This window comes from Mesobacillus harenae, assembly GCF_013343715.1.
Classification (GTDB): Bacteria; Bacillota; Bacilli; order Bacillales; family Cytobacillaceae; genus Mesobacillus_A; species Mesobacillus_A harenae.
In genome coordinates this window covers 1-57,671 of the sequence record NZ_JABUNR010000018.1, presented here as the reverse complement: position 1 = coordinate 57,671, position 57,671 = coordinate 1, and the positions used below count along the sequence as shown (strand labels likewise).

Here is a 57,671-nt window from a genome sequence, read left to right as displayed (position 1 = left end):
CTAGCTGCTCGCTATCCCGCCATGAGGCCTCCTGGCTGAAGTGGAAATCAATGCTGCTATATGCACAAGTATACTGGAGATTGAAACAGGTGCCGTGGTTTCCATAGGAAACGATGGTTTTTTTCGGTTTTGTTTTTATAATGCAAATTCGTTTTCCTCGGCAACCGAACCCCTAGGAAGAATACCTCAACCTTTCAGTCAAATTAAAATAACTCATGGATTCTTCTCGCAAGAAGGAAATTATTAAATTGAAATTTTATTTTTTTAAAAGTTGAAGGAATTTTTAGAAAATAATTGCTTCTCTTGTTATAATCATGTTATTATTTTTTTAACCAATAAGTGAAACAGCGTTGCGTAATAACAAACGATATAGGAGGATTGGCTATGACAAATTATGTAAAAGAAGGTAATCTTCAGGTTGACAAGCAGCTCTATGAATTTATTAACACCGAAGCACTGCCTGGAACTGGAGTTGTCCGTTCCAAATTTTGGGCTGGTTTAGAAGAGCTCGTTAATGATCTAACACCGAAAAATAAGGAACTTCTCAGTCGGCGTGAAGAACTTCAGACTAAGATTAATGCATGGCATAAGGAAAACAAAGACTACGATTTTAATAGTTATAAAGCTTTTCTATCAGAAATCGGTTACCTTGAGCCCGAAGAAGAAGATTTTCAAATTAATACAAAAAATGTTGATAGTGAAATTGCCTTGCAGGCTGGCCCACAGCTTGTTGTCCCGGTGAATAATGGACGTTACGCGATAAACGCAGCAAACTCTCGCTGGGGAAGTTTATATGATGCACTATATGGTACAGATGCAATTAGTGAGGAAGCGGGAGCGGAGCGGGGCTTAAGCTATAACCCAAAGCGCGGGGAAAAAGTTATATCATTTGCTAAGACATTTCTTGACCAGGCAGCTCCGCTATCCAATGGATCTCATAAAGAAGCGGTGAAGTATAGTTTAATAGACGGAAAGCTGTCTGTTACACTGAGCACCGGAGAGACAACTGGACTCAAAGAAGAAAACAAACTTGCGGGTTATCAGGGGACAGTAAAAGAGCCATCAGCTATTTTGCTAAAAAATAATGATCTTCATTTTGAAATTCAGATTGACAGGAACCATCCAATTGGGAAAACCGATCAAGCTGGTGTAAAAGACGTGCTTATGGAGGCTGCCATTACTGCAATTATGGACTGTGAAGACTCGGTTGCTGCGGTTGATGCTGAGGATAAGGTGCTGGTTTACCGTAACTGGCTAGGCTTAATGAAAGGGGACTTATCAGCCAGCTTCTTGAAAAATGGACGTTCATTAACTCGTTCGCTTAACCCGGACAGAAGCTATACGACACCAGAAGGAAAAGAGTTAAGTCTTCGCGGGCGTTCGCTTATGTTTGTCCGTAACGTGGGACATCTGATGTCAAATAATGCGATTTTAGATAAAAACGGGGCCGAAATTCAGGAGGGAATTCTGGATGGGGTCGTTACCAGCCTGGTCGCAATGCACACTCTCTTAGGAAGTGGTCCATATCAAAACACTTCTAAAGGATCAATTTATATTGTTAAACCCAAAATGCACGGTTCAGAAGAAGTGGCATTTGCAAATGAATTGTTTAACCGTATCGAAGATTTACTCGGATTAGACCGCTATACGCTAAAAATTGGTGTCATGGACGAAGAACGCCGTACATCTCTAAACTTAAAAGCTAGCATCCGCAAGGTTAAGGATAGGGTAGTTTTTATTAATACTGGTTTCCTTGATCGGACGGGGGATGAAATGCATACATCAATGGAAGCTGGCCCGATGATTCGCAAAAACGATATGAAATCATCAGCTTGGCTTCAAGCCTATGAAAAGTCAAATGTTCAAACTGGCCTGCAAACAGGCTTCCAGGGACAAGCGCAGATAGGCAAGGGTATGTGGGCGATGCCGGATCTGATGAAGGCAATGCTTGAACAAAAGTCAGGCCATTTAAAGGCTGGAGCAAATACTGCCTGGGTTCCATCTCCAACAGCAGCAGCCTTGCATGCACTTCATTATCATCAAATTAATGTTAAAGATATTCAAAATGAATTAGCCCAAGAGTCCCAAGATTTACTCGATGACATGCTAACGATACCTGTCGCAGATAACCCACAATGGAGCAGTGAAGAAATTCAGCAGGAACTCGATAATAATGCTCAAGGCATTCTCGGCTATGTTGTCCGTTGGGTAGAACAGGGTATTGGCTGTTCGAAGGTTCCAGACATCAATAACATTGGCCTTATGGAAGACCGGGCTACGCTTAGAATTTCCAGCCAGCATATGGCTAATTGGCTTCACCACGGCATTGTGACAAAGGAGCAAGTTGAAGAAACGCTGCAGAGAATGGCAAAAGTGGTTGATGAGCAGAATGGTGGGGACCCTGCATATCGTCCGATGGCTCCGAACTTTGAAGATTCAGTTGCCTTCCAGGCTGCAAAAGAACTCGTATTAAAAGGGTATGATCAGCCTAGCGGCTACACAGAACCTATTTTGCACCGCCGCCGGCTTGAGGCCAAGGAAAAATTCTCCGTTAAACAATAATATACAAAAGGGCATTTGATGTTGAATGCCCTTCTAAAAAAACTTTACTTACTACTATGTGATTCTATTGAAAATGAGAGCGCACCCAAGACCGAAGAACAGCAGTTTCAATGGTACCTCATAAGTAAAAAAAATGAGGAGCTGAGGCAAATGCAGGACCTTCGGGAAAAAGCACTGGAACTTCACAGGCAATCTAAAGGGAAATTAAGTGTAAATGTTAAGGTTTCAGTGGAAAACGCGAATGACTTAAGTTTAGTTTATTCGCCGGGTGTTGCTGAGCCTTGTAAAGAAATTCATCAAAACCCAAGCACTAGTTACGATTATACGATGAGAGGCAACCTAGTCGCTGTTATATCGGATGGGTCTGCCGTATTGGGGTTAGGGAATATTGGAGGTTTAGCCTCCATGCCAGTTATGGAAGGGAAAGCAGCATTGTTTAAAGCTTTCGCCGGCATAGATGCGTTTCCACTCTGTTTAAATACGAATGATCCAGAACAAATTATCCAAATAGTAAAGTCCCTTGAACCAACATTTGGAGGGGTGAATTTAGAAGATATTTCAGCGCCAAATTGTTTCCTAATTGAAGAAAGATTGAAAAAGGAAATGAATATCCCTGTTTTTCATGATGATCAGCATGGAACTGCCATTGTCACTGCTGCTGGGTTAATTAATTCTTTAAAACTTGTGGACAAACAGGTTGAGGATATTAAGGTGGTTGTTAATGGTGCTGGAGCTGCCGGAGTGGCAATTACTAAACTGCTGCTCACGATGGGCGTCGCAGACATAATTATGTGCGATACTAAGGGAGCCATTTACAAGGGCCGGCCAGATGGAATGAATTCCATGAAAGAGTTAGTGGCAGATATCAGTAATATAAATCTAGTGCAAGGTTCCTTGGAAGAAGTAATGAAAGAAGCAGATGTTTTTATCGGAGTTTCGGCCGCAAATGCGGTATCTCCTGAAATGGTCCAATCTATGAGTAAGGATGCTATTATATTTGCTATGGCCAATCCTATACCTGAGATTATGCCCCAGGCAGCCATTGCTGCTGGAGCTGCCGTTGTTGGGACAGGAAGGTCGGATTTACCGAATCAAGTGAATAATGTCCTGGCCTTTCCAGGAATCTTTAGAGGTGCCTTAGATGTATTGGCATCGGAAATTAACGAAGAAATGAAGCTCGCTGCGGTATATGCAATTGCTGGTTTAATTGAACCAGAGGAGCTATCGGCGGATTATGTAATTCCGCGCCCGTTCGATACGAGAGTAGCCGAAGCAGTAGCAAATGCTGTAGCCGATGCAGCCATTCAAACAGGTGTTTCTAACAAAGCGGATCAGCGGCAAAAAGAAAAAGCACTATAAATAGTCAGTTGTATTTCCTGTATTCGTTATTTTAAAACTACTTCCCTCATTAGTAATAATATTTTTTAATCGGTGACAATGGGAGGATAAAATAGTTCTGTGATATAATAAACTTTATATTTTGTACTGGGGGTGCAAAAGTGGAAAGAGAGAATATGGTTAAGTCAGTCAGCAGGGCTCTGGATATTGTTACCCTGGTGAGCCTTAAAAAAGGCGGCCTTGGTGTTACGGAAATAGCCAAGCAGATCGATATAAATAAAAGCTCTGTTTACCGGATCTTATCTACGCTTGCCCAGTACGGTTATATAGAACAGGATATGGATACAGGCCGTTATAAATTAGGCTATAAATTTCTGGAAATCAGCTCTAAACTCTTGGATTCCATCGATATTCGAGCAGAGGCTCGGCCATATTTATTGGAATTAGAGCAAGTAACGAACGAAGTCATTCATCTTGTTGTCTACGATCAAGGTGAGGTTGTATATATAGAGAAATTAGAGGGCAATGAAACATTGAGAATGCACTCGAAAGTTGGCAAAAGAGCTCCGATGCATTGTACTTCTGTTGGGAAAGCGATTCTAGCCAATCTGCCTTCAAACATTGTAATGGAAATTCTTGACCGCAAAGGATTACCAGTGCATACAGATAAAACAATAATTAATAAAGATGCTTTTTTAAAGGAACTTGAGATGGTTAGGCGAAAAGGATATGCATTGGACCTTGAGGAAAATGAATACGGCATTACTTGTATTGCTGTCCCAATCTTTGATCATCTAGGGAAAGCCGTCTCAGCAGTCAGTATCTCAGGCCCTTCGATTCGAATGACCGAAGAGCGGATTGAGCAGCTGAAAGCCAAAATGCTAAGTATCGGGAGTCGTATTTCAGCTCGCCTTGGTTACGTGAACCAAACAAGTTAATGAACAAAAGTGCAAGCGCCCGCTAATTGACGAATGGACTGAAGTCAAAGCCGAAGTGATTCGCTGTTGATTAATCGTCGGGAGGCGGGCGAACTACACGATTCGCTGGGCCCCAGATCTGGAGTTTTCCATACATGGGGGTTTTTACAATTTTCTATACCGACAAAAAGGCCAACAACATCTTATTATTTTGATGTTCTGGCCTTTTTAATTGTTACTTACTTGTCGTCAAAATCAATAGGTCGATTTCATGAAGAAAAAGTTATTCGTTCCGTGTTGGAAATATCCTTCTTACCATCTCGTTAAATTCCTCACCGATCCCGGCTAGTGGGCGTCCTTCATTTGCGGTGTCCCGATATCCCCTCATTCTATCAACAAATTCTGGGTTTGCTGAAACGAATACATTTTGAATGTTATCATCTGCATCTTTAACAGCTTTGGAAACTTTTTTTTCGATATCTTTTGATACATCATCTTGGCCGTTGTCTAAAGTTACTGCAACGTAAGCATTCCGATTGGTTACCATTACATATGCCCGCTGAATATTATCCAAATTGGTCACCTTGTCGGCAGCTTTATCAGCAACCTCCATGCGGCCATTGTTGTTATTGTTATTGCCGTTATTTTGGTTATCCTGGTTGTTTATTCTGTAATTATTGGCGCCACTTTCATTGCGATCATTTTGGTTGGTAAGGGTTTGATTATTGCCATCTTCCATTCCCTGTTGATTATTAGCGGCACAGCCGATAAAAAGTGGAACGGCCAATAATAAGGCGATTGAAAGCTTAAAGATTTTCATAAGAACTCCTCCTTTTTATGTTTGTACAGTTATAAATTGTGCAATTTTATAGATTACCTACATGGTAAAGTCATCCAAAAGAGAGCTGTTTTGAAAAGCTTAAAATCCTTGACGGCTTAATTCCTGTATTTTATAGTTACCTAGGTAACTATTTGGAGGCTGATTATATTTGACTAATAACCATGAATTATTTCATTCCATTCAGCAACTATCTCGGCATTTATCGAAATATATTAATGAGGTTTTGCAGCCCTATGGTTTATACAGTGCCCAATGGTCTGTTTTGTATACGCTGAAAACAGTCGGAAGCCTTACGCAGGCGGAGTTATGTGACTATTTATCTGTTAAGGCCCCCTCAATGTCAAGAATGACCCAAAGGCTGATTAAACAGGGCTACGTAGCTTATCATCTTGGAGAGGATAAAAGAAAAAAACATTTATCTTTAACAGACAAAGCGTTACAGGAATATCCGCTATGGGAGCAATCTGTGTTAACGGAAAATCAGCAATTAGCAGCAACCCTTCCCCAACCTTCAAGAGAACAGCTGCACCTGCTGATAGCAGGATGGAATAAACAGCTAAAAAGACGGAGGAACGAACATGAATAATCCTCCTTTATGGACAAGAAATTATATAAGCGTCTGTATTAGTAACTTCTCTCTGTTTCTAACTTTTTATTTTCTTTTAGTTACATTACCAGTTTACGCAATGAAGCATTTAGATTTCGAAGCTGCTCAAGTAGGCTTGATCGTTACTGTCTTCTTGATCGCTGCTATTTTAATACGTCCTTTTGCCGGCATCTGGATTGAACGGTTTGGAAATAAACTGGTATTGCTATTTTCACTGGGGATCTTTTCAGCGGCGACTGCTGGGTATTTTTTTACCGACACAATTATGATTATGCTGATCCTGAGGTTTTTCCATGGATTGGGGTTCGGAATCGCTACTACTGCAGTGGGGACGATTGTAGCAAACGTTATTCCAGCCTCGAGAAGGGGAGAAGGGATGGGTTATTATGCAATGGGAATGAACCTGGCAATGGTGATAGGACCTTTTGTCGGATTAACGGCTTTACAGCAGTGGAGCCCGTCAATTATGTTTAGTATTGCCCTTGCCTGCTCCTTAAGTTCATTTGTAATCGCACTTTTTATTAAATTTCCTAAAGCAGACAGTAAGCCCAGGCAAAAACAGGCCTTTAGATTCGGAAATTTATTTGAGCCTTCCGCTCTTAAAATTGCCATTGTTGGGGGATACTTTGCGCTTGTCTATTCTTCAATCATATCGTTCATTTCTGTATATGCAGAGGCTATCGGTTTAGTAGAAGCTGCTAGTTACTTTTTTATGGTTTTTGCTATTGTTCTATTGCTTTCAAGGCCTTTTACAGGAAGATGGTTTGACAAGTACGGGGCTAATGTTATTATTAATCCTTCCATTATTCTCTTTGCTATTGGCATGCTCGTGCTAAGCCAAGCAGAAAATGCAGTTGTTTTTTTGCTTGCAGCAGCGTTTATTGGGCTAGGTTGGGGAACCCTTTTCCCAAGCTTTCAGACAATTGCTATTAGTGATGCACCTCCTCAGCGCAGAGGCTTAGCTACTGCCACTTTTTTATCGGTATTTGATTTTGGAATCGGTTTAGGTTCATTCCTTGTAGGACTTGCAGCAGAAGCAGCAGGTTTCAGGTCGCTTTACTTTTATAGTTCGATTCTAGTAATTGCCGGTCTGCCGCTTTATTACTTCCTTTATCAAAGAAACCCTAGTAAGAGGTGGGCGCACGAAGGTCTGCAATGATTGGATTTTTTAAATTTGCGGTTTGTATATATTTAGAGCAAGGTGAAGAGTAAATCCATTGGGGTTTGCTCTTTATTTTTTTATTTGGATATCTGTTAGAGCAGTAAAAGACTAAATTTTTATTGATTTGTTCTTTAACTATTAAAGGTTTGTTAATAATTTGGCCATATTTATCGCCTATGATAAGAGTAGATAAAAGCAGGGCCGCTTTACAAAGCCTGTATCTCTTTGAAGGAGGAAAAAGATATGACCGATTTTAATGAAAACGATCAAATTCGAGCTGAAGTCTATAAAAAAGATAGAAAACCTAGCAGGCTAAGGGGAGGAATTTCCACAGTCACCGCAGGAATAGTCGGATCCTTGCTGACCTTGGCGATAGTTCCGCAAACTGATTTTTTTAAGGATGTATATCCCATTACATCACCTGAGGCTGTTGAAATAGCTCAAAACACAGCGACTGCCGGCAATAGCACTATCCCAATCCAAACGTCTGCAAAAGCTTCTTCTGGCTCAATCGCTGATATGGTTGAGAATTCTTCTAAAGCAATTGTAGGAGTTGTAAATATTAAGCAGAGAAACAACAATTTTTCGAATCAGGGACAAAATGTGGAAAGTGGTTCAGGATCTGGTGTTATTTTTAAAAAGGCGGGCGACAGTGCTTATATCGTAACAAATAACCATGTTATTGAAGGCGCGTCCGACATTGAGATTTCCTTATATAACGGAGAAAAAACGTCAGCACAAGTGGTTGGAGCTGATGCGTTAACCGATCTTGCTGTCTTGAAAATGGATGCTGACAAGGCAAGTTCTATAATTGAATTTGGCGATTCGTCGTCCTTGAGGCCAGGAGAGCAAGTTTGGGCGATTGGAAATCCATTAGGCCTTGAATTGTCGAGAACAGTCACTCAAGGGATTGTAAGTGCCGTAGACCGTTCGATTGCTGTTACGACTTCAGCTGGAGAGTGGGATTTAAATGTTATTCAAACAGATGCAGCTATTAACCCAGGAAATAGTGGTGGGGCCCTCATTAATGCAAACGGAGAAGTTATTGGCATTAACAGCCTTAAAATAGCAAATGGAGCAGAAGGCTTGGGCTTCGCGATTCCGAGCAATGATCTGCTGCCAATAGTGAATGAAATGATTGAAACTGGACAGGTTTCACGCCCATATATTGGGATCAGCATGGCAGATTTAGCTGAAATACCGCCAGTTCACTTGCAGGGTGTTCCAGCAGATGTTAAGGGCGGTACTATGATTACCTACATTGATCCTGACTCACCTGCAGCAAAGGCGGGCCTTAAAGTAAAAGATCTCATCGTTTCACTAAATAACACCGATATAGGGAACTCCTCCGATTTGAGGAAATATTTATATACGAAGGTGAAAGACGGAGAAAACTTAAAGGTAGAGGTTTATAGAGATGGAGAGCTGGTAACCTTAACGCTGACATTGAAAAGCAAATCTGCCTAATAGATAAGATTTTAAAAAGGAAGCTTGCACAGCTTCCTTTTTGACTAAGGGAGAATCTGCTTGTATTATTTAATCGCTTCGTAAAGGCTTGTTAAAATTTGGACGTCTATAGAAGATAAGATGAATTTAAGCCGAGAATAATTAAGTTTACGGGAGGAACATAATGCTGAAAAATATAAACAAAAAGATTTTAATTAGTTTAGCTGGAATTGTAATTATCCTATCAGCTTCAATGGCCAGTATGGCATTTTCAAAAGAAGACGCTGTGGCTAGTGTTGAGGGGGAGAAAATAAATAAGGACGAGCTATACAATTTGCTTGTTGAGCAATATGGAGCTGCTGCCCTTGATGTACTTATTACAGAAAAGATTATTGGTCTAGAAGCAAAGAAGGAAAAAGTATCGGTCTCTGACAAAGAGATAGAAGAAGAACTTCAAACAATAAAGGAATCATATGGCGGGGAAGAGGCCTTTTCAGCTGCGCTGGAACAGAACGGTGCCTCTATTGAAAATATTGAATCGGATATAGAAAGCTATTTGACTACCGAAAAGCTTCTAAAGCCGCGAATCACCATTACTGATGAGGAATTAAAAGCTTATTTTGATGAAAATAAAGAAGTATATGATCAAACAGAGCAGGTTAAAGCAAGTCATATATTAGTTGAGGATGTGGAAACTGCACAGGAGGCTGCGGAAAAGCTTGCAGCTGGCGGTGACTTTGGTGAACTAGCAAAAGAGTACTCTGTTGACACAGCCACTGCAGAAAAAGGAGGAGACCTTGGCTATTTTGGCAGCGGTAATATGGTTGCCGAGTTTGAAAAGGCTGCATTCTCGTTAAAAATTGATGAGATTAGTAAACCTGTCAAAACGGAATACGGTTATCACATTATAAAGGTAACAGACAAAAAAGCGGCGAAAGAAGCTGTCTTTGAAGATCACAAAGCAGAAATCGAAGACACTTTGTTTCAAGAAAAAATGCAAACCGAGTATTCTGTATGGTTGGAAGAGACACTAGCTGACTATAAAATTGAAAACACATTAAAATAATTGGTTAGTAGACCGTTACAATCAAGTAGAATTTCCAAGGCCTGTGTAGAATTTTATTCTATACAGGCTTTTTACAACCGAACTTATAATTGATGAAAAAGGTGATTATCAAAGTAATACTTAGCAGCATTTCGGAAAAGCAAGACTACCCTAAAGTAACTACATTGGGACTTGCCTGAGCCAATTCCAGTTCGAGCTGTCCGAATAAGCCTTGCATATGGATAACCAACATTATCTTCCGCTTTCCCTGCCCTAAAAATGCCAGCATTGCAGAAAGTGGCGTACGGACGGTCACCGCTTGTCGAAGCTAAGCAAGCCGGATATACAGTGCGTAAGGCTGTGCAAATACTGCATTAAGCAGATGGAGTTAAGCTTCTCGTTGCGCTTAATTGCAGTGAGCTGTGCATCCTTCCAGAAGCAATTCAAGTTTACCATCCTGAATACCAATCAGGGTCAGGCTTGTTCCATCAATAACTGGCGGCTCCCAGATCCTTTCGATCGAAGCATTTCGGGCAAGCAGATAGAGAGTCTTAATCACAACTCCATGTGTCACAATAAGGACATTTCCTGAAGAGGTGGTAGCCTTCAGATCGTCTAAAAAAGAGGCAGTCCGATTTTTAACGTCTAAAAAGCTTTCGCCTTGCTTGTTCTGGTAACGTTCAGGCTTGGTCCAATAGGAATAGAACTGGGAAGGAAACGACTTTTCTATTTCAGCTTGGGTTTTCCCCTGCCAGTCTCCTAAATGAATCTCAAGAAGTCTCTCATCGGTTTCGATATTGTTTTTTTTCATACCGCCTATCAGTCTTGCTGTTTCTAATGTGCGTTTGCTTGGGGAGGAAATAATCCGTTCGAATGGTGTGTTCTTTAACCTCTCTCCCAATAAGCGAGCATCGTTCTTTCCTTTAAGCGTCAGATCGGAATCGAGGCGTCCTTGCATTCTGTTTTCAGCATTCCATTCTGTTTCTCCATGCCTGATAAAATAGAGTTTAAGCACAGTTCTCAATCCAATCTTTCTTTGACTTCATGAAGATGCCGGCCTGAGATATATTTTAAATCTTTAGCATGTTCAGGCGGATAAATAACAATAAAACAAGTGGATGGTCCAGCTGATTTTTCAAGATTAAGGCTAGTTTCCAGTTGAGTTATCTCAAATGTCCGGTTGGAAAATAGCCTATTTAGTTCCTGAAGGATCCCTTTTGATCCGACCGGCAAGGTAACAACCTGATCTAAAGAACAAATCTGTTTAAACATCGATAAAGAAGCTATATCAATCTCTTGATCCACTACCTCGTTCCCAACAAGAGGTGTCCCAATTACGGCAATGTTTGTGTCGGGTGTATAGATCCGCTTATTTAAAGCAGCAGCTTTAGAATCCAGCTTGCCCAAAACGGTTATGCCAACTGCCGATTGAGTTAGATTAAAATTACTCTCAGTGCTCCCGGTTATGTTTATCTGTTCCATTTTTAACTCTGTCAGTCCTCGCTTAATGCCTGCTAGAAGTGCATCCCAGGCATTATCACCGCAAAAATTATTTAGAGTTACTGCAAACGGATCTGCGCCTGCTGCCATACACTCCATCACGGCAACGCGGAAAGAATAGTAGGCAACCGTTTCATAAGGAACTTTAACCGCATCGCTATCCTTCAGCCCAATTGCACCACTGTTATCACTTGCTAAAACAATCGATTCTCTCTCATTAAAAGGAATGTTCAAAATGTCCCTCATTGGCTGGGTCTCTCCTTGAAAGAAATTGATTCCATTACTTTCACCAGCCTTGGGATTACAACGAAAGCGATCAGCATATTTAGGAAAGACCCGATGAAAAGGGACGGGATAAGGGACAGGTAAAATGCTTTACTCATAAAAAAAATGAACGGTAGTGGAGCAATTAATGTGTTCCCAAAGACAAATAAAACACCAGCCAGCCACTTTTTCCCGTTTCTGTAAAACAGCCCGAAAAGGTAGGCCAAGAAAAACATCTCGACAGCAATAAGACCATGAAGCGGCCCTAGCGGCATTCCGCCTAGTAAAGCGGAAAGCAGATGTCCAGCACTGCCGACAATTCCCCCTGCAATTCCTCCTATCAGCACTGAAGCAAGCAGTGCCGGGAAAGAATCCAGGGCAACACTTCCGATAATGGCTGGCACCTTAATTGCTCCCCCGATTGAAGTTAAGGCAACCAGCATGGCAATCCAAGCCATTCTCTTACTTTTCATTTATTTATTTATCCTCCTTGCGTTTCCCGCTGCGGAAGACTTTGGCACTGCGGACATATTCAACATCTTGTTGATTTAAACGGAAATTGATTACTCTAGCGAGAGCAAAGAAGTAATCTGATAATCTATTTAAGAATTGAAGAGATGTTTCCGAAATGTTAGGATCTGCTTTCATTAAGGATACTACTAGCCTTTCAGCTCTCCTTGTGACCGTCCTGGCAATATGAATGGACGCAGCTGCAGGTGTTCCCCCGGGTAAGATAAACCGCTCGAGCTCAGGGGCCTCTGTGATAAACTCATCAATTCTCTTTTCCATGTAATCGACCGAGTCCTTTGTTAACTTTAATTCCCGTGATTTAGAAATATTCGCTAGATCTCCGCCGCAATCAAATAATTCATGCTGGATTTTTTCCAGATCTTCTATAATATCCTGAAACAAGTCACCCTGTTCAAGCTGCGTCATTGCCTGACCCACAAAACAATTTACTTCGTCCACCGTGCCATATGCTTCAACCCTGATATCATCCTTATCGACTCTGCCGCCAATAATGCTTGTTTGCCCTTTATCTCCAGTACGAGTATAAATTCTCATGACTTTAACCACCTATTTTAGTTTTTTGTTTATTCCATACCATATTAAATCAGCCTGTTTTGCTAGTTTCATGGTATCCTGATAAGCCCAGCCTGTAACATCCCGCCATTTACGGTCTTCCGGAAGAAGAGGTACAATCCCTTTTGAAATATCTGTTCCGATTAATATTAATTTCCTTTGCCTATCTTTGCTCTCCCATGCAAGCCAATCCTGCAGCTGGGTTTGCCATTTTAACCGAACCTGAATGCTTTCTAGCCGAGATGAAAAATCTTCTAAAAACCATTCAATGCCTTCTAGGACGATGATGTTGTCCTTAGTTAAGTCAATAAAGTTCTCTGGGATAGCCTTCTCCTCTTTGGCAGTTACCCATAAATGGGGGGAATCACTCAATTGATACTGTTCCCTTACCCATTTGGCTTTGCCATTAAAGGAACCTCCTGTAACAAAATGCATCGTTCTCTCCTCCTCAGACTCTCTCGATGCCAAACCAGCTCATAACCATGATGATGGGGAACCTGCCATTCCCAAAATTCCTTAGGATAACGGGCAAATTGTGATAATAAGTATCTGATAACCCCACCGTGTGTGATGATAGCGGCCTTTTTCACGCCACCTTCTAGTACCCTAGTAATAGCGAGCTCCCACCCAGTGTTGACTCTTTTTGAGAATTCACTGAACGATTCGCCTTGAGGCGGCTTAACCAGAAACGGATCCTTTAGCCAATTTTGATAAACGGCCTCATTTTTTAAATTGGCAAACGTTTTTCCCTCCCATTGGCCGAAATTCATCTCCCTTAGCTGCCGTATAGGTACAGCCCTATTAGAAGGAAAAAGAATGTTGGCTGTTTCGAGGCATCTTCCTAAATCACTTGAAAATACTAGGTCATATTCTTCATGGGACTGTAATCTCGTTTCAGTCTCAGATAAACAAAGAGGGGAGTCAGTCCAGCCAAGGTAAGCATGGCGTTTATTAGCCTCTGTTAGCCCATGGCGAAATAATGTAATAGCCACAATGTCATCCATAAAAGCACCTCTGTCCCTTCTGAACTTGCACCGAGGACATCACCCGTAAGTCCCCCAAACCAGTGAATTATTTTTTTTTGAAGAATGAGCAGCAGAAGGAAAGAAACAACAATAAAGCAAACAATCCCAGATAGTGTCTGTAGGGAAAGCAAAGCCGCTGCAGCCAGAATGATCATAAGATAAATCGGAAAAATGACCAGGGTATATTTCTTGGCTGCTTTTTTAAATAGCGAACCTAGACCTTCCTTTTTAGCTGCCTTTACTCTGACCAGTAGTGCCCCCATAACCATTTTACTAAAGAAAGGAATGAAAACTATGAAAATATAGGTTAAGGGCTCAAGCATTTGAATGGTTTCATAAATAAATAAAAACTTGGCGGCCAGCAGAACAATGACTGACAGGACACCAAAGGCACCGGTTCTGGGATCTTTCATGATCTCCAGCCTTTTTTCCTGATCACGATAAGAAAAAAACGCGTCGCTCGCATCTATCCAGCCATCAAGATGGATGCCGCCAGTCAGCAATATTGCAGCAAGCCACACGAAAAAAGCAGCAGTCAAATTAGAGAAGGGGGACCATTCGATTAACATAAATAGAAGAAAAGCGTAAATGGCTCCCTGAAACAAACCAAGCAATGGAAATGTTTTGATTGCTTTTCGGATATGGCCCTCATCCATTGGCAATGCAAAAGGGATTGGGATCGTGGTGAAAAACTGTAAATTAATTAACAAACCTTTAAGCCAGCTCATGGTCAGTGCTCCAATTTATTGTAATGTCTACAAGTGTTTCCCAATCAACGTGTTCCACCAATTTAGCAGCCAGTTCATCGTACTTTTTGTCCTTAAGCTGACTTATATGTACCGTTTCCTGCAAGGGAATTCCCTTGGCTTTCCGTAAAATGTTCAGCCACTCTGCTCTCCAGCTGTCATTGTGAAAAATATGATGAATATAAGTGCCAATGATTTTGCCGTCGTTTGCGAAATAACCTTCTGGCTGGCCATTATTTAAAAGGAGGAAGTGCTGTTCATTTTCAACTATCGTATTCCCATAGTGAATTTCAAAGCCTTCGATCATATTTTCATTTTTGATGCTAGTCATAGGATGTAAAAAGCCACTTGCTCTAACAGTGTTTTTTTCTTTTTGAAAATACGTGTTAGCGGGAATAAGACCGAGCCCTGTTTCATTTGTAGAAAGGCTGCCAGTATCGGTTCCTTCCTGATCAATCAATAATCGGCCGAGCATTTGATAACCACCGCATATACCTATAATATGCCCTCCACTTTTTGCGAAGTCTATTAGCCAATCAGCGATGCCTGACAACTTGAAGTGCTGTAAATCTCGGATCGTACTTTTTGTTCCTGGCAATATCACTGCATCTGGTTTGCCTATTTCAGATAGTTGGCTTACCCAGCGTATTGCAGCATCCGGTTCATAATAGAATGGTTCAATATCACTATAATTTGAAATATACGGCGGCTTAATCACGGCTATATCGAGAAGGGATTTTTTTTTGCTTGAGAAAGCTGGCAGGGATAATGAATCCTCGCTATCGATCATATGATTTTCGATGTAAGGGAGAACACCAAGTACAGGAATGCCCGTCTTGTCTTCAAGCCACTTGACCCCATCTTCAAACAGGCTAGGATCACCTCGGAACTTATTAATAAGGAGCCCCTTAACCCTTGCCCTTTCCTCAGCAGTAAATAATTCTAAAGTTCCAATAATGCTGGCAAAAACACCACCACGGTCAATATCTGCTACCAATATGACCGGTAAATCAGCCATTTCCGCCACCTTCATATTGACAAGTTCTCTTTCTTTTAGATTGATCTCTACGGGGCTGCCGGCTCCTTCAGAAACAAGTACTTCATAATCCTCTGCCAGTTTATTGAGGGAGTTGCGGATCGTAGTAAGCCCTGTTTCGTAAAATGATTCACGGTAGCCACGTCCAGTTAAGGTGTCTATCGCTTTCCCACATAAAACAATTTCTGAATGCTGGTCTGATCTAGGCTTCAGCAGGATAGGATTCATCCAGACTGTTGCCGTTGTTTTTGCTGCTTCAGCTTGAATACCCTGGGCTCTTCCTATTTCCATTCCATCCACTGTGACATAGGAGTTATTGGACATGTTTTGTGACTTAAAGGGAGCTACCTTAAACCCATTATTGGCAAATGCTCTGCATATAGCGGTGGCGATCAAGCTTTTTCCGACATCTGAGGAAGTTCCAAGAACCATAATTCCTTTCATAAACAGTCCGCTCCTTTCATGGCCAGAGGAATCCCACTTTCTACGAGAAATGCCTGCTCTGCCATAGATACGATGTGCTGATGAAGTTCTCCTAGCATTTTTTGATAGGTAAGGACAAGCTCATTATTTTGAGTTGAATCATTGAGAACCTCGTTACTTACAATAATTAAGAGCTGACAGTTAGATTTTATTTGAGTAATTCCAGCAAGAATCGATTGAATGATGCACTCTTGAAAGAGATGATCCTTCCATTGCATATCTGCTTTGAAAAATTCATTGTTCAACAGCGTGGTCAAACAATCGAGCAATACTATATCATGAGAATCAAAAGAATTTGCGAGCTCCAAAAGCCGGACAGGCTGTTCCCAGGTTTTCCAGATGTGTCCGCTGTTAAGCCGGTCTGTTCTATGGTGGGCAACTCTTTCCTTCATTTCGGTATCACTTATTTGGGCTGTAGCTATGTAATGAAGGCCGGCTTTTCTAAGGGCCGCCTCATCTGCCGCAATCTTTTCTGCAAAACTGCTTTTTCCGCTTCGGACTCCGCCGCTTATAAAGATTAAAGACGATGAGTCTGCCATTTTTCGAACGCCTCCAAGAGTTTGTCATTATCGTTTGAAGATTTAATGGCAAACCGCAGCCATTCACCCTCAAGTCCTGGAAAGTTCATCGTATGTCTCGGAATGAGGCCTTTTCCGGTTAAAAACTCTAATAATGGTAGTTGGTTTTTTAAAGATGGATCTCTCAATAAATAAAAATTGGTACGGGATGGGGAAACTTTGTATCCGTATTTTTTGTAAAAAGCAAACAGCTTCGCTCGCTCTATTTCAGTATACTTTATCGTTTCAATTCTATATTCTTCGCTTTTAAGACACCATTCACCTGCCTTCAATGCAAGTGCGTTTACACTCCAATGAGGCTGATAGGCTGCCGCTTTTGAAATATTGGCTGAATCAGCCGCCAAATAGCCAAGGCGCAAGCCGGGAATGGCGAACATTTTAGTCATTGATCTAATTACAATCAAGTGCCGGGATGTTTTTATGTGCTCGACAATCGATTCATAGTCTGTGACAAAATCAAAAAAAGCTTCATCTAAAATGAGGAGACAATCGTTTTCTTGGCATTTCTTAAGAACGTTTAAAACAATTGCTTTTGAATAATAAACACCAGTGGGATTACTAGGATTACACAGAAATAAGGCATCTGCATCATCTAGTTTTAAAGATAGTTCATTGACGTCCAGCTCCCAGCTGGGCGGTGCTAGCAGGTGATACTTAATCTTGCAGTCATTCACTCTGCAGGCTTCTTCGTATTCTGAGAAGGCAGGCTGTACGATTACAACTTTTTTCTTGGCGAGAATTCTGCCAACAAGGGCAATTAGTTCAGCTCCTCCATTACCGATTAAAATCTGGCTTTCATTCAGACCTTCTTTTTCAGCTAATAATTTCTTTAAACGATACCCATGCGGATCAGGATAGTCCGAAATCACATTTAATAGAGTAGCCCAATTCTCTTTTAGAATAGGGGGAGGACCGAACGGATTAATATTTGCACTAAAATCTATTTTAATATCAGGCATTGGAATATTGAGAGCCTCATATAAATACTTAGGATTAGAGCCATGTGAAGGCCAATTCAAAGAATATTCCTCCTAACCAAAGCAGTAATAAGAATAATGGCGTTGTTCGTAACACAATATGATTGGTTTTAAGTATATGGCTTTTTTGTATAGGTACCCGTGCATCACCCATTTTTGCCCGGTCTGATACAATTCCTTTATAATAATTGATTCCGCCGAGCTGGATTCCTAAAATAGCAGCCACTGCAGCTTCACCCCAGCCGCTGTTTGGGCTAGGATGCTTTTTTGCATCTCGGAAGACAATCTTCCAGGCCTGCATACGGCTGATTGATTCGGGCCGATTACCTATCAGCATACTGAAGGCTGTCAGTCTGCTCGGAATCCAATTTACTACATCATCTAAACGAGCAGAGGCCCAGCCAAATTCTTTATATTTTTCATTGCGATAGCCTACAATTGAATCACAAGTATTAATAGCCCGGTACATGAGGGCTAGGGGAGCGCCTCCTATTAACGCCCAAAAAAGTGGGGCGGTAATCCCGTCACTCGTATTTTCGGCAACAGTTTCAACCGCAGCCCTTACGATTTCCGGTTCGTCTAGTTTTTCAGTGTCCCTGCCTACAATATAAGCCACGTTCTGCCGGGCCATTTCGATATCCCCTTTTTTCAGAGGATCGAATATGGATAGTGCTGCTTCTTTAAGGCTTTTCTGTGCGATCGTTGTTGATATTAATATTGCCTCTCCCAGGATAGCTGCAGCTGGATGAATCCAATATAAGCAGCTGATAATCAGCAAGGAGGTTCCCCCGATGATGGTCAAAACAGCCATCAGCATAACAGTTCCATTGAGTTTTTTTGTTCTACCCTTATTCAAGCCTTTTTCAAGTTTATAAATGAGGGAACCAATCCATCTGACAGGGTGGGGCAAGTGGGGGGGATCTCCAATGATTAAGTCAATGATAATGGCAATTGTAAGTGCAATCAAATGATGCAAAATCATGTTCTTATCCTTTGTCTGCTTTTTTTAATGGCTTCTACAGTACAGGAATAAACACCTTTTCCAATTGTTCTTCCAAGCGGAGTTATTGTACCAGCAAACTCGAGTTGGGCCCCTCGCTGGGTTGCAGCGATTAATATGCTGTCCGTTGAGGTTCCTGTTGCAATGGTTCCTGTAACAGCATCCTGCACCTTCAGATCTTCCATTGCCTTGACCTTTGCTTCAGTTGCTGTCATTATACTCTGGATAAAGGCCTCCTCTGTTAATTCTCCGCTGACAAACATCCATGTATTAATGGTTCCCGGAGTAATCTGAAAGGAATGCATCTCACTTCTGGCTGCATCAACTGCATTACCGACTCCAGCAGTAACAACAATAAATATAGAAAAGTCCTCAGCATTAATAAGTTGATGGCTGACATCTTCAAGCATAACGGCTGTCATCATTCCCACTGTTTCCCCAGGTTCAAACCCATGAGCTTTTAAATAGTCGATCATTTCTTTACGGTGGTTACTGCAATTATAATCTTTTGAAACATGGCGATTCACAAATACTTGATGCCAACCAGTTCCAGATCCAACAACACCTGATGACATTGTTCTAAGGGGGATAGGGGATCTAAGGGCAATATGATCATCAGCTGACCTTATAAAAAAGGATTGATCGATTATGATTGGCTGTTTATCCATTGAAAGGGACTCCGGCAGCATGACCATCTGCGGAGCAGGCACCTTAGGGTGGGGCTGTTTCTGGATTTTCGTCTGATAGACAGAACGAATCCTTTCTTCCTGGAGCACCTCATTTGGAACATCATTAATATTAACTTTTCCATTCTCCAGAAGAAGCAGACGATCACAATAGAGGCTCGCCAAATTCAGATCATGAAAAATGGAAACAACAGTGAGGCTTCGGTCCGTTGTCCAGCCTTTTAACAAGTCAAGCAAATCCTTTTGATAGGAAAGATCAAGATGGTTAGTTGGTTCATCAAGAAGCAATATTTTCGGCTCTTGTGCCAGGGCTTGAGCTAAAAAAACGCGCTGCCGTTCTCCACCAGACAGCTCCTGAATATCATGGTTCTTGAACTGAATAACTCCAGTTTGCTCCATTACTCTTTGAACAATCTGTTCATCCGCTTCTGACCAATTCTGAAACCATCCCTTTTGGTGGGCATAGCGGCCAAGCGCCACGGTCTCTTGTACAGTATAAGAAAAGGACTGGACAGAATGCTGGGGAAGAACAGCCATCATTTTGGCCAATTCCTTGGATGAATACTCTTTTATGGATTTTTTGTTTAAAAGAACTTCACCATTTGTAAAAGGAAGAAGTCCGCTCAACATTTTGAGCAATGTTGTTTTTCCGCTGCCATTAGGCCCCAAGATTCCAAACAAAAGACCTTTATCCACTTCAAATGAGACATCCTTTACAACTGAGTCTCCAACGTACCCTCCTGTTAGATGTTGAACGCTTAGCATCATTTATCCTCTTCTTTCCGTTCTTCTTTTCATTAAAATAACGCCAAACACTGGTGCACCAATCAGCGCAGTAATAACGCCTATTGGCAGCTCGGTAGGGGAAATGACCGTACGAGCAGCTAGATCCGCGAGAATAAGGAAACCTGCACCAACCAGGATCGACAGTGGCAGTAAATGCTTATGGTCTGGGCCCCATAGCAGTCTTGCCAAGTGGGGGATAACCAAGCCAACAAAGCCAATTGTCCCAGATACAGCTACAGCCGCTCCTGTTAATATCGAGCCCGCAATTAGCACCATCATCTTTCTTTTTTGGACATTAACCCCCATATACTGGGCTTTTTCCTCTCCAAAAGACATTGCATTAAGTTCCCTGCTGTTTACCAAGAGCAAAAGAGAACCAAGAATAAAGAAAGGGAGAATGATATTTATATAGGCCCAGCCTCTCATCGAGACACTTCCGAGAAGCCAGCCGATAATTTGTCTTAATTCTTCTCCAGTAAGGGAAATCATCAGGGAAATAAGCGACCCAAGAAAAGAGCTAAAAATAATGCCTGTTAATATAATCGTCTCAACCTTCATCGTGCGTTCAACCTTCCGGGCGAACATCAGCACAATAAAAATCGTAATAAAAGAAAACAAGATACTCATTAGAGGCAAGGTAAATAAACCTGCAAAGGGGATGCTGATACCAAAGAACAGAGTGAGCACAGCACCTACAGAAGCTCCCGAGGAGACTCCAAGTGTGTATGGATCAGCTAGCGGGTTTCTAAGTAAACCTTGAAAGGCGGCCCCCGCAATTGCGAGAGACGCCCCTACTAATCCTGCTAAAACGACCCTGGGCAGCCGAATATTCAAGACGATATTCGTATACATTGGATCAATCGTTTCATTAATTGATATGCGGAAAATTTTTGCACCTATGATCTTTATTATGTCCAGAACTGGGACTGAGACAGTACCAATAGATATTCCCAGCAGCATAGCGATAACCAAAAAAAGCGAAGCCGTTATATACGCAACAACTTTATTATTCAAATTTGTCTGGATAAATAGCTTTTGCAAGTGCCTCTACTCCTTCAACAAGCCTTGGGCCTGTGCGGGTGACCATATCGGAGTCCACATCAACCACTTGCTTGTTTGTAACAGCTGTAATATCCTGCCAGCCGTCACGGCTCATAACATTTTCAACTGGATTCTCTGTATAATATCCGTGAGTTGTGATAATCACATCTGGATTTTTTTCGATAACAGCTTCCGGGTCCATCTTCGGCCAGCCTTCTTCTGTTACAACATTTTCGGCATTGATTAACTTAAGCATTTCATCCATAAAAGTGTTGGTTCCAGCGGTGTAAATTTCAGGAGCGGGTGAGACCTCAACAAAGACAGACTTTCTATCCGCTTCATTGATCTCGGCAGCTTTGTTTTTGATGCCATCAAGCTTCTCCTTCATATCAGCTACAAGTTCGTCAGCTTTTTCTGATTCACCTGACGCTTTTCCAACCATTTGGATGGATTCATATACTTCCTCAAAATTTGTTGCATCATTTACAACGAGAACAGTGATCCCAGCATCTCTCAGCTGCTGCAGTCCGGCTTCGGAGTTATGAGCACTTGAGGCGTGTGCAAGTACAAGATCAGGACTTAAAGAAATAATTTTCTCAATATTAAACTCCATTCCGCCAATCTTTTCTTTTTGAGCTGTTTCTTCAGGAAAATTGTCAAAGTCGGATACTCCGACAACCTGCTCGCCCAGCCCTAATCCAAAGGCAATTTCAGTGTTGCTTGGAATAAGAGAGACAATTTTTTCTGGTTTTGCTTCAATTGTAACCTCATTATCAAGTGCATCGGTAATCGTTACTGGAAAATCTGATTCCTTATTAGCAGATTGATTCTGGTCAGTTGCCGGATTTTCATTTGGTACATCTTCTGCATTTTCCCCACAAGCTGCCAAAACCCCTAAAGCTAGCATAATGGTTAGTAATAATGATAAGAGCTTCTTCATCTGTCATTCCTCCAAATTTTTAAAATGGAAGCCTAGTCCCTCAATGTAATATAGAGAAAAGGTTCCTTCTTCATACAAAAAAACATCTCCATAAGGCATGGAGATGTTTGGAAAGGTAACATAAATTAAAAAGGTATGTAAGCCTGTCAAACACCTCCTATCCTCGTAGGTTTGCTGGTGCAAGAAACAGGCAGGTCTCCTGGCTCATGGTCATTGCCTTTTTGCACCTTCCCATACAGTTTGTACAGTGGTATTTGCATAAAGCTCCCATTTACAGTGGCGGGACCGCGTTGGATTTTCACCAACTTCCCTATTATGTCTCTATAAAGATTAAATCTTTTAGATAACACCTGTTCTTTTTTTATGAAATTTTCCGCTAGAACAAATTATACACCAACGGTTTAGCAAAAGTACAAGCTTTTATGGAAATTATGTCGGAAAATACCGAATTTAACTGCTGAAGGACACAGACGGCAACACCTTGAAAAAGCAGGAAGGTTAAGCATTGCTATTGTTAGGTTAGCTTTCATAAGAAATGGCTTGTTGTCCAAACTGCTTCCATCCTGTTATAAATTCCGCTTTATCAAGTTTGCGATTTTTGCTGTCTAATGGATCATTAACATAAAGATTCTCCTTGTCATAGCCTGTCACCAAAACAGCGTGCATGTTATAAGTTATCTCGATTTCTCCACTGCTGGTTTCCCATGTTTTCCATTTGTCCTCGGGAACCTTATCAAAAGTGCTTGTTACAATGACCACGACAGGCTTACCTTGATCTAGTTTATCTAAAACTGCGTCGAACTTTTTTCCAGTTAAGTCAATGATTTTCCCGGGAAGATAAGATTCAGCCAGTTCAACGATTGGCTCATGATAAACGCCAAAGCCATCCTGGTCCATTGATCGCATGCTGCCAACAAACCCATTATTTGGATTACCTTTCACCCCTTTTTTTTGAAATGGCACCCTGTCAATTTTAGCTGCTAATTCCATTTTATCTACCGACACCCCTGCATGTCCTAACATCATTGCCAGGCTGGTTACTTCACAGCCCCTCTGGAGTTCAGGTGTTTGATTTATATGAGGCGCATCAATAAGAACCTTTTCTTTGCGCTCAGTTTCAGAATTTTGGTCTTCTGGCGAAGAATCAGTTTGGTTATCCTTTGGAGCTTGTTTTTGCTCATCGGAAGACTGGTTAGCTGACGTGTTAACTGGTTTGTTATCCGATTCCGTTTCTGTATGTTCTTGTTGATGGTCTGAAATATTAGTGTCCTGGTCAGAGACTGTTGAATCAGAACAGCCGGCCAGCAGAAATCCTCCTAAAAGCAGTATACGTTTCATGAGCATCACCCTTTGTGTTCTTTCTTACTGTTTTCCCTTAAGATATTCTGTTAATCGTTTCGAAGTTTTTAGGAAGGAAGGGGGACGTTGAAAAAAAAAGACATCCACTATTCCCTAGTGAATGTCTTTCTTCTTGAACCTTCCTCCACGGACCTCAGCTATATTTGCTACTGCCAGAAAAGCAGATGGATCCAATTCCTCAACGATTGATTTTAGCTTTGCTTCCTCGATCCGGGTGATTACGCAAAAAATAACCTTTTTATCATCACCTGTATATGCTCCTTCACCATTTAGATATGTTACTCCTCGTCCTAGTCTTGCTAAGATGGCATCACCAATATCTTTATGATGTTCGCTGATAATCCAGGCGGATTTTGATTCATCTAGACCAGCAATCACAACATCGATCGTCTTATAGGCAATAAAATAGGCGATAAGCGAATACATTGCACGGTTCCAGCCGAACACAAATCCGGCTGTGGCAAAAATAAATATATTAAAAAACATTATAATTTCACCAACAGAAAATGGAAGCTTTTTATTAATGAGGATTGCCATGATTTCTGTTCCATCCAAAGAACCGCCATACCTTATGACAATCCCAACGCCGATTCCTAACACAATTCCCCCGAACACAGTGGCAAGCAGCAGATCATCCGTAAAAACAGGAATATTGTGCAAAAGAACAGTTGTTATGGAAAGAACTGATATTCCTAATAGAGTCGACAAAGCAAAGGTTTTTCCGATTTGCTTATATCCAATGTAAAAGAATGGGATATTCAAAATGAAAATATAGATACCAAGCTTAACTCCTGATAGATGAGAAAGAATAATCGAAATGCCGACAATCCCACCATCCAATATTTGATTCGGGACAAGAAAGAGCTCAATTCCTACACCCATTAGTATGGCCCCGATAATGGTGAAGAAAATTCTTTGGAAAAGCTTTAGCTTAGAAACCCCTTTATGTTGTTGAACTAATCCTGTCTGCTGAAGATTCTGTACCATCCGTTCCTCCTAATCGATAAAACTAGTTTAATGCGAAATTAATATAAAATATATGACAACTCAGTTTATGTAAAATCCTTGTTTTATAGACTTATTCATATAACTATTTACCAATAATTTTAACATAAAAAGAGTGCAATGCTTGGTTTTAAATCGAGAACAGGCAAAACAGCACAGAGGATTCATATAGGAAGCAACAAGAACTAAATGTTGCCTTCAAATTTATTTATCCGTTCACGAATCGCATCTGGAACAGGCCGCGAAGTTTGAGAATGAGGATCGTAGCTGACATAGATAATTTCACCAAGAACGAGCGGGGAAGTTTCCTCCTCTCTTGTGATGGTGCAGTTCATAGCCAGGCTTTTATTTCCTATTTTTGTGATTCGGCATCCAATCGTTAACCAATCGTTAAGCCGAGCAGGACTTATATATTCAAGCGTAGATTTGGCAAGGACAAAATCAAATTCCCCTTGATTAGCCAGTGCAGCTATATCAAGCTGAAGCCCTTCTTGAAAATATTCCGATACAGCCACATCAATATAAGTTAAATAATGGGCATTAAATACAATCTTTTGTCCATCAATTTCTGAATAGCGTACCTTCAATTTATGAGTAAATCTAAAATTCTCCATATGTACACACCTTCCTATGGAATTATGTTTAAGAATGGACTTTTGTTAAATTACTAGCACGTAATTCAACACGTTTACTAGTTTATTTGACAAAAGCCTAGTTAAATCCTTTAATTTAGCTTTATTGAACTTTAATTCTCTCACCATAGTAATACTCCTAAAATTGAAAGTCTTGTGAACAATTGCACTAAATAAACAGTAAGGGCATATTTTCCAGTATACTTTTGAGTGGATATATTAGATAGGAGGAGATTTAATTTGAAGAATGAATTAACTAATTCGGTGAATAAACAAATTGCTAACTGGAGTGTACTGTACATTAAACTCCATAACTATCATTGGTATGTAACGGGACCAGAATTCTTTACGCTGCACTCAAAATTCGAAGAGTTTTATGGTGAAGCAGCTCTTTATATTGACGAATTGGCAGAGCGGCTGCTTGCTCTCGGTGATAAGCCTGTGGCAACTATGGCTGGCTGCCTGGAGATCTCTTCTGTGAAGGAATCGAATGGAGAAGAAACCACGGCAGAAATGGTGCAGCAGATAACAAAAGATTATTCTCAGATAATCAAGGAGTTAAAGCGGGGGATAGAACTAGCTGAAGCTGCTAATGATGATGCAACTGCCGACTTGCTGTTATCCATTCATTCAAATCTAGAAAAGCATGTATGGATGTTAAGTTCATACTTGGCAAACTAAACCGCAGGTTACGAAATGAGGGTGTCCCAAAAAGTATAAACTTTTTGGCACCCTCTTAATTTTTAGGATAGCTTGTAAAAATGGTCCGTTGATTTCCGTTCCAGGTGCTTCGCTTTCCGCGGGGCTGGCGCTGAGCCTCCTCGCCGCCGTTGGCGTCTGTGGGGTCTCACCTGTCCAGCTGATCCCGCCGGAGTCTTCGCGCCTTCCACTCCAATCAACTCAGGTTCTAAATTATTTTTTATCGCAAAATAAAAACAAGAAAATCATAACACAAACCATTAATCGATTTTGCCGACGACCGGATGGACCCCAATATCTTTCTATCTATTTCTTTATCCTGAAGTGGGCAGGCATTACGGAAAATGAACAAAAATTAGGGGAGTTAGGGAAGGAATATCCCTCTATCTCTTATGAATCCATCAAAATAACCCGGAAACTGGATAAAACAATAAAAGAGGCGAATCTCAGGTCGAATTTATTCAACCTTTTGAGTCAGCCTCTTAAAGGTTATTGATTGCCGTAGAAACGAAGCAAGTCTCCGTATATAACTCGGTCCGAATAATAAAGCTCCTGTTTTGCCTGATCATAATAATGCTCACAGTTAGCTCCACTAGTTTCTTCTCCGGTCTTTTTCTCATAACAGGTTCCTTTAGTGTAAACATATTCTTTGCTGATAAAGCTGCCATCCCTTAAAACTACAAATTGATCCTGCTCTGCGGAAAAAATATCTGTTCCGAATTGAATATCTGATTTTGAGTCAATCCCTGCAAGATTTAACACGGTGGGGCGGAGATCAATTTGTCCTGTCACTGCTGAAATAGCTTGGCCCTCGTGGCCAGGGATATGAACAATAAGCGGGACGCGCTGCAGTTGGACAGACTCAAAAGGAGTAATTTCCCTGCCAAGAAATTGGGCCATGGAACGATTATGATTTTCGGAGATTCCGTAGTGGTCTCCGTATATGATAATAATTGAGTCCTCGTAAAGACCTTCTTTTTTCAAATGATCAACAAACAAACGAAGTGCTTCATCTGTATACCGAACAGTTGGAAAATAACGGTTTAGTGTACCGCTAAGGGAATTGTACTCATCGATTAACTTGTCTTCTTCATTTAAATGAAACGGAAAGTGATTTGTTAGTGTGATTAATTTTGCATAAAAAGGCTTGGGCATCTCTTTTAAATGATCAATAGACTGCTTGAAGAACTCGGCATCCTTCATTCCCCAGCCCACCGAGTTTTCATCGGTTATTTCGTAATCCGTCATACTGTAAAAACGGTCATAACCAAAATTTTTATATACTACATCCCGATTCCAGAAGCTTTTATTATTGGCATGCAAGTTCGCTGTATAATAGAAGTTTTCTTTAAGTTTGGCAGCTAATGACATGTACTTATTACCGGAATGAGTAAAGAAAACCGCTCCTCTCCCAAGAGGGTATAGGGAGTTATCAAGCAGGAATTCGGAATCCGATGTTTTGCCCTGGCCTGTCTGATGATAAAACTCGTCAAAATAGTAACTTTCCTTTATAAACTCATTCAGAAAAGGAGTAATTTCCTGTCCATTCACTGTTTCCCCAATAACGAAGTTCTGGGTTGACTCCATAGAAATCACGATAATATTTTTTCCTTTTGCAGTACCAAATAACTGTTCATTTGGAGCTTTATAGTGAGCTCTTGTATAGTTTTCAATTTCGGTTAGTTGGTTCCCATCTGCCAGGGCTCTTTGAGCATTAGCTTTTGTTTGCAAGTACGCATCATAAACATGAAAATGATAAGTTCCAATATTTTTCACGAGTATTTCTCTGTCAAAGGTCCGTGTCAGCAATTCTGGGCGCTGTGTTTCAGAAAGGCCGAGATTGAAGAACACTAACGCCCCTGCGCTGAAATAAAAGACAGCTGCAGACGTTCTTTTAAGCTTCACACTTGTTAGAAATCTGGGATGTTTAACAGCTAATAAAATCAATAGGAGGACATCAGAGAAGTAAAAAAAGTCTCGAAAATTTACTAGTTCTCCCACGCTGCTCTGAAGATCCCCAAGATTACTGAACTGCATTAATAAAGGGATCGTGATAAAGTCGCTGAATTCCCGGTAGTAGACTGCATTTGCAAATAATATAAACGAAATGATAAAGGTTGCTGTAATCACATATATTTTTTGCGGTTTTTCAGTTAAAAGAATTCCAGCTCCAATTACGATCATAAGGAAGCTTAATGGATTTATAAATAGAATAAACTCCTCGGTGCTGTTTTCAATCTTTATATCAAAGTTGTATTTGTAAACGATATAAGTCTTTATCCATAGCGAAGCAATGGCGATGAAGGTGAAGTTCATAGTCATTTTATCCCATATTTTCATGGAACCCCTCCTTTGGAAAACCAATTCAATTTCCAATTTTAGCAGAATTGTTTAAAAAAGGAAATTAATCTTCGAAAAAAGGAACATCGTTTGCCCATTGGAAATACTCATATGGCTATAAAAAACTTTAATAAAATACTGACAAGAATTTAAAAGTTGTTAAAGTATTTCCCTCGGGTTAAAATGTTTACCAAAGGAAACTTTTTGATTTACGCGCATATAATCTGATATATAAATAAAAAAACAGAAAAGAGAGGAGAAAAGTTGATGGCTGAAAATTTATTGCTCGCATTTGGGTTAACATTAATGGCTGGCCTCGCCACGGGAATAGGAAGTATCCTTGCGTTTTTTACTTCAACAACTAATACTAAATTTCTGTCACTGGCTCTTGGGTTTTCTGCTGGTGTTATGATATATGTATCAATGATTGAGATTTTTGTTAAGGCTCAAGATGCTCTAGTGAGTGCTATGGGAGATCAAATGGGAAATTGGCTTACTGTGGCTGGGTTTTTCGGTGGAATGCTTTTAATAGCGATGATCGACAAACTCATCCCCAAGCAGGGAAATCCACATGAATTAAAAAAAGTGGAAGATATGAACAGCCAGCAGAATGGCATAAAGGATCCTGCACTCTTAAAGATGGGAACATTTACTGCACTAGCCATTGCTATACACAATTTCCCAGAAGGAATTGCCACTTTTACATCAGCGCTGCAGGACCCATCTTTAGGCATCGCTATAGCAGTAGCTGTTGCTATCCATAATATTCCTGAAGGCATTGCTGTTTCTGTGCCTATCTATTTTGCTACAGGGGATAAGAAAAGAGCATTTAAGCTGTCGTTCTTATCAGGGTTGGCTGAACCAATCGGTGCTCTCGCAGCTTACTTTATTCTGATGCCGTACCTGAACGATGTTATGTTTGGAATCATTTTTGCTGGTGTTGCTGGGATAATGGTATTTATATCGCTGGATGAGCTGCTGCCTGCTGCAAAGAAATTTGATGAGGCACATTTATCTATCTACGGACTAATCGCCGGAATGGCCGTTATGGCAGTCAGCCTGATTTTGTTTATTTAAGTGTTATAGAAGCGTAAATATGACCAAAGCACTATTTCCAACAGAAGGAAAAAAACAAGCGCAGTATACTTGATTATTCATTTTAGATCTGTTATTCTAAGTGAGAATTATTTTTGTTCGGTATGTAAGGGAAGAACAAGATTTTGCTTTTCGCCTGGATATCATTTAGAGCAAGAATAGTAATACAAATGTGTGGATTACACACTAGGAGGCAACAAATATGGAAAATGGTAAAGTAAAATGGTTTAATGCAGAAAAAGGTTTTGGATTCATCGAGCGTGAAGGCGGAGAAGACGTATTCGTACATTTCTCAGCAATCCAAGGCGAAGGCTTCAAGTCTTTAGAAGAAGGCCAAGATGTAACTTTTGACGTAGAGCAAGGCGCTCGTGGACCACAAGCAGCTAACGTTCGTAAAAACTAATTGGTAAACCCATATATAAAACAGACTCTGCGAAGGGTCTGTTTTTTTCGTTGTTTAGAAAGTTGATTAACTATTAATTCCTTATCTGTATCCAGCTTTATCGAAGCTAAACAGTCGGTTACAAATAAGGTTTGTCGGGGCTAGTTAGGCATATTCGTTTTTGTCTTTTAACACTCTTTCATTTTACCATTTTTTACATTTAACGTACAAAACAGCCTTTTTACACTATAATGGAAAGAGTTGCTAGACTGCTTTTGACTTAATTGTAAAGGGGAATTGGATATGAATTTGTCTCGTCGATTTAATTACATAGTATTAGGTGCAGTTTTATTAATCGGTTTCTTTATTGTTAATTTGGCAGCCGCCTCCAAAGCCAATGCTGATGAGGAAAGCATAAATGAAAAATATGGACTGCCAATCGTGGTTTATGGAGAAGCACTTTCCTCTGCTCAGAAAGATCAGGTTAGGGATTTGCTGAAAGTGAAGGATGTAGAAAAAGTTACGGAAATTACAGTAACAGGGCAGGATCTTGTTACTTATATAAAAGGTGACCATCACTCTAATATGTACTCCTCTGCAAAAATAACAAGAACAGATGCCGGGGAAGGACTTGTCATTAATCAGGTGACTCCCGAGAATGTTACAGAAGTAACTGATGAAATGTATGCTAATGCTTTACTTACAGCAGGAGTTCAGGACGCAGTTGTAGATGTGGCATCACCTGTAAAAGTCAGCGGCCATTCAGCTCTTGTAGGAATTTATAAGGCTTATGATGAAGGAGAGGGAGCAGAGTTAAACAGAGAACATACTGAAGTGGCAAATGAGGAGTTAAGCCTTGCAACTGAACTGGCAAAAAAAGAAGGGTTGGATAAGGATAAAGTAAGTGAACTTTTAACAGAGATAAAAAAAGAAATTGCAGAGATCAACCCGGCTTCCAAAGAAGAGGTTGAGCAAATTATTGATGATAAGCTTACAGCATTGGATATCCAACTAAACCCTCAGGACCGCCAGCTTCTAATAGATTTATTCGAAAAAATGCGCTCTCTGGATATAAATTTTGATAATGTTAAATCACAGCTCGACAGCCTGTCAAAAGATATCCAGCAAAGAATTGAAGATACAATTGGGGATAAAAATTTTATCCAAACTGTCTCGGACTTCTTCACTAAATTGATTGATAGCATAAGAGGTATCTTTTCATAAAAAGGTGCAGGGACATATAATTATTGATCATGCTGAAGCGCTTGCGCCCAAACTCAGCTGTGAGAAGCCGACTAGCCTAATAAGCTGTCGGCTTTTTATTATGATGAACTCCCGATCTCAGGCTGCTTTTCAAAAACCAGAAACAGAGTAAAATTCATTTGTCACATTATTGTAAAATCATCTAATTAAACGGCCGTGAAATGCTGACTGTTATTTTTTAAGATTAAAATAGTAGAAAACTTCAAATCGGGGTTAAAGCTTACCAAATAAGGAAAAGCTCCTAAGTTTATAAGGTTGTTGACAGTGATAACTGTTATCCATATAAGATGCGGCGCGTTAGAAATGCTCAGCTTACAGTGGGAATGATCCCATTCCTAGGCCTTATTGTTCCGAACATTGTCACAATGTACCGCGGAGATCACTTGAAAAATAGTCTTACACATACGGCGTTAATGGGAGCGGTATTTGTTCTTATTTGCGATATCCTTGGCCGGGTTATTATTTATCCGTATGAAATTCCAATTGGAATGACAGTAGGAGTTATTGGGAGCGGGATCTTCCTTTACTTAATTCTGAGGAGAAAATGACATGAAATTTAAAACAAAAATGATCTCCCTCTTTATTGTGGCCGTCGTGTTCATCGCCCTGTTTCTATTCGTGGATATCGGATCTAATTGGGATTACGTACTTCCTAGAAGAGGTAAAAAGATTCTTGCAATCATTTTAACGGGGGCGGTTATTGCCTTTTCAACGATTGTGTTTCAAACGATTACAAATAACAGAATCCTCACACCGAGCATTATTGGTCTGGATTCACTTTATATGCTAATCCAAACGTTCTTGATTTTTGCAATGGGTTCAATGAATTTAGTTGTTGTTAACAAAAATGTTAACTTCCTAATATCCGTTGCATTGATGGTCCTATTTGCTGGACTTTTGTATAAAGTCCTTTTTAAGAGAGAAGGGCAAAATATTTATCTGCTTTTACTGGTTGGAATAATCTTTGGAACGTTTTTCGGAAGTGTGACAACTTTTCTTCAGGTTTTAATTGATCCGAATGAATTTCAAATCGTTCAAGACCGGATGTTTGCCAGTTTTAACAATGTAAATACAGATTTGCTCATTATTTCATTTATTACTTTGCTGGCTGTTTCGATATATTTTGCCAAATTTATTAAGTATCTGGATGTCCTGTCTCTCGGTAAGGAGCAAGCCGTTAACCTAGGGGTCGATTATGATTATGTTGTAAAGCGGCTGCTGATTGTTATCGCCATTCTAGTTTCAGTTTCGACCGCTCTTGTTGGTCCAATTACCTTTTTAGGTCTGCTAGTTGCCAATGTTGCCCACGAGTTCTTAAAAACCTATCAGCACAAACACTTGATTCTCGGATCCGTTTTGATCAGTATAATTGCGCTTGTAGGCGGACAGTTCATTGTAGAAAGAGTATTCACATTCTCAACCACAATTAGTGTCATTATTAACTTTATTGGCGGAATTTACTTTATTTATCTTTTATTAAAGGAGAGTAAATCATGGTAGATGTAATACATGTTTCGAAAGAATATGGAAATAAAAAGGTAGTCGATGATGTTTCTGTAACCATTCAAAAAGGAAAAATAACTTCTTTTATTGGACCAAACGGAGCTGGTAAAAGTACCTTGCTGTCAATGATAAGCCGCCTTATTACCAAGGATAACGGAGAGATCCTTATCGATGGACAGGAAGTTACGAAAAGTAATAGCAATCAGCTGGCGAAGAAGATATCCATTTTAAAGCAGTCTAATCACATCAACATTAGGCTTACGATTAGAGAGCTGGTTTCCTTTGGGCGTTTTCCGTATTCACAAGGAAGACTGACGAAGGAAGACTGGGCGTATGTAGACGAAGCAATTAACTATATGGAATTAGAAGAAATGCAGCATAAGTACCTGGATGAGTTAAGTGGCGGACAGAGGCAAAGAGCATACATTGCCATGGTCATCGCTCAGAACACGGAATATATCCTGCTTGACGAGCCGTTAAATAACTTGGATATGAAACACTCTGTTCAAATTATGAAAGTTCTAAGAAGGCTGACAGATGAACTTGGAAAAACAGTTGTGATTGTTTTGCATGATATTAACTTTGCATCCTGCTATTCTGATTATATTGTTGCTTTAAAAGATGGAAAGGTAATCAAAGAAGGAACGACATCAGAAATTATTGACCGAAACGTTTTAAATGCTGTTTATGATATGGATTTTCAAATCGAATGCATAAACAATAATAAAATATGTATCTTCTTTTCCTAAGAGGATAGAATCTAGTACTCTTAGAGTTGCTAATAATTAAAGAGGTGTAAATGGTGAGAAGAAAAATTACTTTGTTTATAACGGCAGCCATCTTATCTATTGTTACAACAGCTTGCGGAAACAATGATTCTGAACTGGCTGACTCTACGGCAAAAGCTGATACGAAAGCATCAGAGGAACTAGTGATTAAACATCAGCTAGGTGAAACAAAAGTTGAAAAGAATCCAGAAACAGTGGTGGTATTTGATTTTGGTGTACTGGATACTTTGGATCAGCTAGGGGTAGAGGTTAAAGGAGTACCACAAGCAAATATCCCTAGCTACCTAGAAGAATACAAAGATGGAAAGTATGAGAATGCTGGGGGCTTAAAAGAACCCGACTTTGAGAAAATAAGTGAAATGGATCCTGATGTTATTATCATTTCTGGCAGACAGCAGGATGCATACGAAGAACTGAGTGAAATTGCTCCGACACTTTTTATGAGAGTCGATACTGCTAATTACATGGAATCTTTTACAGAGAATACGAAAACCTTAGGTGAAATTTTCGGCAAAGAGAAAGAAGTAGAGACGGAGCTTTATAAACTGAATGAAAGAGTTAAAGCCATTCAGGAAGTTACCGAAAATAGTGACAAGAACGGTTTGGTTATATTGGCAAACGAAGGTAACATTAGTGCATACGGACCAGGTTCTAGGTTTGGAATCATTCATGATGTTTTTGGTGTGAAGCCAGCAGATGATAAAATTAAAGTTTCAGATCACGGTGATACGATTTCGTTCGAATACATTTTGAAAAAGGACCCGGATTTTTTATTTGTAGTTGACCGTGGAGCCGCAGTGGAAGGTGGTCAATCGTCAGCAAAATCGATCGTGGAAAATGAACTTGTGAAAAAAACCAATGCGTACAATAATGAAAATATTGTTTATCTTGATCCGAACTATTGGTACTTATCAGGCGGAGGTTTAGTTTCTGTTAGTGAGATGATCAATGAAATTGAGGAAGCGATCAAATAATATTTCAACCCAATGCAGGCTTTTTATAAGCCTACATTGGGTTTTTTATAGGTAAAAAACATTCATAGCCTAACCTATGGAAGCTAGGTCTTGATAAAAGCTAACTAGGCGCTGATGCAAGACCGTTATCATTCGAGCAGCCGAAATTATCATGCATCCATCCATGAGGGAAGCATGATGGGAAGCTATACAGCATGCTTCACAGGCGGGAAGTTCAATAATGAGGTATGAGCAATGAGTTTTTATGAAGATGGCGATTAAGCGGAGAAGTTTTTTAGTTTAGCCAGTCTAGGTCCGCAACCACATAATATACTGTGCTTAAGTAGGGTTATCTCAGACTTGCAGGTTTTGCATTCTCTTTTCTCTAGTTTCATCACAAACCTCCTACTATCAATCTTGGCATGATACACAAACTCCATAAAACTCTAAATGATGGTGCTTTATTGAGTAATTTGTCAGGTCTGAAGCTGCGTTTTCGATTTCTTTTAAAGAAGGATAATTAAAATCTGCAATTTTGCCGCATAAATCACATATTATATGATAATGATCAGGTTTATTAATTTCATATTTACTATATCCTGTCCCATAAGGCAATTCCTTGAAGATGCCTATTTTTACAAACAGTTTAATATTATTGTACAAAGTAGCCATGCTGATATATGGGAGCTTTTGATGAATATCTTCCACGGTAGGGTGATCTTTAATTGAAAAGACCGTTTTCAGTATTAATAGCCTCTGCGGAGTTACCCGTAATCCATGTTCTTTTAAAAAGGGAATAAGGTCGGTCCCGTTATCAGGCATAGTTATCATCCTTTTTTGTCCTATATTAGATCAGGTATCCACATAATAGTGGATACCTGATTTTTTTATCCAGCTCCAGCGCTTGTCGAGGCTGTCAAGGCACTTTCGCTTTTGTTCTTAAGATTTAATAGTTAACTGTTCAAAACTTCTTGTGGGATCTCTATTCCAAGGCCGTCAGCAATCCGTTTGCCGTACTCAGGATCAGCTTTGTAGAAATGCATGATTTGGCGATGTTTAATTTCTTCCAAAGCTACCGGCTTCATTGCCCCTACGATAGTTTCAACTAGACGGCTGCGCTCGTCTTCGCTCATGAGTCTGTACAAGTCGCCTGCCTGTGTATAGTGGTCATGGTGATCGTATGCTACACTGTCAGCCATGCCGGTAACCGTGTAGGGAGTTGTTTTATTTTCTTCGGTTTCTGCTGGGCCGCTGAAGCTGTTTGGCTCATAATACACTGAGCCTCCTCCATTATTATCAGAACGCATTTGGCCATCGCGCTGGTAGTTATTAACCTCTGATTTAGGGCGGTTAATTGGAAGAAGGGTATGATTAGCCCCAACGCGGTAGCGATGTGCATCCGAATAAGCGAACAGGCGCCCTTGCAGCATTTTATCAGGTGAAGCCTCAATTCCAGGCACAAATGAGCCAGGAGAGAATGTAGCTTGTTCTACTTCAGCGAAGTAGTTTTCAGGATTTTTATTTAAAACCATTCGGCCTGCTTCAATCAGAGGATAATCCTTTTGGGACCAAACCTTCGTAACATCAAACGGGTCAAAGCGATAAGTATTAGCATCTTCAAGTGGCATGATTTGTACATACAATTTCCATGCTGGGAAATCACCCTGTTCGATTGCATTAAATAAATCTTCTGTATGGTAATCTGGGTTTTCACCTGCGATTTTAGCTGCAACATCTGGTGCTAGATTCTTTATCCCCTGTTCGGTTTTAAAGTGATATTTTACCCAAACTCCTTCACCCTTTTCGTTTACCCACTTAAAGGTATGGCTGCCAAATCCATGCATATGGCGGAGAGTTGCCGGAATACCACGGTCAGACATTAGGATGGATACTTGGTGAAGTGACTCTGGTGAATGTGACCAAAAGTCCCAAACAGCCGTAGGATTTTTCAAATGTGTTTTAGGATCTCTTTTTTGAGTATGGATAAAATCAGGGAACTTAATGGCGTCTCTGATAAAGAATACAGGAGTGTTATTGCCAACTAAATCATAGTTTCCTTCTTCAGTGTAGAACTTTACAGCAAATCCACGAGGATCACGGACTGTGTCAGCGGAGCCAAGCTCTCCTGCTACAGTTGAGAAACGGATAAACATTGGAGTGTGTTTGCCGACTTTTGATAAAAATGCTGCCTTTGTATATTTTGATAGATCATTTGTAACTTCAAAGTAACCATGCGCTCCAGCACCCTTAGCATGCACGACACGTTCAGGAACACGTTCCCTATTAAAGTGGGCTAGCTTTTCTAACAGGTGGACATCTTGGATTAAAGTAGGACCGCGGGAACCTGCAGTCATTGAATTTTGATTATCACCAACGGGTGCTCCCCAGCCGGTTGTAAGTCTTGTCTTATTTTCGCTCATTTTCTTATCTCCCTTGCAATTAAAATTTAAGAACTTATATTTAAATGATAACACTTTTCATTTGAAAATCAATACTAAATTATAATTATTTTAATCTAGTAATCATTATTTTTAAAATTAACATAGATTGCGAGGATTGGAGTCAATTAAACTGTAGAATAAAATGCCATTGGGCCTACGGTAATACTGTGTCTAAGAGAGATCTGAACCACAAGAATGATAATACTTAAACTAAAATAGGAGATTAAATGGGAATGAGAAAATTGCCTAATCCTCCTTTCACAGGAATTCCATAGAGAGAGTTATAATGTTTAACGGGTTTTTTTATACATTCAGCAATATAAATCAGAATTCCTGAACAAAAGGTGATCATCTAGCCAGTTCATACAAAACACAATTGCCTGGAATTCTTAATACCGCCGCACCCCCCTCTATCTATTAATGTGTATTCTAATTAACTAGGATCTAATCCTCTGAATATTGATGAAATTTGTGTCAACCCGGTGAAAGTATTCAAACTGTGTTTGGAAATGGTTCCGTGGAGTCCGAATGGAGTGCTGATTCGGACAGCTCAAGGCGGAAATGGCTCGGGGGAGTCCGAATGGAAGGCTGATTCGGACAGCCCAAGGCGGAAATGGTTCCGTGGAGTCCGAATGGAAGGCTGATTCGGACAGCTCAAGGCGGAAATGGTTCTGTGGAGTCCGAATGGAAGGCTGATTCGGACAGCTCAAGGCGGAAATGGTTCCGTGGAGTCCGAATGGAAGGCTGATTCGGACAGCTCAAGGCGGAAATGGTTCCGTGGAGTCCGAATGCGAGGCTGATTCGGACAGTTCAAGGCGGAAATGGTTCTGTGGAGTCCGAATGCAAGGCTGATTTGGACAGCTCAAGGCGGAAATGGCTACGCATGGCTGACCCAAGCTTATTAACTAATTGGTCATATCGAACTAATTAATCAGTGGCAGGCATTTTCAATTGTTCACGCTCATTAAACTGATTTTTGGTTATCAAAGTTGGTCAGCTCTAGGTAATTATTTATTGATTAATTTTAATAAACTGGATTGGAGCGTGGGGTGGCGACTCCGGCGTGGAAAGCGGGAAAGTCCGAGACTCTGGCCTGAGCACAACGAGGGAAGCGCTCGGCCCCGCCCTCGGAAAGCGTCCACGAGGAGTGGAAACTCAACCACACTGGTTATTCTATCTTAATTCAAAAATAAAAAAGACCATAGGGAAACTCACAGTTCTTTGAGTTTCCCTATGGTCTAGAGGAGGCTTCATAAAAACCAGCTCTTTATACGGTGGGGCGAGGTTATGATTTCATAAGTTCAGCAACAATTTCAAATGAGCGAAGCCGTGCTGTATGATCGTAAATTTGGGCATTCACCATAATCTCGTCTGCTTTTGTTTCATTAATAAAAGAGTGCAGCTTTGTCCGAACTGAATCAGGGTCGCCAATCATGGAGGAGCCAAGCTGCTTTTTAAGAATTTCTTTTTCATAGCTGCTCCAATGTTCTTCCATGCTATCAACCGGTGGCTGAAGCGGTCCTGGGGTATTACGGATTAAATTTAAAAATTGCTGCTGCATCGAAGTTGCCAGCCGATGAGCTTCATTTTCAGAATCAGCAGTTATAACATTGACCCCTACCATTGAATAAGGTTTATCAAGAACTGCCGAAGGTCGGAAATTCCTATGATACAGCGATAATGCTGGCAATGTGTTTTCTGGTGAGAAATGGCTGGCAAATGCAAATGGCAGTCCAAGCTGTCCGGCAAGCTGTGCACTGTAACCACTAGAGCCTAGGAGCCAAATTGGGATATTTAAACCTTCGCCAGGTATTGCACGCACCTTGCCGTTGTTCCCGGGTGGCGGGTTGAAATATGCACGCAGTTCCTCTAATTGTTCTGGGAAGTCCTGGCCATCAGTTCGACGATCCCGTCTTAATGCTTGTGCTGTAAGCTGATCAGTTCCAGGTGCTCGTCCTAATCCGAGGTCAATCCTTCCTGGATACAAAGATTCAAGGGTGCCAAACTGCTCGGCAATGACAAGGGATGCATGATTTGGAAGCATAATTCCCCCTGATCCTACGCGAATGGTTGAAGTTCCGCCAGCAACATGACCGATAACAACTGAGGTTGCTGAACTGGCAATACCAGGCATATTATGGTGTTCTGCCAGCCAATACCGATGATAACCCCATTTCTCCGCATGTTGAGCTAAGTCAAGGGTGTTCCTCAATGAATCTGCAGGAGTTCCCCCTTTAACAATCGGGGCTAAATCAAGGACGGAATGTCGAATATCTCTTAACTGTTTCCCGTTTGTTTTACTATTAGAAAGCACTGTCTCATCCTCTTTCTTTTATGGTTAACTGAAATTGTGTTTGATGTTTCATTTAAGGCAATAGTAACAAGTTAATTTCATTCAGCAAAATAAAAAGGATTATTCTTTATAATTTCGTATTCTTGCATATGTACATTTATAACCTTATTATGTAGTTTAACATGAAGATTAATCCAAATATGACAATGATGAATGGAGAGATAAGATGGAAAATAAGCTGCCTCCCGGGCAATTTGAAACAGTAAAATGGCCGATTTTGCATGTAGGAGATACTTATGATTTTAATGTAGAAGAGTGGGGATTCAGGCTGTTTGGCCAGGTTGAAAATGAGATTACCTTGTCATATAAGGAATTTATGGAACTTCCCAAATCGATATCAACTGTTAATATGCATTGTGTAACGACATGGTCGAAATTCGGCACAACCTTTGAAGGGGTTCCTTTCAGGGAACTTTTCAAATTAGCCCAACCTACCCAAGAGATTAAATATGTGCAAATTTATGGATATTATGATGGCGACCGTTTCGGATACTCAGCTAACTTGCCAATAGAACCTTTAATGGGGGATGATTCGCTGTTTGTCTATCGCTGGAAAGATGAGCTAAATGACTGGCAGGATCTGGACCCTAAACATGGTTATCCTTTACGATTTATCCCGCCTGAAACGTTTTACCTATGGAAAGGTACGAAATGGGTTTCAGGAATTCGCTTTATGAGTGAAGATGAGGCTGGTTTTTGGGAGGAAATGGGCTACTCAATGACAGCTAATCCATTTAAAGAGGAAAGATACCGCTAGCATGGCTGAGAGGGCGGTGAAAGCCCAATGAGTGGCGGTATTCCCTTAGACTGTTAAAGAATATGTTTATTGGAGTGAAGCGTTTGTGGCTTCTACATAGGGAGCTGAAGTTTGCACGTAATCCTTTTATTTGTATATTTCGGTAGCAGTCATACTTCCAGCTCCAAAGGGCTGCACTCCTACATTATATTTTTAAGAAACTGATGTGCGCGGTTTCTAAAATGAATTTTCCTTGCACGTATCCTGCTCGTCGCACCCCGTTCAACCTAGGTCCAGCTATTTAGGAAAAAGTCTGGCAGATAACCTCACAAGATTTATGTAAATATTTTTAGCTGCCTATATAATTTAGGGAATTAACTAAAGATAGGGGTGTGGTTATGACAGGTGAATTCATGAAAGTCGCTCTTCAGATCGCTTTTGAAAACGTTTCTGAAAGTCATGGCGGACCATTCGGAGCTGTCGTAGTAAAGGATGGGAAGATTGTTGGAACGGGAAGGAATGAAGTGACATATTTAAATGACCCGAGCGCCCACGCTGAGATTCAGGCAATTAGGTCAGCTTGCAAGACTTTAAACACGTTTCAGCTTGATGGATGTGAAATATATTCCAGTTGTGAACCGTGTCCGATGTGCATGGGAGCCATCTTCTGGGCAAGGCCAAAGGCAGTTTATTTTGCCTGCACTAAGGAGGACGCTGCTAAAATTGGCTTTGATGATCAGTTCATCTATGAACAGTTAGCCCTCGCTGTAGAGGAGCGTCAACTCAAAATGATTCAGCTGTCTGATCAAACTGCGGAGGAACCTTTTAAAGCATGGACTGATTCTATGCAAAAAGTTACTTATTAATAAAGACGGAGGAGCAACTTATGAGTAAAGATATCCTAACTAGGAGAATTGCCGTTGCTGCTGGGAGAGAACTAGCTGATTCCGTTATTAAAAATGGGAAAATAATTGATGTGTTTAATGGAGAACTAATTGAAGGTGATATAGCCATTGTCGATGGATATTTTGCCGGAATTGGAACATTTGAGGGGAAGATCGAAATTGATGCTAAAGGATCATTTATTTCTCCAGCGCTTATAGATGCTCATGTTCACATAGAATCTTCAATGATCACACCAGCGGAATTTGCTAATGTTGTTCTCATGCATGGTGTAACGACGGTTATTACAGATCCTCATGAAATAGCCAATGTGTCAGGTGCAGCTGGAATCCAGTATATGCTCGATTCCAGCGACCATCTTTCTGTTGATGTGATGGTCATGCTGCCTTCCTCTGTTCCTGCAGCTGATTTTGAATATTCAGGAGCTGTATTAAATATGGAGGAACTAAGCCCCTTTTTAGGACATCCGAGAGTGCTTGGGCTTGCCGAAGTAATGAATTTTCCAGCTGTAAAAAACAGTGATGTGTCCATGCTTGATAAAATTTCCGAAACCTTAAAGGTGGGTAAACGGATTGATGGCCATGCTGCAGGTCTTTCAGATAATGACCTAAATATATATATGGCAGCCGGGATACGCTCTGATCATGAAGGCACTACTGCTGAGGAAGCAAAGGATCGCATTAGAAAGGGTATGTATCTAATGATTAGGGAAGGAACGGTTGCCAAAGATTTAAAAAATATTATCAGCGCCGTTACCGATCGTAATTCTAGACGCTGTTTATTTGTAACGGATGATAAACACCTGGATGACCTGATCGAAGAAGGTAGTGTTGACCACAATATTCGCCTCGCAATTTTAGAGGGGCTAGATCCCATTACAGCTATTCAAATGGCTACGATTAACCCTGCAGAATATTATGGACTTCACGACAAAGGGGCAATCGCTCCTGGGTACCAGGCAGACTTCCTACTTATAGATAATATTGAGGAAGTTACCATCAGGGAGGTATATAAAAGCGGAAAGGTAGTCGTATCAAGAGGAAAGCTTATAACGCCAGAGGATCACCCTGTAACGAAACGAGCTGGAGTTATCAATACAGTTCATTTTCGGGATCTATGTAAAACTGATTTGCAGATTGTGACACCGACCCCATTAGCTAATATCATTAAAATAAACCCGAATAGCCTTGTGACAAAGCATATTGTTGATAAGATTGATTTAGACGACGAGGGAAGGTTTCAACCCTCGAATATTACGGATTATATTAAGCTGGCTCTTATTGAACGGCATAAGGGGACAGGTCTTATTGGCTTAGGTATAGTTCACGGTCTTGGCTTGGAAGATGGAGCCATTGCTTCAACGGTGGCCCATGATTCCCATAATCTAATTATAGCCGGTGTAAATGACCAGGACATTCTTCTGGCGGCCAATGAGCTAAAAAGAATGCAAGGTGGATTGGTTGCTGTAAAAAATGGAGAAGTGCTTGCGGCTTTAGAGCTTCCGGTTGCTGGGTTAATTTCAACTCTACCGTTTAAGGAGGTATATAACCAACTCAAACAATTGAATTTGGCGTTGAAGGAATTGGGGGCAAGTGAAAGTTTTAATCCGTTTTTAACTTTATCATTTCTAGCCTTACCTGTTATTCCAGAGTTAAAATTAACCGTCCAAGGACTATTCGATGTTAAGAGTTACAGGCATATTGAGGTTGGAATCCCTGTTGTACATTCGAAGAATATATAAAACGGACATAATGGTGGTAAAAGAAGAAAACTCATTATAAAGAGCATGAAAAAAAGCAGTGTGCAACTGCTTTTTTATTGTTTAGACAACTATAAAATCCATTCTGTGGATTACTGCATGTTTTTTTATTCTGCTCTAGCGCGGCTAGTGTACTTATTATCGCCCTAAGATAAGTCAACATTGCTTCCCTCTTGGTTGGCTTTATTCCATACGTTGCTTAACGCGTACCTTAGCTTGCACTTTGCCTGTTATTTCTTTTTGGCTTCATTTTGACCGTAACGTAATTGTTCTGGATCAGTCTCGCCCTTATCTTTAGGCAACTTACCGCCCAAACGGACATTTGGATAATTAGTTTCTTTTCTGCTCATTGTGACCTCCGTAAATTTAGTGCTTTTATTAACAATCATTCGGAAGCCTGTGGCTGGGTTTATATCCTTAAATAAATGGTGTGTATTATTAAGAGATGGTTTCCCCCAAGCTCCTTGTTTGTAGTGTGGTAAATAAGCCTTAAATTGATGCATCGCTTTGTTTAATAGTCTATATTTGTGTGGTTATGATCTGCGGATGAATAGCGCTTTGCTGGTTAAGAATCCATGATATGTTGTAAGGTTTCGTTAACGAGAAGCCTGGATCGCAAGTTCACCAGAATTTGAAATCACCAATCTGGGGGGCTATGGCAGCAAGTTCACTACATATTCAGGAAAAAGTCCAGTCATGTTAGAGTGGTTGTTTTGGCGGTCGTCTCCATTTTTAATTATTTGGAATAAAAGCAACAAATGCACTATGAGCGTTAAAGAGCATGTAACATATTTAAATAAAATATGGATTTTCTTTAAATTAGTTCTTTTTAATGAATGTACTACTACTATCTTCTCCTCCACCTTTCCAAAACAAATAAACTAGGTCATTCATTCTTTTAAATAATGAAATTTATTGTTGACGTTTTCAGAATTTTAAGATAGACTTTGTGTAACCGGTTACATATAAACCGGCTTTTATTTCACTATTACTGTAACCGGTTACACATTATACTTATTAAAATTTAAATAATCTATTAAGCAATCAATTCCTTAACAAAATCTGATTACAACTAAGGTCGTTCTAGATTTTATAAACTAGAACATATAGTCGAGGGGGATACATAATGAAATCTATTAGAATTGTTTCACCTTGTGGAATGCTAGGGTACGGCTTTCCCAAAGAATCTTTCGATAGAGCTTTTATGCAAGAGATTCATGGGATTGTCGTAGATGCAGGTTCAACGGATGCTGGCCCACATAAGCTTGGTGCAGGAGTTTCGATCGTGAGTAAACGGGCAGTGAAGAAGGATTTAGAGATAATGATGGGAAAAGGGATTCCAAATAAAATTCCAATTATTATTGGCTCTGCGGGTGGGGCGGGAGCTAAGCCGCACGTGGAAAACACCTTAGCCATTATCAATGAAATAATAGAAGAGCGAAAATACAAGGTGAAATTAGCTGTAATTTGGGCGGACTTTACACAACAGGAAATCATTAAGGCTAAACAGAAGGGCAAAATCAAGCCTCTATCTGAAAATATTCCACCCCTATCAGAAGAAGCTATTAACGAAACGCCTAGTATTGTCGCGCAAATGGGACATGAGCCCATTGTAGAAGCACTTAATGAAGGTGTGGATATCATCATTTGTGGTCGGGCATATGATCCATCTCCATTTGCAGCAATTGGCATTCATTCTGGGATGGATGCAGGACTATCTTACCACTTAGGTAAAATCCTAGAATGTGGAGCCCTTTGTGCAGAGCCAGGAACAACCAAAGACAGTATTTTAGGAACCATCTATGAAAATTCCTTTACCGTCGAATCACTCAATCCAAAACGAAATTGTACAACAACGAGTGTAGCAGCACATACCTTTTATGAAAAAGAACACCCATATTACTTACATGGTCCAGGTTTCGCCCTTGATTTATCAGAGTGTAGGTTTATAGAGGAAGCACCCGGGATCATTAAAGTGGAAAATAGTAAATACAAACCAGCACCCACACACATGATTAAATTAGAAGGTGCAAGAAAAATAGCATACCGGACCTTTGTAATAGCTGGAATAAGAGATCCCCTTCTGCTTGAAAAAGTAGAAGAAGTGGAGAAAGAAGTATTAGCGCAAGTAGAGAGTTATTATCCAGAGATCCCTAAATCTGACTACAAAATCCATTTTTATCATTATGGAAAAGATGCGGTTCTTGGGAAAAATGAACCTGCAACGTTTAATAATCATGAAATTGGAGTCCTATTTGAGGTGATTGCTAAAAGTCAAGAGTTAGCAAGCTCGCTTTGTGCCACCCTACGCTCAACCTACCTTCACTACGGATATGAGGGACGGAAGTCGACGGCAGGAAATCTTGCTTTTCCGTTTGCTCCGAGTGATGTGGAGTTTGGCCCTGTGTATGAATTTTCCATCTATCATCTCATGGAAGTAGATAAGAACCCATTCCGAATTGAATACATGGAGGTAGGCTGCGATGGCAAAGTTATATGAACTTGCGAAGGTTCTGCGAAGTAAAAATTCGGGACCATTTGAAGTAACATTGGATATTTTGTTTGACAATCAAGCGTCTTACGAAGAGCTCAAAGCGTCTAATACCATTACAAAAGAGACAATTGCAAGGGCATACAATATAAAAACAAGTGACATTCACCATTTGGTATTTTTTGATCCAGCATTAGGCATTAAGATTACGATGGCACGTGAAGTTTCTTCAGGAAGTGCAGGGGATCGGGATGTGTACGGGGCTCAGCAGCATGCTCCCTTAATGAATATTGAAGTTGGTGGGGAGTAGATGACGATGCAAAGAATAGCAGTAGTCGGTAGTATTAATATCGATTATTTTGTAGAAAGCAAAAGGCTTCCGAAGTTTGGGGAGACCGTTACTGGTGAAAATTTTTTCATGGATTTTGGTGGAAAAGGGGCAAACCAGGCAGTAGCAGCTGCACGACTAGGCGGGGACGTCACCCTCTTTGGCTCAATCGGAAATGATGAACAAAAGGGAGTTCTTTTGGATCATTTTAGAAATGAAAAGGTTAATATCGACCATTTAAATGTTGTGGAGGGTATTTCAACGGGAGCGGCATTCATTCAATTACATAATAGTGAGAATCGAATCATTATCATACCGGGAGCAAATCAGTTCTCAAATGCCATATACGCTGAACAAATTTCTAAGAGCCTAGTAAACTATGACGTATTTTTACTTCAGCTTGAAATACCACTGGAGACACTAGAATACTTGATTCCGATACTATATGAACATAACAAGACAATCATCCTAGACCCAGCACCAGCACAAGTTCTTAACGAAGAGCTTTTAGAAAAAGTAACGTACTTAACACCTAATGAACATGAGTTTTCAGTTGTTATGAATAAACAAAGTGAGATGGCGAATGTGTTAAAAAAATATCCAAATAAACTCATTGTGACCTGTGGGAAAGATGGTGTAAAGTTCCATAATGGAGAAAAGGTAGTTAACATTCCAGCAAGAAAAGTGCAAGCAGTTGATTCAACAGGTGCTGGAGATACCTTCACAGGTGCCTTTACTGTTGCGGTTTCAAAAGGAAAACCACTGGTGGAATGTATTCAGTATGGGACGTATGCAGCGAGCCTTAGTGTTATGAAAAAAGGTGCTCAATCAGGTATGCCCTATCAGGAAGAAATTGACGAAATCATCAAAGAGAGGTGATTGCATTGCGAGTCAAGTTAAAAAGAATGCGGGAAGATTGGGTCATTTACTTTATGATTTTACCCGCAATCGTATTTTTTGCCATGTTTCATGTTATTCCAATTATTGAAATGAAGCTTGCTTTCCAGAATTATCGGATAATTGGAGAAAATACGTGGGTAGGATTAAAACACTTTGAAATTCTGTTTAGCTCACCTGCTTTTAAGGACGTTTTATGGAATACAGTCATTATCAGTACGATGAAGATAATTTTTATCTTTCCCATACCGGTTGTTTTATCTCTACTTATCAATGAGGTACGTTCTGGCACCTATCGTAAATATGTTCAATCAATTTCGTACTTACCACATTTCCTGTCATGGGTTGTAATTGCTGGGATTTGGATTAGCTTTCTAGCTCCAGATGGTGGTGTGAATATTATTCGGAACTTTTTCCAATTACCGTCTATCGATTATATGACAAGCAAGGAGCATATTCGCTGGGTAATTGTTTTTTCCGAGATGTGGCGTAGTGCAGGATGGGACAGTATTTTATACATTGCAGCCATCATGAAAATCAGTCCGTCTTTATATGAAGCAGCCAAATTGGATGGTGCTAGCACACTTCAACAGATGCGTTTTATTACATTACCAGCTTTAGCGAGCACGGTTGTAACTGTATTTATTTTGAATCTTGGTTTTTTCATGAATGCCGGATTTGACCAAGTATTTAACCTTATGAATGATTCAGTTATTAGTAAAATTGATATTTTAGATACGTATGTATACCGGATCGGTCTATTGAATGGCCAGTATGCATATGCCACAGCCGCAAGTCTGTTTAAAGGTGTCATTGGTCTTTTCCTAATCTTAGGTACACATTTCTTTTCCAAAAAAATGACTGGAAAAGGTGTTTGGTAATGGAGGGATTAAAATGAGAGGATTTAGCTGGTCGCGCACAATTATTTATGGATTTTTATTCCTTGTCACCCTAGCTGTTTTAATTCCTGTGTTAAATCTTGTTGCTATGTCATTTTCGGACCCTGAACGGGTCAGTGAATTATCTGGATTAGGGATTCTTCCAAAAGGGTTTTCACTTATTAATTACGAGATTATTTTATCAAATCCGTTAATTTTAAGAAGTATAGGTAACTCGATTTTTATTACAATCGTAGGGACATGTTTGAACTTATTTTTAACAGCTATGTCAGCATATGTGCTAGCAAGAACAGACTTTATTGGCAAAAAAATTGTTCTGGTTTTCCTGATTGCCATTATGGTTTTTGAACCATCAATGATCACAGAGTATTTATTTATGCGGAATTTAGGTTTACTAGATACGTATGCTTCATTGATTTTATATAAGGCCATTAACGTCTACTATCTTTTCATATTAATGCGGTTCTTTAAGGAGATTCCTATGAGTTTAATTGAGGCTGCAAGAATTGATGGGGCCGGTCACTTTAAAATTTTCACTAGTATTGTGCTTCCATTATCTAAACCGGCGTTAGCAACTTTAACATTATTTTATGGGGTATACCATTGGAATGAATACTTCAGGGCAACGATTTACATAACCTCCCAGGAAAAATGGCCATTACAAGTGGTGCTGCGTCAATTTGTTGTTACACAAGACAATACAACGATGCTGCAAGGCATGAACATGAGCCCTGAACTGCTAGCAAGCTTAGACTTTGGATCGTTACAGGCAGGTACCATTATTATTGCAGTTATTCCCTTATTACTTCTATATCCATTGATTTTGAAGTATTTTACAAAAGGAACCATGGATGGAGGGGAAAAGGATTAATGTTTAAAGCATTTATTCTATTAAAGGGGGGATGTCCTTATTCAAACTTGCTACAAACTGAGGGAATATAAAGGGGTAATATCTATTAAATTAGGAGGAAAAAATTATGAAAAAGATAAAACTATTGTTAATCACAATGCTTGTAATTGGTTTGCTTGCTGCTTGTTTCTCTGAAGAGGGAGGTACAGTAACAGATACAAAAGAAGGTGGAAAAACAACCATTAAAGTTGCTTATAAGGATGATGGACCATCAAACGAAGTAGCTGTGAAGTACTATGAAACATTAGCAGAGAAACTAAAAGCGGATAAAGACATAGATGTAGAATTTGAATTAGTGGAAGTTGCGCAAGGAAACTATTCAGAAAAATTAAGTCTGCTCTTAAATAGCGGCGAGATTCCTGACTTAATCTATTTCCAAGGTGGCGACCAACAAATTGCTAACCAGGATCTATTGTTAGATTTATCACCTTATATTGAAAAATCAGAGTATCTGAAAGACGTTCTAGATCCACATCACAAATCTAAACTGGCAAATTATCCATACCTACTATGGGTAAAGCCAGTTGGACACAAAGTAGCGGTTATTCGTACCGATTGGTTTAACGAACTGAACACATCTGAAGCATTAATTGCTAATCCTACACCAGAAAATTACAAGACGTTTTTCCAAGAGCTAGTCGATAGTGGTAAGGCTGATTATGCAACAACGGTTGCTGGTGATATTAGTGAATTAGACCATACATTTGAAATGGCTTTTGGGATTAATAAAACTTGGCTAGAAACAGATAATGGCTTTGTATTTAGTAAAGTATCTGACCAAGAAAAAGAAAAGCTTGCGTTCTATCGTGATTTATATGCAAATGAGCTGTTAGACCCTCAATTTCTAACAAAGCAATGGGATACAAAAGAAGATGCTTTCTATAGTGGCGAAATAGGCGTAATTGCTGGTACCAATGGAAAGGTAGTTGACTTCTATAATAGTAGAATGAAAGAAATAAATGGCGATAAGGCCGAATTAACGATCCTTCCTCCAGCAAAAGGAGTATACCAAGGATTTGGAGCAACAGATATTACGAAAGAATCTAGAGGACTTGCAATCTCTGCATTATCAGAAAACAAAGACCTCGTATTTGACATCTTAGATTATTTAGCAAGTCCTGAAGGTCAAATGCTAGACCGTTTAGGATTTGAAGGTGAACATTACAACGTGAAAGATGGCGAAATCACGTTAACGGATAAATATTTTGCAGAATGGTATTCTCGCTATTGGGAGCCGATTGAAGTGGACTTAGGAACTCCTATTAGTGACGAAACTCCAATGTTAAGTGCACCTGCTACAGAATCTCAGAAGGTAGTAAATCAATATTTTGAAGAAGATAATGCTTTCTTAATACCAGAAGAATATGTTGCACAATGGGATGCAATGGAAAATCTATATAAAGAATATTCTGCGGACATCATTACTGGAAAACAACCTTTAGATACATTTGATGAATTTGTTGAAGAGTGGTACGCAGCAGGTGGTGAAGACCTAACAAAGTTAGCAAACGAAAAACTTAAATAAGATTAACCAAAAAGGGTCTGAGCCCACAGCAACTCGAGGGATTCAGACCCTTTATTTAGAATAAAGTGGAAAGTGAAAAACACGATAGGGGGTTTTAGTGATGACTGATTTCAAAGATAGAGTCAAAGGGGTCTTAATTTCAACAGCACTAGGTGACGCACTTGGGGCACCTGTTGAGAAATTAAGCTATCAGGAGATTAAAGAAAAATATGGTTATGTGAAAAGCTTGAAGACAAATTGGTATAAAGAAGATTTAGGGTTTGATGTCAACAAAGGCAGAAAACGCGGAAACGGGATTGTTACTGATGATACATTAATGACCTTAGCTCTATGTAATGTGTATAACACGGAAAAAAGGCATCTCGATGCCTATGACTTGGCCAATGAATTTGTAAAAGAAATCGCCTTTCGAAAGCGATACATTCCAGAGTTTGGTCGGGAAGATATGATCATTGAGCGGTTGTTTTATCCTGAAAAACATATCTTCTTACGCCATACATTAGCCAACTGTGACCCAAGAGAAGGTGGATATGGCAATATGATTAATTGTGGTGCAGCAATGTATATCGCCCCTGTTGGGATTGTCAATGCTGGTAATCCGAAAGCAGCCTATGATGAAGCCATTTTATTTGCAATGGGCCATCAAACGAGCTACGGATTAGAAGCTGCAGGCGTGTTAGCTGCTTGTGTGGCGAGAGCGTTTATGCCTAGTGTTAATGTGGATGACATTGTAGCTACTGCGATTGACTTGGCTAAGGATGGAACAAAAGAGGCGATTAAAGCAGTAACTGATGTGGCTCGCAAGATGAAGGGCAAGGAGCATTCATTAGATGAGGTTGTTGCTGCCTTCCATGAAGCCATTTTACCATATTCCCCAATGGGTGATGATGTTTCTCGTAAACTAGATAAAGTGGGCGTTCCTTCTAATCATTATACTCCTAGTCGACTGGGCTCAATTGAAGAATTACCTATTGCATTAGGGTTCATTTTATACAATGATGGTGCTTATTATCATTCCATTTATGATGGAATCAATTCTGGACGCGACACCGATTCAATTGGCGTTATGATAGGCGTAATTTTAGGCGCAATGTATGGAGCTTCTATTATCAACGAAACTGATATCGAATTACTAGAAGCTTCCAACCACCTTGAATTTAATAAAATCACGGATGAATTCACTAGAAATGCAGAAGACATTATTCATAAAGATTTAGAAAAAGCCGAAACAATTAAACAAATTTTCTATTAATATTGGAGGGAAAATCAATTGATACCAAATGATTATTTAGAGCGTGTGTACTCAGGTTTTATTGGAATGAATGCAGGTATTCGTTTGGGTGCTCCCGTTGAACCAACGGAGTGGACACCCGAGATGATTAAAGATGTATATGGTGAAGTAACTGGTTATTTAAAAGATTATAAAGTATTTTCTGCTGACGATGATGTTAATGGCCCGGTTTTTTTTCTTCGTGCATTGATTGATGATGCTGTAGATCGAGAGCTAGAAGCACAGGATGTTGCACGAGCATGGCTCAACTATTCAAGAGAAGGCATAGGGATGTTTTGGTGGGGAGGCGATGGTGTTAGTACAGAGCATACCGCTTATTTAAACCTTTTGCGTGGTATTCCTGCACCGAAGTCTGGTTCTGCAGAAACAAATGGCTTGGTGATGGCTGAACAAATTGGTGGTCAAATTTTCATTGATACATGGGGCTGGTTATTTCCAAATGATCCAACGAAAGCAGCAAATTATGCGGAAATAGCGGCGAGTGTGTCACATGATAAAAATGGTCTATATGGTGCAAGGTTTATTGCTGCTTGTATTGCCAGTGCATTTTCTGCCCAGTCCATCAAAGAGATTATCGAACGTGGTCTGGAGGAGATTCCAGCTGATTCAACGTATACGAAAGTTGTTCGTGCAGTGCAGGGTTTCTATGAAAAGGAGCCTGATGATTTCTGGAAGTGCCGTACCTATCTGGAGGAAGAATGGGGATATGATAAATACACTGGTGTCTGCCATATTATTCCTAATGCAGGGATTTGCGCATTAGCACTTTACTATGGTGAAGGAGACTTGTCCCGTACAATTGAGATAGCTACAGCATGCGGGTGGGATACAGACTGTAATGCTGGAAATGTAGGCTCCATTGTAGGTACATTAGTTGGTTTAGCTGGAGTGGAAGATAAATATCGAAAGCCGATAAACGATGTCATTATAACGTCAAGTGTATCCGGCTACTTAAACATTCTAGATATTCCTACTTTTATAAAGTCCTTGGCATTATTAGGTTATCGTGTTTCTGGTGAACCTGCACCATCAACTTTGGTGAACAGCTATAAGGAAGAAGTATTTTTTGATTTTCTATTACCAGGCTCAACCCATGGCTTCCAAACTGATTTTCCATTTAAAGCAATCTTAAAACCAAATGATACGGTTGGTTATCACACACCAGGCTCACTGGAAATTTTTATTGACCGGATGCTTATGGAGGATAAGGTAAGAGTGTTTTACCAAACATTTTATCGAAGAGAAGAGTTTAATGATGAAAAATATAAACCAACGTTCGCTCCTAAAGCATACAGCGGACAAAAGGTATCCTTAAAGTTATTTCTAGATAAGTATTATGGTGAAGAAGTGTTCATTACACCATATATTCGTAATACATATACGAAGGATGTACACGAGCTCGACCGAATAGAGCTTCAGGAACTTAAATGGCAGCAGATTGAATTCGTGATACCAGATACTGAGGGCTCATTTGCTCAGGAGGTAGGCTTTGCGATTGAAAGTCCATCCCCTCGCTCCAATCGTCTGTTTGCAAAAATCTATTTAGATGAATTCCACATTTATGGGTCCCCGAGCTATGACATTGATTTTTCAAAGCAAGTTGTTGAATTTTTGAGTGTTACACCATTTGCTCATCACCGTGGGGATTGGAGCTTAAAGGATGGTAGAATGGTTGTGGAGAGCGATACTGACTGCGCATCTTTTACTGGACATTATTATATGAGAGATGCCATTATTCGTGCTGTTATCACGCCGACAGAAGGGCATCATCACGCATTGGTATTCCGTGCACTTGGAACACAGAGGTATTATCAGGTAGGCTTTAATGGCAAAGGAAAAGCAGCGTTACAGTTAAATAATTTTGGTTTACAATCTTTGAAAACCATCAATTTTGACTGGCAGCTTGGGGAAAGCTATACATTCGAGGTTGAAGTGCGTGGGAGCGAGATTCAGTTCTCCGTAAATGGTGAAAAAGTGCTGCAGCATAATGATGATACTTTAGATCATGGGATGATTGGATTTGCTTTATCCGAAGCAGGGAAGTGTATGTTTGAAAAAGTAAGTGTAATGCCTTGATGTTGTTTGGATCATTGAAAGTTTAATGAAGCCCTTGCTTTAATTATTTGGAAAAAAGAAGGTATAATGAGAATATAGGATATTTAGATTATTTATTAAGTACTTCTCTATAGGTGCATCATATAGTGAACTATTTCCCGGACCGGACGTTTATTCTAAAAGCTCGCAAATTGGCTATTTGATATACAGTTGTAGTAGAGTCAGGGCTTTTAGCTAGAGTGATTACGGAGTTTTGAACTAACATTAGAGGTATAGTAAAGTGCTTGTTTTATTGCAGTAAACAAATGGATTTTCGTAACCTACCAAGAGAGTTCTTTTTTAGTGATAAAAGTCTTGCTTGAGGCTCTAAAAAATTTTGTAAAGAATGTAGGAGAAGTGCTGTGAATAATAAAAAAAAGATAACTATTAGAGATATAGCCAAAGAATCTGGTGTCTCTGTAGCTACCGTGTCACGCTATATTAACAAAGTAAGTTACACTAGCTTAGAAACGGAAAAGAAAATTCAAGGGGTGTTAGATAAATTTGATTTTACACCTAATGCGGTTGCACGTGGTTTAGCAAAACAGAAGACGAACACCATTGCATTTGTCACTCCTGATATTAGAAACCCTTTTTTCCCTGAACTGGTTAAGTCGGTTGAATCTGTTTCGAAAAATAGGGGTTATAGTCTGTTGTTAATCAGCACCAATGAGCATGATTTAAAAAGAAAAGACTTTTGGAACAATTTAAAAAGCCGTTATATTGAAGGACTTATTCTGGCAGAATCAGAAACAAGCGAGGAAGTAACGAATCATTTAAAAGGGTTAGACATCCCTTTTGTTCGTATCGATAGAGCGGTACACTTAGATGAAAGCAATTCAGTTAGTGTTAATAACTTCGAGGGTGCTAGACTAGCTGTCAATCACTTAATTGAAGTAGGCTGCAAAAAAATTGTCCACATTAGTGGACCTAAAAGCTTTTTTCCAGCACAAGGGAGGATAAAAGGATACCTAAATGTGATGGAAGACAAAGGTTGGGAAGAGATCATTTATGAAGGGGATTTCACCCTTGAAAGTGGAAGGAAACAAACCGAAAAGCTCTTGAAAGAACAACCGGATGTAGATGGAATTTTCTACGCCAATGACCTAATGGCTATCGGCGCCTTAAAGGCATTTAAAAATTTGGGGGTAAATGTTCCAAAGGATATAGCGATCATTGGGTTTGATGGCATTCAATTAACCGAAATAGTTAGCCCTGAGATAAGTACAATCAGTCAGCCCATAAATAAAATAGGTGAAATCGCAACAAACAGTTTGATCTACAAAATCGAAAACCCTAACCAGTCTATGAACCAAAATGTGTTACTCGACGTAAAATTAATTAAACGAGAGAGTACCCAGAGATAATTAGGTCTGACTCATTTTATATTATCGCAGTTAGTGGTGGGTATTTTAAATAATGAAAGAAAAAAACTAGAATAGGAAAAAGGGGGAAAGTAAGATGTATAGGGTGATATATTCTTATTTCGACTTCTTCCCCAAAGAAATCATGTTAATGTAACTTGTATTAATAGTGAAGAATGTTATCTCAATCGACAGAAGACTTACTCATTAGATAGTTATATTAAAGAAAGATGATGTCGAACGGACATCATCTTTCCAATGAATTGGATGGTTAGTTATTATTTTCCTGCATGAAATAAATGGACAGTAAACGTTAAGAGTTTTGTTTTAAAAAAATCGAGGTGCCAAACAAGGTGCCATCTTTCTTTTGGAGAAAAACGGCCAGTTTAGCTTCATAAGGTATTGCGCTCTTTCACTTCGCATTGGATTCGCAACTGGGGACAGCGGTGGACTTTACGATCAATCTCCATATAAATCCTCTATATCCCCACTTTTTCTTTTCATTCTCTTTATAACTCAAATTTTTAACCCCTTGAAAACCTCTGGTGAAAATTTATTTTCACGTAACTCCTCTTCATACTTGTTCTAGACAATTCAAGTATAAAAGAATTGGATGTTTGTATTTTTTTTATGCCTAATAAATTGTGGGAGAAACCCAACAAATATAGAGCATGAAAAAAGCCATGTCTGAAAGTATCAGAAATGGCTTTTAAATCAATATGGAGAATAGGGGGCTCGAACCCCTGACCTCTACGCTGCCAGCGTAGCGCTCTCCCAGCTGAGCTAATTCCCCTTAAGTATCTTACTCAAGGTACAAGAAAGATTATAGCTTTTTTCTTTCGTTGATGCAAGAGGGAAATATAAAAAGATTGAAGATCACTTTCCTTAAAAGTTTTAACCTATTTAGAATAGCTGATCAGAATATGTTTAATTCTTCAAAGGAAAGCATATATATTTAAATACCCAGAAAATAGGGAACATCTATTAATACATAAATACGGATATAGAAATTAGGGGAGAGAAATGAAGGAAATTATATTTGCTTATGTCGACTTTGATGTACTGATCAAACTGAGCTTTGCTGCTTTAGCAGGTATCATAATAGGCTTAGAAAGGGAACTTAAGGGGAAACCGTTTGGGTTGAAAACCTGCTTAATTGTTTCTGTTACAGCTTGTTTGTTAACCGTTGTATCTTATGAGTCCTCATTTTTGTATTCTAAAGCATATTCTCGCCCAATGGATCCTGGCCGTATTCCTTCATATATACTGAGCGGGATCGGCTTTTTGGGTGCTGGTGTAATCTTAAGAAGAAGTAATGAAGCTATATCAGGCTTAACGACAGCAGCTTTGGTATTTTCATCGGCAGCAATAGGGATAACAATCGGGGCAGGGTTTTATTTTGAAGCATTGACAGGTGTTATCTTTATCTTTACTGGGGTAAGAATTATCCCTTATTTTTTTGAAAAGCTTGGCCCGAAAAGGCTAAAGCTTATCGAATTTAAAGTAAGAATTTGTGCAGAAAACAATACCGACTTAACTAGATTACTAAAAGAAATGCGGGGGAAACAGCTAGAAATAAGACGAGTTAAAGTTAAGGAAGAACGAGATGATATTGTCATTAGCTGTATTGTACAAACTGACAAAAATACTTACGCAACAGAGGTTTTTTATCTAATAAAGAAATTTTCAGGCGTTGTCAGAGTTGAAGTTGAGAATATGGAATGAAATTTACACAGACCAAGATCTCCTAGGTCTGTGTTTTTTATTGGCAAAAGGGTACTTTGCTTTCGAACACTTCTGTGGACTGTATATTTACAGTCACAAAGGAAATCGCTGAAAATTTAATAATTTAATGGGAAAATGAAATAAATCCAGTGTAGAATAATGGTATCTAACATCTTCTCAGAAGATTTTTAAGGAGAGAATACTCATGGAGACGCCTAAAGTAAATCCATATGTAGCAATTGGAATCGGAGTAATCGCCGTCTCCACCTCTGCTATATTAGTTAAAGTTTCTTCTGCGCCAGCTGGAGTTATTGCTTTTTACCGTTTGTTATTTTCAGTTTTACTGATGCTCCCAATTTTTTTAGTGAAATATACACCGGAACTGCGGCTAATTACCAGACGCGATTGGTTATTCTCAATTATTGCTGGTGTTTTTTTAGCGTTTCACTTTATCCTTTGGTTTGAATCATTGAACTATACCTCAGTTGCCAGTTCTACGGTCCTCGTTACTTTGCAGCCGCTATTTGCATTTGCGGGAACTTATCTTTTTTTTAAAGAGAAACTAACTAAAAAAGCGCTGGTTAGCGGAGGAATTGCTATTGGGGGCAGCGTTATAATTAGCTGGGGTGATTTTAAAATAAGCGGCATTGCTTTATTTGGAGATTTCCTCGCCTTGGCCGCTTGTGCACTCGTTACAGCGTACTTATTATTTGGGCAGACTGTAAGACAAAGAATTTCATTAGTTACATATACTTTTGTTGTTTACAGCATTAGCACAATTACTCTGTTTTTTTATGTTTTAGCTGTACAGGAACCGTTTATTTCTTACCCCACTGCAGACTGGGTCTACTTTTTTCTGCTAGCGCTGGTTCCTACCCTGCTTGGTCATACCTTATTCAACTGGTCACTTAAATGGTTAAGTACTTCTACGATATCAATGGCAATTTTATTTGAACCAATTGGAGCCGCTTTTCTGGCCTACTACTTATTAAATGAACACTTAGTTTGGACTCAGATCCTTGGGGGGAGTGTAGTTATTGCTGGGATTACTATCTTCTTAGTGGATGAAAGAAAATTAAAACGAAGGGAACGACTGTTAGGGGAAGAGGGCTGAAAGGATTAAAGAAATCAGACCCTTTAAAATAAGGATAATAAAATTAAGTGGGGATCCAGCCTTTCTTCTATGTAAAGAAGTTTCCTTGGGCTGATCCCACTTGGGTTCAGAGGGCTGTATGCCTTTTAAATAAATGCATATGTGAGACCAGAGAATACAAAGGCTGAAACAACACTGAAAATAAAAGTGCCTCCATAAACCTTTTCATCGGAATTTGCCATTCGTATTCCTTCAATATAAGAATACACAAATAAAAACACAGCCATTATAAAGGCTAGATATAAGGAGAATGTCTGCAATGTAAATCATCACCTTTCTATATGGTAGCTTGTCCATTTTACTATATGAAGAATTTAAATCAGCTATGACTACTTTTTTTTGTATTTTAGGGTTGGATTTCAGGCTATGTTGGATCTGAAAAGGGTGTATTCAAAAATATTTTCAAAACTATATTGCAAACATGTTTTATCCATGGTATATTTATTTTTCCCTGTTACGGGAATACGCGTTACGATCTAAACAATGTCAATTTGCAAAAAGAAATATTGAAAAAATAATTGACGCACACACATTAACGTGTTATATTATTAAAGTCGCTTCTGAGCGGCACACCAATTAAATTGTTCTTTGAAAACTAAACAAACAAGCGTCAACAAACAATATTTATAGTGACTTCAATTATGAAGATCACTAGCCAACGTTTTAAATTATGAGCTAAACTCATACTCTTTTTTGGAGAGTTTGATCCTGGCTCAGGAC

At 39.8% G+C, this 57,671-nt stretch carries 50 protein-coding genes, 1 tRNA gene, 1 pseudogene and 1 riboswitch; of the genes and pseudogenes, 29 read left to right on the top strand and 23 right to left on the bottom strand.

Going from position 1 to position 57,671, the window contains the following annotated elements; all coding sequences use genetic code 11:
* Nucleotides 1–384: 384 nt before the first annotated feature.
* The 3 genes from HRJ06_RS19355 (at nt 385) to HRJ06_RS19345 (ending at nt 4,838) form a co-directional block, all read left to right on the top strand.
* The gene (locus HRJ06_RS19355; protein ID WP_174734620.1) at nt 385–2,562 is read left to right on the top strand and encodes a malate synthase G; all 2,178 of its coding nucleotides are present in this window, start codon (nt 385–387) and stop codon (nt 2,560–2,562) included.
* Between the two features lie 150 nt (nt 2,563–2,712).
* Nucleotides 2,713–3,921 carry an NADP-dependent malic enzyme gene (ystJ, locus tag HRJ06_RS19350; protein ID WP_174734619.1) on the top strand — a complete coding sequence of 403 codons (1,209 nt, stop codon included), beginning with the start codon at nt 2,713–2,715 and terminating at the stop codon, nt 3,919–3,921.
* A 140-nt stretch (nt 3,922–4,061) separates the two neighbouring features.
* On the top strand, nt 4,062–4,838 hold the full coding sequence (locus tag HRJ06_RS19345) for an IclR family transcriptional regulator domain-containing protein (RefSeq protein ID WP_174734618.1): 777 nt from the start codon (nt 4,062–4,064) through the stop codon (nt 4,836–4,838).
* Between the two features lie 262 nt (nt 4,839–5,100).
* Here HRJ06_RS19345 and HRJ06_RS19340 read toward each other — a convergent pair whose 3' ends face one another.
* Nucleotides 5,101–5,637 (bottom strand): YhcN/YlaJ family sporulation lipoprotein, encoded by a 537-nt coding sequence (locus HRJ06_RS19340; protein WP_174734617.1) that lies wholly within the window; start codon nt 5,635–5,637, stop codon nt 5,101–5,103.
* A gap of 169 nt (nt 5,638–5,806) precedes the next feature.
* On the opposite strand from HRJ06_RS19340, the gene HRJ06_RS19335 reads away from it, so the two are divergent.
* The 4 genes from HRJ06_RS19335 to HRJ06_RS19320 all read left to right on the top strand — a co-directional run bounded on the left by HRJ06_RS19335 (nt 5,807) and on the right by HRJ06_RS19320 (nt 9,939).
* Entirely contained in the window at nt 5,807–6,244 is a 438-nt protein-coding gene (locus tag HRJ06_RS19335; protein ID WP_174734616.1) for a MarR family winged helix-turn-helix transcriptional regulator, read from the top strand.
* Nucleotides 6,237–7,424, top strand: a complete 1,188-nt coding sequence (locus HRJ06_RS19330; RefSeq protein WP_174734615.1) for an MFS transporter — start codon at nt 6,237–6,239, stop codon at nt 7,422–7,424. Before HRJ06_RS19335 ends, HRJ06_RS19330 begins: the two co-directional genes overlap by 8 nt.
* A gap of 246 nt (nt 7,425–7,670) precedes the next feature.
* On the top strand, nt 7,671–8,894 hold the full coding sequence (locus HRJ06_RS19325; protein ID WP_174734614.1) for a S1C family serine protease: 1,224 nt from the start codon (nt 7,671–7,673) through the stop codon (nt 8,892–8,894).
* Between the two features lie 163 nt (nt 8,895–9,057).
* Nucleotides 9,058–9,939, top strand: coding sequence for a peptidylprolyl isomerase (locus HRJ06_RS19320; RefSeq protein WP_174734613.1), 882 nt, complete (start codon nt 9,058–9,060; stop codon nt 9,937–9,939).
* Nucleotides 9,940–10,324: 385 nt separating this feature from the next.
* Here HRJ06_RS19320 and HRJ06_RS19315 read toward each other — a convergent pair whose 3' ends face one another.
* From HRJ06_RS19315 to HRJ06_RS19235, 17 genes are all read right to left on the bottom strand, one after another.
* Nucleotides 10,325–10,933, bottom strand: a complete 609-nt coding sequence (locus HRJ06_RS19315; RefSeq protein WP_174734612.1) for a histidine phosphatase family protein — start codon at nt 10,931–10,933, stop codon at nt 10,325–10,327.
* A 5-nt stretch (nt 10,934–10,938) separates the two neighbouring features.
* Nucleotides 10,939–11,664, bottom strand: a complete 726-nt coding sequence (locus tag HRJ06_RS19310) for an AIR synthase related protein (protein ID WP_174734611.1) — start codon at nt 11,662–11,664, stop codon at nt 10,939–10,941.
* Entirely contained in the window at nt 11,661–12,155 is a 495-nt protein-coding gene (locus tag HRJ06_RS19305) for an ECF transporter S component (protein WP_174734610.1), read from the bottom strand. The genes HRJ06_RS19310 and HRJ06_RS19305 overlap by 4 nt, the downstream gene beginning before the upstream one ends.
* Before the next feature lie 4 nt (nt 12,156–12,159).
* Complete coding sequence (locus tag HRJ06_RS19300) at nt 12,160–12,747, bottom strand: cob(I)yrinic acid a,c-diamide adenosyltransferase (RefSeq protein ID WP_174734609.1); 588 nt, start codon at nt 12,745–12,747, stop codon at nt 12,160–12,162.
* Between the two features lie 12 nt (nt 12,748–12,759).
* Nucleotides 12,760–13,200, bottom strand: coding sequence for a bifunctional adenosylcobinamide kinase/adenosylcobinamide-phosphate guanylyltransferase (locus HRJ06_RS19295; protein ID WP_174734608.1), 441 nt, complete (start codon nt 13,198–13,200; stop codon nt 12,760–12,762).
* A complete protein-coding gene (locus HRJ06_RS19290) occupies nt 13,152–13,769 on the bottom strand; it encodes a histidine phosphatase family protein (protein WP_174734607.1) in 618 nt (205 codons plus the stop codon). Before HRJ06_RS19290 ends, HRJ06_RS19295 begins: the two co-directional genes overlap by 49 nt.
* Entirely contained in the window at nt 13,727–14,518 is a 792-nt protein-coding gene (gene cobS / locus HRJ06_RS19285; RefSeq protein WP_174734606.1) for an adenosylcobinamide-GDP ribazoletransferase, read from the bottom strand. Before cobS ends, HRJ06_RS19290 begins: the two co-directional genes overlap by 43 nt.
* Nucleotides 14,505–16,016: a cobyric acid synthase gene (locus HRJ06_RS19280; RefSeq protein ID WP_174734605.1), complete on the bottom strand. Its 1,512-nt coding sequence runs from the start codon at nt 16,014–16,016 to the stop codon at nt 14,505–14,507. Before HRJ06_RS19280 ends, cobS begins: the two co-directional genes overlap by 14 nt.
* Nucleotides 16,013–16,594, bottom strand: coding sequence for a bifunctional adenosylcobinamide kinase/adenosylcobinamide-phosphate guanylyltransferase (locus HRJ06_RS19275; protein WP_174734604.1), 582 nt, complete (start codon nt 16,592–16,594; stop codon nt 16,013–16,015). Before HRJ06_RS19275 ends, HRJ06_RS19280 begins: the two co-directional genes overlap by 4 nt.
* Nucleotides 16,573–17,652: a threonine-phosphate decarboxylase CobD gene (gene cobD, locus HRJ06_RS19270; RefSeq protein WP_174734603.1), complete on the bottom strand. Its 1,080-nt coding sequence runs from the start codon at nt 17,650–17,652 to the stop codon at nt 16,573–16,575. Before cobD ends, HRJ06_RS19275 begins: the two co-directional genes overlap by 22 nt.
* Nucleotides 17,627–18,592, bottom strand: coding sequence for an adenosylcobinamide-phosphate synthase CbiB (gene cbiB, locus HRJ06_RS19265; RefSeq protein WP_174734602.1), 966 nt, complete (start codon nt 18,590–18,592; stop codon nt 17,627–17,629). The genes cobD and cbiB overlap by 26 nt, the downstream gene beginning before the upstream one ends.
* Nucleotides 18,589–20,061 carry an adenosylcobinamide amidohydrolase gene (locus HRJ06_RS19260; protein WP_174734639.1) on the bottom strand — a complete coding sequence of 491 codons (1,473 nt, stop codon included), beginning with the start codon at nt 20,059–20,061 and terminating at the stop codon, nt 18,589–18,591. The genes cbiB and HRJ06_RS19260 overlap by 4 nt, the downstream gene beginning before the upstream one ends.
* A 3-nt stretch (nt 20,062–20,064) precedes the next feature.
* Complete coding sequence (locus tag HRJ06_RS19255) at nt 20,065–21,123, bottom strand: FecCD family ABC transporter permease (protein ID WP_174734601.1); 1,059 nt, start codon at nt 21,121–21,123, stop codon at nt 20,065–20,067.
* Nucleotides 21,089–22,063 carry an ABC transporter substrate-binding protein gene (locus HRJ06_RS19250; RefSeq protein WP_174734600.1) on the bottom strand — a complete coding sequence of 325 codons (975 nt, stop codon included), beginning with the start codon at nt 22,061–22,063 and terminating at the stop codon, nt 21,089–21,091. The genes HRJ06_RS19255 and HRJ06_RS19250 overlap by 35 nt, the downstream gene beginning before the upstream one ends.
* A gap of 172 nt (nt 22,064–22,235) precedes the next feature.
* Nucleotides 22,236–22,432, bottom strand: a riboswitch (cobalamin riboswitch).
* 150 nt (nt 22,433–22,582) lie between these two features.
* Nucleotides 22,583–23,401 carry a C39 family peptidase gene (locus HRJ06_RS19245; RefSeq protein ID WP_174734599.1) on the bottom strand — a complete coding sequence of 273 codons (819 nt, stop codon included), beginning with the start codon at nt 23,399–23,401 and terminating at the stop codon, nt 22,583–22,585.
* Between the two features lie 114 nt (nt 23,402–23,515).
* Nucleotides 23,516–24,409, bottom strand: a complete 894-nt coding sequence (locus HRJ06_RS19240; RefSeq protein ID WP_174734598.1) for a YitT family protein — start codon at nt 24,407–24,409, stop codon at nt 23,516–23,518.
* A gap of 203 nt (nt 24,410–24,612) precedes the next feature.
* A complete protein-coding gene (locus HRJ06_RS19235; protein ID WP_174734597.1) occupies nt 24,613–25,041 on the bottom strand; it encodes an acyl-CoA thioesterase in 429 nt (142 codons plus the stop codon).
* Nucleotides 25,042–25,299: 258 nt separating this feature from the next.
* Between HRJ06_RS19235 and HRJ06_RS19230 the strand changes: the two genes are divergently transcribed.
* On the top strand, nt 25,300–25,740 hold the full coding sequence (locus HRJ06_RS19230; RefSeq protein WP_174734596.1) for a Dps family protein: 441 nt from the start codon (nt 25,300–25,302) through the stop codon (nt 25,738–25,740).
* 507 nt (nt 25,741–26,247) lie between these two features.
* Here HRJ06_RS19230 and HRJ06_RS19225 read toward each other — a convergent pair.
* Entirely contained in the window at nt 26,248–28,098 is a 1,851-nt protein-coding gene (locus HRJ06_RS19225) for an LTA synthase family protein (protein WP_242035302.1), read from the bottom strand.
* Between the two features lie 267 nt (nt 28,099–28,365).
* On the opposite strand from HRJ06_RS19225, the gene zupT reads away from it, so the two are divergent.
* The 7 genes and pseudogenes from zupT to HRJ06_RS19190 all read left to right on the top strand — a co-directional run bounded on the left by zupT (nt 28,366) and on the right by HRJ06_RS19190 (nt 34,103).
* Entirely contained in the window at nt 28,366–29,175 is an 810-nt protein-coding gene (zupT, locus tag HRJ06_RS19220) for a zinc transporter ZupT (protein WP_174734595.1), read from the top strand.
* Between the two features lie 220 nt (nt 29,176–29,395).
* Complete coding sequence (locus tag HRJ06_RS19215) at nt 29,396–29,596, top strand: cold-shock protein (RefSeq protein WP_174734594.1); 201 nt, start codon at nt 29,396–29,398, stop codon at nt 29,594–29,596.
* Between the two features lie 288 nt (nt 29,597–29,884).
* Nucleotides 29,885–30,799 (top strand): DUF1002 domain-containing protein, encoded by a 915-nt coding sequence (locus HRJ06_RS19210; protein ID WP_422392748.1) that lies wholly within the window; start codon nt 29,885–29,887, stop codon nt 30,797–30,799.
* Nucleotides 30,800–31,149: 350 nt separating this feature from the next.
* A pseudogene (locus HRJ06_RS19205) lies at nt 31,150–31,386 on the top strand (iron chelate uptake ABC transporter family permease subunit); the annotation flags it as partial.
* A 1-nt stretch (nt 31,387) separates the two neighbouring features.
* A complete protein-coding gene (locus HRJ06_RS19200) occupies nt 31,388–32,338 on the top strand; it encodes an iron chelate uptake ABC transporter family permease subunit (protein WP_174734591.1) in 951 nt (316 codons plus the stop codon).
* On the top strand, nt 32,332–33,090 hold the full coding sequence (locus HRJ06_RS19195) for an iron ABC transporter ATP-binding protein (RefSeq protein WP_174734590.1): 759 nt from the start codon (nt 32,332–32,334) through the stop codon (nt 33,088–33,090). The genes HRJ06_RS19200 and HRJ06_RS19195 overlap by 7 nt, the downstream gene beginning before the upstream one ends.
* A 50-nt stretch (nt 33,091–33,140) precedes the next feature.
* Entirely contained in the window at nt 33,141–34,103 is a 963-nt protein-coding gene (locus tag HRJ06_RS19190) for a siderophore ABC transporter substrate-binding protein (RefSeq protein ID WP_174734589.1), read from the top strand.
* 390 nt (nt 34,104–34,493) lie between these two features.
* On the opposite strand, the gene HRJ06_RS19185 is transcribed toward HRJ06_RS19190, so the two are convergent.
* The 3 genes from HRJ06_RS19185 to HRJ06_RS19175 all read right to left on the bottom strand — a co-directional run bounded on the left by HRJ06_RS19185 (nt 34,494) and on the right by HRJ06_RS19175 (nt 38,837).
* Nucleotides 34,494–34,904, bottom strand: a complete 411-nt coding sequence (locus HRJ06_RS19185) for a Fur family transcriptional regulator (RefSeq protein ID WP_277874707.1) — start codon at nt 34,902–34,904, stop codon at nt 34,494–34,496.
* A gap of 131 nt (nt 34,905–35,035) precedes the next feature.
* Nucleotides 35,036–36,502, bottom strand: a complete 1,467-nt coding sequence (katA, locus tag HRJ06_RS19180) for a catalase KatA (RefSeq protein ID WP_174734587.1) — start codon at nt 36,500–36,502, stop codon at nt 35,036–35,038.
* A gap of 1,306 nt (nt 36,503–37,808) precedes the next feature.
* The gene (locus HRJ06_RS19175) at nt 37,809–38,837 is read right to left on the bottom strand and encodes an MsnO8 family LLM class oxidoreductase (RefSeq protein WP_174734586.1); all 1,029 of its coding nucleotides are present in this window, start codon (nt 38,835–38,837) and stop codon (nt 37,809–37,811) included.
* Between the two features lie 205 nt (nt 38,838–39,042).
* Between HRJ06_RS19175 and HRJ06_RS19170 the strand changes: the two genes are divergently transcribed.
* The 12 genes from HRJ06_RS19170 (at nt 39,043) to HRJ06_RS19115 (ending at nt 54,076) form a co-directional block, all read left to right on the top strand.
* Nucleotides 39,043–39,633 (top strand): molybdopterin-dependent oxidoreductase, encoded by a 591-nt coding sequence (locus HRJ06_RS19170; RefSeq protein ID WP_174734585.1) that lies wholly within the window; start codon nt 39,043–39,045, stop codon nt 39,631–39,633.
* Between the two features lie 377 nt (nt 39,634–40,010).
* Entirely contained in the window at nt 40,011–40,478 is a 468-nt protein-coding gene (locus tag HRJ06_RS19165) for a nucleoside deaminase (RefSeq protein ID WP_174734584.1), read from the top strand.
* A gap of 20 nt (nt 40,479–40,498) precedes the next feature.
* Nucleotides 40,499–42,256 (top strand): adenine deaminase, encoded by a 1,758-nt coding sequence (gene ade / locus HRJ06_RS19160; RefSeq protein WP_174734583.1) that lies wholly within the window; start codon nt 40,499–40,501, stop codon nt 42,254–42,256.
* 1,144 nt (nt 42,257–43,400) lie between these two features.
* Nucleotides 43,401–44,774 carry an acyclic terpene utilization AtuA family protein gene (locus HRJ06_RS19155; RefSeq protein ID WP_174734582.1) on the top strand — a complete coding sequence of 458 codons (1,374 nt, stop codon included), beginning with the start codon at nt 43,401–43,403 and terminating at the stop codon, nt 44,772–44,774.
* On the top strand, nt 44,758–45,075 hold the full coding sequence (locus HRJ06_RS19150) for a DUF4387 domain-containing protein (RefSeq protein WP_174734581.1): 318 nt from the start codon (nt 44,758–44,760) through the stop codon (nt 45,073–45,075). Before HRJ06_RS19155 ends, HRJ06_RS19150 begins: the two co-directional genes overlap by 17 nt.
* Nucleotides 45,076–45,972: a ribokinase gene (gene rbsK, locus HRJ06_RS19145; RefSeq protein WP_242035301.1), complete on the top strand. Its 897-nt coding sequence runs from the start codon at nt 45,076–45,078 to the stop codon at nt 45,970–45,972. It begins immediately after the preceding gene.
* A 26-nt stretch (nt 45,973–45,998) separates the two neighbouring features.
* On the top strand, nt 45,999–46,871 hold the full coding sequence (locus tag HRJ06_RS19140) for an ABC transporter permease (protein ID WP_422392747.1): 873 nt from the start codon (nt 45,999–46,001) through the stop codon (nt 46,869–46,871).
* A 13-nt stretch (nt 46,872–46,884) separates the two neighbouring features.
* Nucleotides 46,885–47,760, top strand: coding sequence for a carbohydrate ABC transporter permease (locus tag HRJ06_RS19135; RefSeq protein WP_174734579.1), 876 nt, complete (start codon nt 46,885–46,887; stop codon nt 47,758–47,760).
* Nucleotides 47,761–47,866: 106 nt separating this feature from the next.
* A complete protein-coding gene (locus HRJ06_RS19130; protein ID WP_174734578.1) occupies nt 47,867–49,324 on the top strand; it encodes an extracellular solute-binding protein in 1,458 nt (485 codons plus the stop codon).
* 100 nt (nt 49,325–49,424) lie between these two features.
* Complete coding sequence (locus HRJ06_RS19125) at nt 49,425–50,576, top strand: ADP-ribosylglycohydrolase family protein (RefSeq protein WP_174734577.1); 1,152 nt, start codon at nt 49,425–49,427, stop codon at nt 50,574–50,576.
* A gap of 18 nt (nt 50,577–50,594) precedes the next feature.
* Nucleotides 50,595–52,691: an ADP-ribosylglycohydrolase family protein gene (locus HRJ06_RS19120; RefSeq protein ID WP_242035300.1), complete on the top strand. Its 2,097-nt coding sequence runs from the start codon at nt 50,595–50,597 to the stop codon at nt 52,689–52,691.
* A 380-nt stretch (nt 52,692–53,071) separates the two neighbouring features.
* Nucleotides 53,072–54,076, top strand: a complete 1,005-nt coding sequence (locus tag HRJ06_RS19115) for a substrate-binding domain-containing protein (protein ID WP_174734576.1) — start codon at nt 53,072–53,074, stop codon at nt 54,074–54,076.
* Between the two features lie 717 nt (nt 54,077–54,793).
* On the opposite strand, the gene HRJ06_RS19110 is transcribed toward HRJ06_RS19115, so the two are convergent.
* A tRNA-Ala gene (locus HRJ06_RS19110) sits at nt 54,794–54,866 on the bottom strand.
* A 230-nt stretch (nt 54,867–55,096) separates the two neighbouring features.
* Between HRJ06_RS19110 and HRJ06_RS19105 the strand changes: the two genes are divergently transcribed.
* Together HRJ06_RS19105 and HRJ06_RS19100 are read left to right on the top strand one after the other, a co-directional pair.
* Nucleotides 55,097–55,798: an MgtC/SapB family protein gene (locus HRJ06_RS19105; protein WP_174734575.1), complete on the top strand. Its 702-nt coding sequence runs from the start codon at nt 55,097–55,099 to the stop codon at nt 55,796–55,798.
* A 205-nt stretch (nt 55,799–56,003) separates the two neighbouring features.
* Complete coding sequence (locus HRJ06_RS19100; protein ID WP_174734574.1) at nt 56,004–56,912, top strand: DMT family transporter; 909 nt, start codon at nt 56,004–56,006, stop codon at nt 56,910–56,912.
* The last annotated feature ends 759 nt before the right edge of the window (nt 56,913–57,671 follow it).

Coding starts and splice junctions, on each gene's coding strand:
- HRJ06_RS19300 (WP_174734609.1), bottom strand. CDS start 12,747: ATGAGAATTTATACTCGTACTGGAGATAAAGGGCAAACAAGCATTATT.
- HRJ06_RS19240 (WP_174734598.1), bottom strand. CDS start 24,409: ATGGTACAGAATCTTCAGCAGACAGGATTAGTTCAACAACATAAAGGG.
- HRJ06_RS19260 (WP_174734639.1), bottom strand. CDS start 20,061: ATGCTAAGCGTTCAACATCTAACAGGAGGGTACGTTGGAGACTCAGTT.
- HRJ06_RS19140 (WP_422392747.1), top strand. CDS start 45,999: ATGCGGGAAGATTGGGTCATTTACTTTATGATTTTACCCGCAATCGTA.
- ade (WP_174734583.1), top strand. CDS start 40,499: ATGAGTAAAGATATCCTAACTAGGAGAATTGCCGTTGCTGCTGGGAGA.
- HRJ06_RS19185 (WP_277874707.1), bottom strand. CDS start 34,904: ATGCCTGATAACGGGACCGACCTTATTCCCTTTTTAAAAGAACATGGA.
- HRJ06_RS19290 (WP_174734607.1), bottom strand. CDS start 13,769: ATGGATGACATTGTGGCTATTACATTATTTCGCCATGGGCTAACAGAG.
- HRJ06_RS19100 (WP_174734574.1), top strand. CDS start 56,004: ATGGAGACGCCTAAAGTAAATCCATATGTAGCAATTGGAATCGGAGTA.
- HRJ06_RS19280 (WP_174734605.1), bottom strand. CDS start 16,016: ATGAAAGGAATTATGGTTCTTGGAACTTCCTCAGATGTCGGAAAAAGC.
- HRJ06_RS19155 (WP_174734582.1), top strand. CDS start 43,401: ATGAAATCTATTAGAATTGTTTCACCTTGTGGAATGCTAGGGTACGGC.
- cbiB (WP_174734602.1), bottom strand. CDS start 18,592: ATGATTTTGCATCATTTGATTGCACTTACAATTGCCATTATCATTGAC.
- HRJ06_RS19235 (WP_174734597.1), bottom strand. CDS start 25,041: ATGGAGAATTTTAGATTTACTCATAAATTGAAGGTACGCTATTCAGAA.
- HRJ06_RS19275 (WP_174734604.1), bottom strand. CDS start 16,594: ATGGCAGACTCATCGTCTTTAATCTTTATAAGCGGCGGAGTCCGAAGC.
- HRJ06_RS19310 (WP_174734611.1), bottom strand. CDS start 11,664: ATGAGGGACATTTTGAACATTCCTTTTAATGAGAGAGAATCGATTGTT.
- katA (WP_174734587.1), bottom strand. CDS start 36,502: ATGAGCGAAAATAAGACAAGACTTACAACCGGCTGGGGAGCACCCGTT.
- HRJ06_RS19245 (WP_174734599.1), bottom strand. CDS start 23,401: ATGAAACGTATACTGCTTTTAGGAGGATTTCTGCTGGCCGGCTGTTCT.
- HRJ06_RS19125 (WP_174734577.1), top strand. CDS start 49,425: ATGACTGATTTCAAAGATAGAGTCAAAGGGGTCTTAATTTCAACAGCA.
- HRJ06_RS19225 (WP_242035302.1), bottom strand. CDS start 28,098: ATGAAAATATGGGATAAAATGACTATGAACTTCACCTTCATCGCCATT.
- HRJ06_RS19170 (WP_174734585.1), top strand. CDS start 39,043: ATGGAAAATAAGCTGCCTCCCGGGCAATTTGAAACAGTAAAATGGCCG.
- HRJ06_RS19305 (WP_174734610.1), bottom strand. CDS start 12,155: ATGAAAAGTAAGAGAATGGCTTGGATTGCCATGCTGGTTGCCTTAACT.
- HRJ06_RS19130 (WP_174734578.1), top strand. CDS start 47,867: ATGAAAAAGATAAAACTATTGTTAATCACAATGCTTGTAATTGGTTTG.
- HRJ06_RS19215 (WP_174734594.1), top strand. CDS start 29,396: ATGGAAAATGGTAAAGTAAAATGGTTTAATGCAGAAAAAGGTTTTGGA.
- ystJ (WP_174734619.1), top strand. CDS start 2,713: ATGCAGGACCTTCGGGAAAAAGCACTGGAACTTCACAGGCAATCTAAA.
- HRJ06_RS19340 (WP_174734617.1), bottom strand. CDS start 5,637: ATGAAAATCTTTAAGCTTTCAATCGCCTTATTATTGGCCGTTCCACTT.
- HRJ06_RS19330 (WP_174734615.1), top strand. CDS start 6,237: ATGAATAATCCTCCTTTATGGACAAGAAATTATATAAGCGTCTGTATT.
- HRJ06_RS19295 (WP_174734608.1), bottom strand. CDS start 13,200: ATGCATTTTGTTACAGGAGGTTCCTTTAATGGCAAAGCCAAATGGGTA.
- HRJ06_RS19200 (WP_174734591.1), top strand. CDS start 31,388: ATGAAATTTAAAACAAAAATGATCTCCCTCTTTATTGTGGCCGTCGTG.
- rbsK (WP_242035301.1), top strand. CDS start 45,076: ATGACGATGCAAAGAATAGCAGTAGTCGGTAGTATTAATATCGATTAT.
- cobS (WP_174734606.1), bottom strand. CDS start 14,518: ATGAGCTGGCTTAAAGGTTTGTTAATTAATTTACAGTTTTTCACCACG.
- HRJ06_RS19320 (WP_174734613.1), top strand. CDS start 9,058: ATGCTGAAAAATATAAACAAAAAGATTTTAATTAGTTTAGCTGGAATT.
- HRJ06_RS19150 (WP_174734581.1), top strand. CDS start 44,758: ATGGCAAAGTTATATGAACTTGCGAAGGTTCTGCGAAGTAAAAATTCG.
- HRJ06_RS19135 (WP_174734579.1), top strand. CDS start 46,885: ATGAGAGGATTTAGCTGGTCGCGCACAATTATTTATGGATTTTTATTC.
- HRJ06_RS19355 (WP_174734620.1), top strand. CDS start 385: ATGACAAATTATGTAAAAGAAGGTAATCTTCAGGTTGACAAGCAGCTC.
- HRJ06_RS19165 (WP_174734584.1), top strand. CDS start 40,011: ATGACAGGTGAATTCATGAAAGTCGCTCTTCAGATCGCTTTTGAAAAC.
- HRJ06_RS19250 (WP_174734600.1), bottom strand. CDS start 22,063: ATGAAGAAGCTCTTATCATTATTACTAACCATTATGCTAGCTTTAGGG.
- HRJ06_RS19190 (WP_174734589.1), top strand. CDS start 33,141: ATGGTGAGAAGAAAAATTACTTTGTTTATAACGGCAGCCATCTTATCT.
- HRJ06_RS19195 (WP_174734590.1), top strand. CDS start 32,332: ATGGTAGATGTAATACATGTTTCGAAAGAATATGGAAATAAAAAGGTA.
- HRJ06_RS19105 (WP_174734575.1), top strand. CDS start 55,097: ATGAAGGAAATTATATTTGCTTATGTCGACTTTGATGTACTGATCAAA.
- zupT (WP_174734595.1), top strand. CDS start 28,366: ATGGCTGAAAATTTATTGCTCGCATTTGGGTTAACATTAATGGCTGGC.
- HRJ06_RS19325 (WP_174734614.1), top strand. CDS start 7,671: ATGACCGATTTTAATGAAAACGATCAAATTCGAGCTGAAGTCTATAAA.